The organism is Aliivibrio thorii (assembly GCF_057368585.1).
In genome coordinates this window covers 288,358-346,028 of sequence record NZ_CM170655.1, presented here as the reverse complement: position 1 = coordinate 346,028, position 57,671 = coordinate 288,358, and the positions used below count along the sequence as shown (strand labels likewise).

Genomic DNA, 57,671 nt, shown 5'->3' with positions numbered 1-57,671 from the left:
TCTTTGATGAGTTTGAGCATTTAGGTGGCCCTATGGCTTTTGCTTTGTTTGATGGTTTGCAATCGTATTTAAATGCAAGGTCGGTAAAAGAATGGTGCGAAGAGAATGATCCGAATGATGAATTTTGGCATTAATCGATAATGACTAACCACCGTAAAAAATGCGGCCTCTGTGTTTAGCAGAGGCCGTTGTTGTTTTTAGCGGTCTTAATTACGTCCAGAAGATAGAAGCAAACGCAGTTAAGATAACAATACACACTAAGTTTAGATAAACCCCTACACGCATCATCTCTGATTGTTTTATGTGACCAGAGCCGAATACAATGGCGTTAGGTGGTGTTGCAACTGGTAGCATGAAGGCACATGAGGCTGAGATAGCTATCATGGCAGATAACACAACAGGAGAGATACCAAGCACCTCTGCTACGCTCGCAAATACAGGGATCAATAATGCAGCACTTGCTGTATTACTTGCAAACTCTGTTAAGAATACAACGAAGGCGGCAACGGTTAGTATGGTAAATAGAATCCCAGCTTGAGATAAAATATCGCTAAGACTGTGTGCTAAGAAGCTGCTTGTCCCTGTTGCTTTTAAGATGTTACTTAAGCAAATACCACCGCCAAATAACAGTAGAACGCCCCAGTCTGTGGTTTTTTCAACGTCTTTCCAATGAACGACTCGAGAGAAGCCAAGTAAGACGATAGCCATTAGTGCAACTAAGGTGTCGAATTTCGAGAATCCGCCTAACATCGCATTAATTGGCTTGCTGAAAATCCATAAAGTAACCGTAAGACCAAAGATCATTAGAGTTACGATTTTACCTTTATCCCACGTTACAGGTTCATGGTTAAGTTCAAATACTTCATTGAGGTTTGGTTTTAGCATTACGTATAACAGAGCAACAGTCACTGGTAATAATATAAGGGTGACAGGTACGCCAAAGGCCATCCAATCAGTAAAACTTAAGCCAACTTCGGCTGCTGCAATAGCATTCGGTGGGCTACCAACAATGGTTGAAATTCCGCCGATACTTGCACAGTAAGCGATTCCTAAAAGAACAAATACATACGTATTATGGCCTGTTTTTGAGTTTACTTTACTTAGCACACCTAAAACCAGTGGCAACATCATTGCTGTGGTGGCTGTGTTACTTATCCACATGGATAGACCGGCGGTGACACCAAAAAGCATATAAACCGCAGTACTCATTTTTCCTTTGGCTAGAACTAATACTTTATCTGCAATGACTTTATCCAGTTCTTGTCGATGGAGAGCGGCAGCAAGAGCAAATCCCCCCAAGAATAAGAAGATAATTGGATTAGAGAAATTACTTAAGGCTTTAGCCGTATCAAAAATACCAAAAGCAACAGCGAGAAGAGGGACGAGTAATGCGGTAATACTGACGTGTAGCGCTTCGGTAAGCCATAAAATAGCAACAAAAACTAAAATACTTAAACCAAGAACAACCTCTCTTTCAAAGGGTAAGAAATGATATAGAAGGGAAAAAAGAATAATATCAAAAAGAATGATAAGGCTATTTTTATTTAGAAACCATTCCTTGGTATTGGTGGGTAAAGGCAGATGTTCGTTTTTGTGCATGTTGAGCTCCATTCTAACGATGAATTGTTTCTGATGAGCAAGATTTACTGTGAAACACAGTGTCTTATTCGATAGTTATTGAGTAACTTTTTTTGTTATTGTCACAGAATAGTAACCTTAGTAAATAAAAGGTTATGAGCTTTGTCGTTTCGATCGTTTTTGTAATGTCATAAATATGCTTTAGTTCACTATTTAAACAGAAAGATAGCCTTTATTGTTGCTGCGATGTTATTAAATTTTTGAGTGATAACATTAACTTATTCGAATGTATTCTTATTTTTGGGTGTTGACATTTACGCTTCTACATAAGTATTTATTTGCTGATTATTCGTTAGTCATTTATTCGCTACGTGAATTAACTTTGTTTAATATATTCGTTTTATTGTTATTTTATCCTTTATTTACAATGATTTAGCTTTTTTTCTTTTGTGATTTGACTTCCATTTTATGTCAATGTTAGTCGTGTTTATTTATGCTTTCGACTACATTCCACAACTCACGCAGTAGGCTTATTAATTTTAAAAATAAATAATAAGACATTCCCTTTTGATCTTTTTAGGAGTGAGGGAGGCTTGGTTTGTATTGTTGTCAATACAGCCAATTAGCTGCGTGATATGAATAATATAATTATAATTTTAAGGAATGATGATGAACAAATGCTCAACAAAAACGCTATTTGCGTTGTCGTTAATAGCGGCTAGCACGGGTGTTTCTGCCCATGGTTATGTTTCTGAAACAAACGATGGTATTGCTGCTTCGCGTGCAGCTTTATGTAAATTTCCAACGTCTGATACTCAAGAAAAGAACACAAATTGTGGCTCTGTGCAGTGGGAACCACAAAGTGTTGAAGGCGACGACGGATTTCCTGAAAAAGGTCCTGCTGATGGCCAGATCGCAAGTGCAGGTTTACCGCAATTTTCAGAATTAAATGAACAAACGTCTGATCGTTGGGTAAAGCGTCCGATAACGGCAGGCCAACAAACGTTTGAGTGGACGTTTACGGCAAACCACGTAACTAAAACGTGGAAATATTACATGACAAAACAGAATTGGAATCAAAATGCTGTATTGACGCGTGACTCTTTTGATTTGACTCCATTCTGTGAACTTGAATACAACATGGAAAAGCCTCCTGTATATCCACAAACATTCTCTCATGACTGTGTTGTTCCTGAGCGTGAAGGTTATCAAGTGATCCTTGCGGTTTGGGATGTGGGCGATACCGCTGCGGCATTCTATAACGTAATCGATGTTAAATTTGAAGGTGACGGTGGTGTGGTTGATCCTACTTGGACTCAAGGCGGTCAAATTAATCCAACTCGTGATTTAAACGTGGGTGATGAGGTTTATACGCGTGTATTTGATGCATCTGGTGAGAACTCCGCATTATCAACACGTTTAGTTATTGATAACGCAACTCAAGGTCAAGCAAATAACTGGACTCATGCATTGGCAACTAAGATCAATCAAGAGCAATCAAATATTGGTGCTGGTCAGCTAAATGAAAAAGGTGAGTTTGTTCCTGTATATGGCTCAAACCCTGTATATTTGAAGACGGGCAGCGGCCTGAAGAATGTTGAGATTGGTTACCAAATTGAGACGCCTGAACCAACGTATGAGCTAGATATTCAAGGTCTAGAATCTATGTATATGATTGGTGATGAGGCGACTGAATTAGACCTTACTCTGTATGCAGTAGGTGATATGAATGTTGAGCTAACGGTATATAACCACGCAAGAGAAGCTCTGTCTAATGCTGTTGTTAATTTAAAAGATGGCGATGTTGAACCAGTAGTTATGACTTTATCTAAATCAGAAGAAGGTCATCACATGCTTATTTCTCGTATCAAAAATACGGAAGGCGAGCTAATTGAGCAAACAACATCTAATTTCCATTTGGTGGAAGAGCAAACTCCACCACCTGCAGGTGATTATGATTTTGTGTTCCCTGAAAACGTAAAAAATTACGAAGCAGGAACTAAAGTATTAGCAGAAGATGGTGCTATCTATCAATGTAAAGCATTCCCTTATTCTGGTTACTGTGTTCAGTGGTCAGAAACGGCAACGAACTTTGCACCTGGCGTTGGTTCTGACTGGCCATTGGCTTGGGATAAGATCTAACTAAAATAGATATCATTATTGGCCGTATTTTTTAATATGGGCAATTTTTGCAAAGAGGCTATATGAACTTACAAACTTCTTATGATCGTTTTAGTCAAATATTGCATTGGGTTATGGCTGTTATTATTATTTATGCCACCATCGCAGGCTATGTTATGCATTTGGTTATTAATAGCGATAAAGAATTGTTTTATACGTTATCAATTATGAATATGTCACTAGCAACGGTGGGAACCATGTTGTTTGTTGTTCGCTGGCTTTGGTCTTATTTTCGTCCGGCAGTTAAGGCAGTCAAACATAATAGTGTGACAGAAGCGAATATTGCACACTTTATGCATGCACTATTGTATTTCTTAATGTTCATTGTTTTTATTTCTGGTTATCTGATGTTAGAAAGTCCGTATCTATTTTTCTGGCTATTTAGTATTGATAATATGGTTGAAGAACTCGTGATTAATCAATTCTTTTTTATGGTTCATCGGGTGGGGTGTATTGCATTAGCGGGTAGTGTGATAATTCATATTATAGCGGCTTGCTACCATCATTATGTTCGAAAAAACAACCTGTTTGATAGAATGACAAAAAGTAATAAATCTTTGAAAATAATGTAATATGATCCAAGTATGCTGAATTAAAAGGTCTTTAGAAATAAAGGCCTTTTTTATTTTACTCGCATTAATCTATGCTCTACGTTATTAAGCATCAATACCACGATTTGAGATCGTTTCATCGCATCTACTTTTTCTATCATCTCAGAAGTATATTGTCTCTTTACCATCCATTGCATTGGCTCTTGAAAGTTATCTTCATTAATAATGAAAGATTCATCATTTAAGGTTCCTTCGTGAATGTTGATTACCCAAATGCGAGACTGAAATTCAATTACTTCACTAATTGCTGTTTTTATTTGATTTATGGAGTGAGCAATTGAGCGACGAAAATTCATAGCAGTCCTTTGGTTAGATATAGAAGGTGAAGAAAGAAGAGTGGGTAGAGTAGCGATAAAGAAAGTAAGGTACAATAGTGCATCATAAGTAAAATGAGATCATGAACAAAACCATGACTAAACTGCGATATTTACAAGGTTACCCTGAGCATATTTTGGCACAAGTTGAGCCTATGGTAGCGAATGGGAAGCTAGCGGAATGGGTGAAAAATAAATACCCAACCATGCATGACATTACGTCAGAAAAAGCATTGTTTGATTACACTCAAGCGTTAAAGAATAAGTACATTAAAAAGTCATCTCCTTTAAGCAAAGTGGTGTATGACCCTAAGATACATATAGTGAATAATGCGTTAGGCTTACATACGTTTGTTTCGCGTATTCATGGCAATAAATTGAAAGCGAAAAATGAGATACGTATTTCTAGCGTATTTCGTAAAGCGCCTGAGCCTTTATTGAAAATGCTTGTGGTGCATGAGTTAGCGCACATCAAAGAGAAGGATCATAACAAAGCGTTTTATGCATTGTGTTGCCATATGGAGCCTGATTATCATCAATTAGAATTTGATGCGCGTTTGTATTTAACGTATTTAGAAACGATATAGGTTTTCTTTTTTACTTAAAGGTCTGGGTGTCTATTTATCGATGCCCTGTGCTTTGCGTTCTTCTTCACATTCATAAGACGCCATTTCAAATTCACGGCATATCCACGGGCGATTTTCATAAATCGTACACATTAGCGTGTCGCGATCAACAGCGGCACACCAACCATCATCCAGTCGCAACATCACCTCGCTTCCCCACTCATCACGGTCTATGTACTCTTCTGGTACGCCAGTGTCTGTAATGATCATTACTTCTAATTTGCAGCAGCATGCTTGGCAGTTCTCACAAGTAATGCCAGAAGCCGTATTTGATGAGGCGGTCGTTAGTAGTGACTCTGTTGAAGATGATTCGGTAAGAACCGTAATATCAATGGCGTTGATGGTCATAGTTATCATTATTTTTATTAATGTTGAAACTTAGGGTAACTCACCTGAGTAGATATCACGAATAATAAAAATAATTTTTAGTGTTTAAAGTGAGGATATAGAGAGCAAGTGCCGTTAAATACGTGATGTAGCTCAAATGATTTTCTTAAGGGTAGAACCTTAAATGTAGTTCAACTGATACAATTAAAGATAGTGTTTTTTGGGAAAAAAATCACAAACCTAACTTTGATCACATTATGAGATAAATAGGTTTAACAAGTGCAATTGGCTTTGCTAAATATACGTCTGAAAGGTATGGATTTAGGAGGTTATTATGTCTATTAATTCTATTGATCACGGTGAAATCACCGATATGAAAGGCAAGTATGATCTTGCTGATGAAGTAGTAACAAATATTACAGAGTGTCAGAAAAAAGTAGCTGCACGTCGTCGTATTGAAGCAATGCGAGAAATTAGAGAAAGTGGTCTTACGCTAGAAGAAGCGAAAGACTTGGGCCTTATCCATTAATTATTGAGTTCTACCTTCATACCTTCACAGTGATATTATTAATGCGCCTACTTATGGCGCATTTTTGTTGCCGTAATATTTAACAGCCACTGTTCTCTATTGTAGAGTGTGTTGTTGTCGCTTCATTTTCTTGAGTGTAAAGAAAGTAGCATTTTCCATTTTTTAGTTCTTCAATGGAATCCGCAAAACCAATATAGGTTTTATTTTCATCAAATGATGCTAATAAGCTATCTTGAGGATTAATTAAAGCGATGATAGAGGTTGTATCGAGTTTTTGAGTCTTACTTGCGTGTTCTACCGATTTTTTTATTTTATCTAAAACTCTTACTTTAGATTGATGTTCAATGTTTGATAAGAAAAGCTTTGCAGCAATACCAAAAACAGCTAATACAATGAATATAATGATGAGGTTTCGAGTCGTGATTTGTTTATTATTTTGCATTATGGGCACTTAATGTCAGTAAGATTTTGATATTGAAGCATTATCGTTATATTACGAAATTAAGCCGAAAAAAATCTATTTATATTTAGGTAGTGATAATACTTTGATTATTCATTCATTATCAACGATTATGTGAACATAGTACCGCACTAATTGATAGATAAGACATTAATCGGTGTATTATAATTGAGAATCGTGATGGGGTTTCAAATTTGAGCTTTAAGTTATTTGTTTTATGAATGCCATTCTCGTTGATTTGGTTTTTGTGAATGGATTTTTGGGGCTAGAAAATTTCACAGTGAAGTATTAAACTTTATCCGTAATTAATTAAATTGAGCTTGTTATGAAAAACCTGTCACTACTGCCTCCAAAAGAGAAAAACGAAATTGAACTTGATAAACAAGCGGCGTTCTTTGTTTGGAAGGTAAAAAATGCAAAAGCAGGCCCAGACCTTTGGATAACAGAAGCAAATAAACTGGAAGATGAGGCTGAACGTCTCTTTTTTCAGCAATCTATTGAAAAATACAAGTCAAAAATGGGCGTAGTGTAAGGTTCCTTGATCTTTACTAGCGTATCACCTCAGTAATTTGGTAGAATCTGCCGATAATTTTAAGTCCACAATCAAAAAAGAGAGAATTCCGATGGGAAGAAGTTTTGAAGTGCGCAAGTCTTCAATGGCTAAAACACAAGGCGCAAAAATCAAAGTTTATTCTAAATACGGTAAAGAAATTTACATGTGTGCTAAGAATGGCGGTCCTGATCCAGACATGAACCTGTCTCTAAAACATCTTATTTCGAAAGCGAAAAAAGATCAGGTACCTACACACATCATTGATAAAGCGATTGATAAAGCGAACGGCGGCGGTGGTGAAGATTACCAACACGCACGTTACGAAGGTTTTGCTCCTGGTGGCGCAAGCGTAATCGTTGACTGTTTAACAGATAACGGCAACCGTACTTTCCAAGACGTTCGTCAATGTTTTGTTAAAACTGGTGCTAAAATTGGTAGCCCAGGCACAAGTGCTCATATGTTTGATCACCAAGCTGTATTCCAGTTTAAAGGTGACGATGAAGAAGCAGTACTTGAAGCATTAATGATGCAAGATGCTGACGTTACTGATATCGAGCTTGAAGATGGCGTGATTACTGTATTTGCTCCAAACACTGAGTTCTTTAAAGTGAAAACAGCATTGGCTGCTGAGTTCCCTGAATTAGTTGTTGATGTTGAAGAAATTACATTCGTTCCTCAAAACCCAATGGCGGTTACAGGCGAAGATGCTGAGAAATTCCAAAAATTCTTAGATCTACTAGACGATTGTGATGATGTACAACAAGTTTATCACAACGCAGAATTAGAAGATTAATAGCAACACTTCAATCTAGTCGATAAAAACCGAACCGTGTGTTCGGTTTTTTTATGGCTGTAATGCCAATTAAACTCATAATATTGTTATTTTTAAGTTGAATAAATTAGGCTTTGAAGGGTTATAGTAATCAAAGATTGAGTAATCTCTCAGTTGCTGTATCCTACAGCGCTCGCAGTTTTGCGCTTAATGAACATTGATAGAGTAAATTTTAGTATGGGTTTTACCTCTCTGGGCTTATCTGCCCCTATTTTAAAAGCTGTAGAAGCACAAGGTTACAGCACACCTTCACCAATCCAATTACAAGCTATTCCAGCGGTAATTGAAGGGAAGGATGTTATGGCAGCGGCTCAAACAGGTACAGGTAAAACAGCAGGCTTTACTCTTCCTCTTCTTGAGCGTTTATCAAAAGGTCCTACACGTAAGTTTAATCAAGTTCGTGCATTGGTATTAACACCAACACGTGAGCTTGCAGCACAAGTACACGAAAGTGTTGAGAAATACAGTGTAAACCTTCCATTAACGTCTGATGTAGTATTTGGTGGTGTGAAAGCAAACCCTCAAATGCAACGTCTTCGTAAAGGAGTGGACGTATTGGTTGCAACGCCTGGTCGTTTATTAGATCTTGCAAACCAGAACGCGATTAAATTCGATCAATTAGAAATCCTTGTATTGGATGAAGCAGACCGTATGTTGGATATGGGCTTTATTCATGACATTAAAAAAATCTTAGCTAAATTACCTAAGAATCGTCAAAATCTGCTGTTCTCAGCAACATTTTCTGATGACATTCGTCAGTTAGCAAAAGGGCTTGTAAATAACCCTGTAGAGATTTCGGTAGCAACACGTAATACAACAGCAGAAACGGTTGAGCAATCGGTGTACGTTGTTGATAAAACGAAAAAAGCCCGCGTTCTTACTAAGCTAATTAAAGACAATGATTGGAAACAAGTATTGGTTTTCAGTAAAACTAAACATGGTGCAAACCGTTTAGCGAAGACGCTTGAAGAAAAAGGCATTAGCTCTGCAGCGATCCATGGTAATAAGAGTCAAGGTGCACGTACTAAAGCATTAGCTAACTTCAAAAGTGGTCAGGTTCGAGTATTAGTGGCGACTGATATTGCGGCTCGTGGTTTAGATATTGAGCAATTACCTCAAGTCATTAATGTTGATTTACCAAAAGTGCCTGAAGATTACGTTCACCGTATTGGTCGTACTGGTCGTGCTGGTGCAACGGGTAAAGCAGTTTCTTTTGTGAGTGAAGATGAAGCAAAAGAGTTATTCGCGATTGAACGTCTAATTCAAAAAGTATTACCTCGTCATACGCTTGAAGGTTTTGAACCGACATTAAAAGTACCTGAATCTCGATTAGATACTCGCCCGATTAAAGCGAAAAAACCAAAGAAAGCGAAAGCACCAAGACAAGACCATAAAGATGGTCAGCGTTCTGGTGAAAACCGCAGTGGTCACAGACAAGGGGCTAAGCCAGCTCCAAGACGTAATACAGAGAATAAAGAAGGCGGAGCTGCTAAGAAAGAGGGCGGTAATAATAAGAAGCGTCCTATTGATGGCGGTAAGCCAACTAGCTCTGGTAAACCAAAGTCAAAAGGCAATGGTGAAAACCGTGGTAATGGCAGTAACTTCTCTAAGCCAAAAGCGGATGGAACAAAACCACGCCGTCAGGGGCCACGTCCAGCACGTAAACCTCAATCACAAAAATAGTGGCAAATAGGTCATAGAATTCAAAAGCCAGCTAAATTAGCTAATGCCGATCAGTTAAGAAATTTTCCAGATCATTTGACTGATCGTTAAAAACCTTCAAAATCCGATATTGGGTAACCAATATCGGATTTTTTATGCTGCCTAGCTATCCTTTTATTTTGGTCGTATCAAAACCTAAGTATTTTTGGGCAGATTACGCATATATTTCAATTATCTTTTTCATCCTAATTATTTCGTTTGTCATTGCGTTATTAATGAAAAATACGGTTTTATTATCTAAAGTACTTTCTCAGAATGACCATTATTTTAAACTCGCTCTTTATGATGAATTTGTCATGCTCTTACCTAATAAAAATGGTCAAGAAGCGGAGCGATATATTAATGCTTTATTAGAAAAAATAAGAATGATACGGGTTGATACATCATTAGGTGAAATATGTATATCAAGCAGTATCGGTATTTCTGAAGTCCGTTCTCCTAAGGAATCAATCGCTAAGTGGTTAGATAGGACAGATAAAGCGCTCTACGAAGCTAAAAATCAAGGCCGAAATTGTGTTGTTTTGAAGGTTTCTTCTTAATTTATAGAGATAAGTGAAATAAACGTATTTATCTTGCTTTTCTATATTTAAAATTAGGATATGTAATTGTCTTTATTACTATGCAATTTTCATTAGAAAAACTAATCCAAATAGCATAAAAAATCTCTCCTGAAAGAAGGCTGAATTTGGTTGCCTGTTTCAGCTAATCACCTTATTATCCGTCTCATTATAGAGAGCCACTTCGCTCTCTTTTCTTTTTTAAATTTTGTAATTAATTCACTTAACTTATCTTATTAATATTTTGCTGTTTTTCGGAGAGCAGTCATGCAAAAGTCGTATTCACTTGCGACGTTCAGTTTCCTGATCGTTATTTTAGTTGCTGTTGGTCAAATGAGCCAAACTATGTATGTGCCGTCTATTGGTTACATGGCAAGTGAATTCAAAGTAAGTCCTGCATCATTACAAGCAGTTATGGCTGTGTATTTAATTCCTTATGGTTTATCACAGTTTTTCTATGGCCCAATTTCTGATCGTATTGGTCGCCGTGTTGTCATTTTATCAGGCCTAACTCTCTATATTGCAGGGACATTACTTGCTTTATTTGCTCATGATTACACATTATTCTTGGTAGGTTGCTTTGTTCAAGGTTTAGGTATTGGTGCCGCTGGGGTTATGTGTCGCACGATCCCTCGTGATTGCTTCTCTGGTGAAGAGTTGCATAGAACAAACAGCATCATCAGTATGTGTATGATGTTTTCTCCATTATTGGCTCCTGTATTGGGTGGTTATTTAACAGAGGCGTTTGGCTGGCGTTCAAGCTACTTGTTCTTGGCTTTGTTCAGTATTGCGGTATTGATTATAATGACAACGTCAATGAAAGAAACGTTGCCACTAGAAGTTCGCCGTAAAGAGCCAGTATGGAAGAGTTACCGTCATGTGTTGTCTGAGCATCGTTTCCAAGGGTATTTAATTTGCTTAGTTGCAACGTTTGCTGGTGTGGCTGTATTTGAAGCGGCGGCGGGTGTGCTATTAGGTGGGAAGCTTAAACTGCCAGCAACAACCGTCAGCATTTTGTTTATTTTGCCTATTCCTGGTTACTTAGCGGGTGCGGCATTATCAAGCGTCATTGCAAAGCGTTGGTCTGAGAAGAAATCATTAGATGTAGGGTTGGTATCTATTGTTCTTGGTGCTGCGATTGTTCTTGTTCCTGGCATTATGGGACTAACAACAGCGTCAACATTGATTGGTGGTGCAGTATTATACTTTTTAGGTGCGGGTATTCTATTTCCTGCGGCTACGACTGGTGCGTTATCTCCTTTTCCACAGCATGCGGGAACGGCTGGTGCGCTATTGGGTGGAATGCAGAACTTAGGTGCAGGCTTAGCTACAATGGTTGCATCAATGATCCCAGCTAACAGCCAAATGCCAGTAGGACTGATTATGTTTTTAATGTCATTGCTTGCGGTATATGGATTACGTAAAGTACACTCAATTCCGCCATCAAGCGAAATGCCATTAGCGGTATAAATAGTATTCAGATAGTTAGCGCTAGAACATCGCGTAATTAAAAAGGCCGAGTAGAAGCTATCTACTCGGCCTTTTTGTTATAACCTCAGCAAAGCGATTTACGTATTCGCTGAGGTTACATATATTATGTATGGTATTAACCGCGCATACGGCTTACACGGAATGTACGTCCTTTCATTTTACCTGTTGCGATCTTATCCAGGGCAGCTTTAGCTATTGAGCTATGAACAGCAACATAAGCGTGGAAATCAAACACGTTGATCTTGCCTACTTTCTTGCCATCAACGCCGTCTTTACCGGTTAATGCACCAAGAATATCACCAGGACGTAGTTTGTTTTTCTTACCACCATCAATCCAAAGCGTTACCATTTGTGGGTAGTGAGGACGCTCATTTAGGTAATCCTCACTTGGTAGCGGCTCATCATTAATAGTGATGCTCATGTAGTCTTCAATTTGAGCAAAGCTGTTAGTTTCTTTGTTATTGAATAAGCTTAATGCGATGCCTTTTTTACCAGCACGGCCAGTACGACCGATACGGTGAACATGAACTTCAGGATCACGAGATAATTCGAAGTTGATTACTGCATCTAGAGATTCGATATCAAGACCACGAGCTGCAACATCAGTAGCAACTAGGATAGAGGTACTCTTGTTAGCAAAACGAACTAACGCTTTATCACGGTCACGTTGTTCTAAATCACCGTGAAGTGCAGTTACGCTGAAATCAAAGTGACGAAGCTCGTCAGCCACTTCTTGAGTAACACGTTTTGTATTACAGAAGATAACCGTCGATTCTGGGCGGTGTTTAAGCAGTAAGATTTGAAGTGCTTTCAAGCGATCTTCAAAATCGTCTACTTTGTAGAAATGCTGCTCAATAGAAGTATTTTCTACTTTATCTTCTGCTTTTGCCATGATCGGATCATTCATGATGCGATCAGCAATAGATTTTATTTGTGGTGGGAACGTCGCACTGAACAGTAAGTTTTGACGCTTAGCTGGTGCGTGATCCAGTACCATATCAATTGCGTCTTGGAAGCCCATTTCTAACATACGGTCAGCTTCATCTAGTACAAACGTATTTAGGTTGTCTAGGTTTAAGTAACCTTTACGTAGGTGTTCTTCTACACGACCAGGGGTACCAACGATGATATGAGCGCCGTGCTCAAGTGAGCCGATTTGTGGACCAAATGGAACGCCACCGCACAAAGTCAGTACTTTAATATTATGGATAGAGCGAGCAAGCTTACGGATCTCTACCGCAACTTGGTCAGCCAATTCACGCGTAGGACAAAGAACCAGAGATTGAACGCGAAAACGTTTTACATCTAGGTTAGCGAGTAGGCCTAAACCAAACGCTGCTGTTTTACCTGAACCCGTTTTCCCTTGGGCAATGACATCTTTCCCTTTCAGCATGAATGGTAAGCTTTGAGCTTGAATTGGTGTCATCTCGTTGTAGCCTAAAGTTTCTAGGTTTTGAAGAAGAGATGGGTTCAGATCTAATGATGAGAAAGATGTTTGGCTCAAGGTGATTTCCTATAAACAAGTAGAAGCAAGGTAAGAATTACCTAATGGATGGCAGAGTAATAAGAAGAGGGCTAAAAAGCAAGTTAGATCACGTTTTTTCTGTTTATAAAAGCAGCAAATAAAGGGAGCAGAGTAAATTTCTAATCAGAAGTGTTTTATTAGGGGGATTAATGCTTATTGCTTGAGTAGAATGGCACTAAATAAGAATGGTTATTATTTAAACGACAGGCGTTAAAACAATGAAAATTTAGATAAATAAATGAATATATTATCATTAGCATTGATTTTACAAATTTATTACCTATGTTATATTCCGGCACGAAATAAAGTTTTCCCCAAAATATAGGAAGAGTATGAGGAAAAGAAGCGCATTTGTGTATAGCTCAATGATCATTGGATTCCTTATCTTTTTTCTTTCTGCATTATATATTTACAACGCTTATAAAAGTGATCGAGTTAGAGTGATTGATCGTCTTCACTTTAATGCGAGCTTTGTCGATCTTTGGTTAACGAAATCTTTTTACGACTCATCCCTTGTCTTAGAGGATATGGTTGCTGATCTTTCTTTCAGTGGTCTGCATTCGGCAGATAATAATCCTCAAGATTACCAACGTGAACTTTATTATCTTAGAGAAAAAGAAGAAGCACTCCCTAACGCAACCAGTGCTTTTATTATCAATCAAGACTGTCTGTTAACTCACAGCAAGGCTTTTACTAATATTGATTTATCTCAACGAGAATATTGTAGAGTACTTAAAGGGCATCCAGAAAAAACAACAGTAGTAACTTTACCTTTCACTGATTTGGCGGAGAGAAATGTTGTCGTTCAAGGCCATAAAATAACAAACGAAAACAACGATTTTTTAGGAATGGTAGGTATATCGACCAATTTAACTTTTTTTAATTCGACTATTAGCCAATTGGACTTACCTTCTTCTATTGGCATTGCGATTCTAAGTTCTAATCTTAAATTGTTGTCCTCAGTGCCAAAAGGAAATGAGCGTATTGGTAAAAGGATTAATGCTGCAAAGATTAAACCTGAAGTTTTGGAAGCGCTTTACCAACATGGTGAAGTCGTTTTTAATTCAGATATTTATAATGATGGCAATATAGATACAATTTACGCTCGTAAAATTAAAGATCTTCCTTTCATTATTGTCGTAACAAAGCAGCAAGATTATTTACGAACCATGATGTCGGTTTCTTTACTTACCATCGTGGGTTGTTTCTTTGTCATTATTGGTCTTTTATTGTTTAATTTACATTACGTGAAACGAGCAAAAGAACAAAAAGAGAAATATTCAGAGTTGGCGTATTATGATTACCTTACTGGAGTCAACAACCGTCGCTCTTTTGATTTAAAAGCGTCGCAGGTTCTTGCTACTTATCGCCGTAAAAGAAAGCCTTTCTCTATTATCATGTGCGATATTGATAATTTTAAAGAATATAATGATCAATACGGTCATGAAGTAGGGGATATTATGATCACCGCTTTTGCTGAGGCGTGTTTAAATAATTTACGTGATTCAGATATCTTGGGCCGTTTTGGTGGTGATGAGTTTGTGATTTTAGTTCCTGAGCAAAATGGCACTCAAGCGCTTGTCGTGGCTAAAAAGCTTCAAGAAGTCGTTCGAGAGATCTCTGTTTTGATTGATGATACTGAGCTAACAATGACTTGCAGTATGGGGGTGAGTACTATTACGGGCCCTAAAATGACGATTCAAGAGTTGCTTAGTATTGCTGATAATCGCTTATATGAGGCGAAAGAATCTGGTCGCAACTGTGTGCGATGCGATTCAAAAACAAACTGTACTGATAACTATTTGCATTTGTAAGTTTGGTTCGTTACTCTAACGGCCCTTTTTGCTGTAGGATAACGTGCCATTTTTATGTCAAATAATGATACCTTTGAGTTACTTTTTTCGTTGTCTAAACAAGTAACTCCCTATTTATCTGGACAACTTTCATCACAAGTTTCTATGGATGATGAATATAATATCCATATTTCTCGTGATAATAGTAACGTTATTGAAGCGCTTTATGAGCGTTTATCTCAAGATTCAGAAGAAGCAGGTAATGCATATTGGCTAACTCGAACATGGGATTTACTTTGTTGGCAGCCAATCTATATTAGTTTTATTTCTGTTTATCAACTTCACGCCATTCCTGATATTCAAAACATGAGCCAATTGGTTCAATCTAACTTCATTGCAGGGTTCACATTCCACGATTCAGAATTGACGTTTGGCTCACCTGAAGAGATTGTTCCTGATGTCGCTTTACAATTAATGTCACTATTTGATTCGTACCGAGAGGCGATCTCTCTTTGGACTCGTATTCGTCCGGGGTTTACAAATCACCTACTTGCTGATGGCTTATTAAATTGCATTCTTAAACTACAGACGTTTCAATCGGAATTATCCAATGAGTATTTAATGGCGCAGGCTGAGTTATGGTTAAACGCTTTTAATCTACCTAATAAGCATTTATCAAGTTTAAAAGTGGACCTTGTTAGTAACCAGTTGAAACTCGTTCGTACCAGTTGTTGTCTGGTGTATAAATGCAATGGCAGAAAGTTGTGCGATGATTGTCCGCGTCACCCAGATAATAAAGGGTTATAAGGTTATTTTTCCATTTCGATTACCTCTGTTATTTGTGGTTTCATAAAAGCAATCACTAAAATGACACTGGAAAATAGAACACAAACATAGATAGGATAAATAGGCGAGAGTGTGGAGGTATAAGCCAATAATGACGCAATGCCGTAACCTAATGTGTGTGACATAGAAATATAACCTGCAACAATTCCTGGATTGTTAGGATTCATTGCCGTGGCTTTTGATGTATAAGCAGGTACGAGTAAAGCAGCTCCACACGCACTGATCGCCATTGCTATACCTATAGCCCAAATATTATCAATTAGAAAGCAAAGAAAACCAGTCAATAATAAGAGTGAACCGAGTTGGTGCATGGCTGACAATTGAAGTTTTTTCTTTTTAACGACAGTAATCTGGGTCGTGAGTGTGACGGCTGCGCTGATAGTGAGTAATAACCCTATTGCATCACTTATTTTATCTGTACTCCAATGCGTCATACTTTCAATTAATGGTGAGAAGCTGTACTGCAATAATGCAATAGTTAAACAAAGTGATAAACCAGTCAGTAAATAAGGCATCAAATTTAGATTCGGGATAAAAGAATGCGTAGTGGTGATATTGGGTATTGGTTTTTCTATCATTGCAGGGGTTGGCAAGAAAGTTGCGATTAGCAGAGCTAGAAAAGGAAAAATTACCATCATAGCTAATGGAGAGAAGGGACCTAGCTTTAATAAAACAATCGATAATACAGGACCAAGAAGGCGACCTAGACTAAGCCCAATACTGACAGATGTGATGGCTTTCAATCTGTTATTTTCACCGCAAATAAGAATCGCCCAGTGCTGGCTTGCGGGAACCATTCCTGCGACGGTACAACCATAAATTATTCTTGCTAGTACTAAACCAATTAACCAATAGTGTGCTTCTTCTGGGTGCTGACCACTTAGAAATGCAAAAGAGAGCAAGAGTAAAAAGCTGGCGCTCATGCCACAAAGCGCCTGTAATACTACATTTTTAGGCCCTTTTTTATCACTGTACCTTCCCCAAAATGGCGCAGCGGGTAAGAATAAAAAGCTACCGATCGCAATAACGATGGACCAAGTAGGAAGAGGGAAGGCGGAGTGACTGACTAAAAAGGGTAAAGAGACTAATAAGCCATTTTGTCCAATCCCCATTAATGCAGCAATTAACCCTATGATCATTAATTGAATTTTTGAATTGTGTATTCTTGTGAAGAGAGTCATTCGAACTTCCTGTTTGAATTTATGAATCTCACGTATCCTACTTTTATTTTATGAGAATAAAAACAATTATCATTATTATTTCTTTGTGTTAAAGTTCTGCGCATTACTCACTGACTGGATAATTAGTTTACCTTATGTACCAACTTGTTGATACGTCGTTTGAAATTGACGGAAAGAAGATCCTCCATGCGACTAATTTATTTTTCCCTAAAGGAAAAGTGACAACGTTACTTGGGCATAATGGGTGTGGGAAATCTACATTAGTTAAATTACTTAGTCGTCAAAATACACCCACGGCAGGGAAGGTTCTTTTTAATGACAAAGCCGTTAATCTCTTATCTCATCAAGAATTTGCTCTTAATGTTGCCTACCTTCCCCAGCACCCGCCCATAACTGATGGTGTTACTGTTCGTGAACTTGTCTGTTTTGGTCGTTATCCATGGAAAGGGGCACTTGGACGATACAGTAAGCAAGATTATCAATTAGTTGATGATGCAATAGAAAAAGTAGGATTAACCTTATTCCGTGATCGTTTTGTCGCTACCTTATCAGGTGGAGAGCGTCAAAGAGCTTGGGTTGCCATGTTATTAGCTCAGCAAAGTCAGTGCATTCTACTTGATGAACCCACTTCTGCACTGGATGTTGCTCATCAATATGAGTTATTAACGTTAATCCGAGATTTAAATAAAACATTAGGGCTGACGGTCATTATGGTATTGCATGATGTCAATATGGCAGCCAAATTTAGTGATTATCTCATCGCATTACATTCAGGTGATGTTATTGCTCAAGGCGCTCCTGAGTGTTTAATGAATAAAGACACATTACAACAAATCTATGGAATGGAATTAGCGTTATTTCCTCATCCTGAAACCGGTCAACCGATCAGCTATATCCCGTAACCCTCAGTAATTGTTTAAATAAGAAAGGCAAGGAAGAAAGATGAATAAGATTTTTGGTGTGATAATGATGTGCTGTATTTCATCGGTAAAGGCAATGGAGATTAAGCATGAATTAGGGTTGGTTCAGTTAGCAAAAACACCAGAAAAAGTGATTACACTTGATTGGACATTAACAGAAACGACATTAAGCTTAGGAGTTAATCCTATTGGTATTACTGATGTGCAAGGCTATCAATCATGGGTTACAAAGCCAGAATTGGATGATTCTGTACTCGATGTTGGTTCAAGAAGTGAACCTAATTTAGAGTTAATTACAGAGTTGAAACCGGATGTTATTTTGATCAGTCAATATATGTTACCGATGTACGATAAACTGAATGCGATTGCTCCAACATTGGTTTATACGGTTTACAATAATAAAAAAATGCCTTTAGTTTCAGCAAAAGAGATAACGCTTCAGCTTGGTTATTTATTGGATAAAGAGCAACAAGCTCAAGACGTGATAGCAAAGACAGAGCAGAGACTAAGTGAGAATGGCGATAAAATCCATCGTCTTCAAACAAATAATAAACCGTTTCTTTTTATTCGCTTTATTAATGATAGAACCGTACGAATCCACAGTGATGGTTCATTAGCTCAAGCGACGATAAATGAAATGGGGTTAGTTAACGCATGGCATGAAGCGACGAATATGTGGGGGTTTACCACCGCAGGACTTGAAGCGTTAGCACGGCATCAGCAATCAAACGTATTGATCTTCGGTCCATTAAAAGAGGCAGAAAAGAAGCAATTAACCCAATCAGCATTATGGCAAGCAATGGCTTTTTCTAGAACGGATTCGGTATATGAACTTCCTGCTATCTGGACATTTGGTGGATTAATTTCAGCGCAACGCTTTAGTGACAATATTACCCAACAACTTACTCAATAAGCGTAAAAAAGTCGTTATGTTGATATCAAATCATTCCCCAGATTTACCGCGGCAAGCCATGAAAATCCGTATTGGCTTTGTAACATTATTAATCATGTCTATTTTAGGCTTATTACAATGGACTGCACCTTATTCTCAAGGTGTCGGTTTATTATGGCAAACCGTGTTTCATTATGATTCATCAAATTACCAACATTTAATTACTCACCTTACCTATCTTCCGCGTCTTGCTATTGCTTTGCTGTGTGGGTTTGCTCTTGCTGTTGCTGGTTGTGTGATGCAGTTTGTATTACGTAATCCTATTGCTTCACCTACCACTCTTGGGGTGGCTGCGGGGGCTGAGTTAGGTATGGTTATTGGGATCTTATTTTTACCAGTAAATAGCATGATTAGCGGGTTTATTCCTGCATTTTTAGGGGGCGGTTTTGCTACGGGTCTGGTGTTTTTACTGTCAGCTAAGCGTGGCTTTTCACCGGTTCACATGGTGCTATCTGGTATGGTGATCAGCTTATTTTTTGGTTCACTAAACACCATGTTATTGCTATTAAATGAACAACAATTAGCGAGTGTGTTTGTTTGGGGGGCAGGGACGTTAAATCAAAATGGTTGGTCGAGTGTGAAAACACTGCTTCCATTAATTATATTGCCAATTTTGGCTCTTTTATTACTTTCAAGGTCTTTATCCGCACTGCAATTAGGTGATCAAGTGTCGGCATCAATCGGCATTAATACTAAACAAATTAAGGTGATTTCACTGACGTTGGGGATATTTATTACAGCCGCGGTTGTGAGCGAAGTTGGTTTAATTGGTTTTGTTGGAATTGTCGCTCCTGCTATTGCTCGTATGTGTGGAGCAAGAAAACTGATATCACAGATTATTGTCAGTGGTGTGACTGGTAGCGTGATGTTATTACTTGCCGATTTGGTTATTCAACCATTTTCAGGCGTTGGAGGTGAATTATTACCAACCGGTGCAATGACGGCGTTATTAGGGGCTCCATTTCTTCTTTGGTTGTTAAATCGGAAAGTTTTTCAATCGGATATGAAAATCAGAGAAACAGCTCAAGTGGGTTACAAATATAGGCCATTACAGAAGATAGTATTGTCTTTATCTGCTCTGGTTGCTGTCTTGTTTATTATCGCTGTGTTTGTTGGTAAAGGGCAAACTGGATGGGTGCTTTCGCTAAATTCATCGATAGTTGAATTACGTCTCCCGCGAGTGTTTGTATCATTTTTAGCTGGCGTAGGACTCGCTATTGCTGGGACTGTCATTCAACGAGTATCTACCAACCCAATGGCAAGCCCTGAGATTTTAGGCATCAGTTCAGGGGCAGCATTGGCACTGGTGCTCGGAGCTATGTTTGGCGTTGCAACGGAAAGACATGAACAAATGTTATTGGGTACTGTGGGGGCATTATCTGTCACTGGTATTATTTGGCTGATGGGAAGAAAACAAAATTTTGCACCTGCTCAAATGTTATTAACGGGAATCGCCTTGAGTGCGGGTCTAGATGCTTTTTTACGTATTGCTATGTCATCAGGCCAAGATAATATAATGGCGCTATTAACATGGCTTTCCGGCTCTACCTACTTAGTTAGTATGAGTGATGTTTATCTGTTAGGTATAGGAGTTACGCTATTTTTTATCGTAGCGATGCGAAGTCACCGATGGCTAGATATTATTGGTTTAGGCGAAATAACGTCGGCCAGTGTCGGATTGCATTGCCGTAAAGTAAGAGTGTGTTTATTGCTTCTTGTTGCTGCATTAACCACCCTGTGTACCATTGTAATTGGCCCACTCAGTTTTATTGGCTTGTTAGCACCACACATGGCTCGCTCTCTTCATCAATATCGAGCCTCTCACCAGCTATTAACGGCTTGTTTATTAGGAGGATGTTTAATGATTGTTGCCGATTGGGTTGGTAGAACGGTGTGGTTTCCATGGCAATTTCCGGCAGGTTTATTAGCATCATTACTTGGTGGAATGTATTTTTTATATTTAATGAGGAAGTAATACCCTTATCTTAATTGTTGATAAATAAGTACTTATCGTTTTGTTACCTATAAAGTTACATAAATATAAAGCATGGGTTCAAGAAATTTATATATTTTATAAATTTCATAAAAAGTAGTTGATCATTTTAATGAGAATTATTAGCATTCGCATCTGTTAATTGAAAACAATGGAGGTGTTATGAAAACGAATGATCAATTAGACTACATAATAAACGGCGGTAATGACGTTCCTGCAGCCTGTTTTCTTAATTCTTTGGCACGAGAATGTTCTGCAATCCAAATTGTTGAAAATCAATATGATGCTTATTATTTAATTCCATTAGGAAGTAAATATGAGATACATATTCCGTTGAGCTATGTCTCTTCGGTTGGTTTGCATGAATACTGCTTCCCTGCTGTTTTATATGCAGAAGAGGTCGTTGCTATTGGCTTTGAAGAAATATTACGTCGAGTTTTAGATCAGCCAGCATTAGTAGGTGTTATCTCTGAAGAGCAGAAAGATGTCTTCAGAGATCGAGTGACTGAGAGCTATACAAACACCTATACAGGAGTTAGCAGAAGCCCTTATGCAGAGAGGTTATTTTTAGATGCGCTTAATTTTCAGCAAGCGGAACAGGGCCTATTGGTCGGGCATTCTTTTCATCCTGCACCAAAAAGCAGAGAACAATTCAGTACTGAAGATGCCAAAACATATTCTCCAGAGCTCGGCGGTGAGTTCTCCCTTCTTTGGTTAGCGGTTAATCATTCTATTCTTATTTCTGGTTCTTCAGGAGACCAGACTGCAGCTGAGAGATTGGATGAATTAGTCTTTAAAGATCAGTTACTGACGTTAGCGATCAGTGGGGGTATTAATAAAGACGAAAGTGTATTCCCTGTTCACCCATGGCAATGGACAGTGTTGCAAGAGCAAGAAGACATTCAAGCTTATCTAGAGGCGGGACTAATCAGAAAGCTAGGTTCATTAGGTGCAACTTGGTACCCAACGTCATCAACTCGCTCGCTTTATTCTCCGACATTGCCTTATATGTTGAAGTTTTCACTCAGTGTAAAACTAACGAATTCTATTCGTAATCTATCACTTAAAGAAGTGGTAAGAGGCACCAGATTAAATCAATTGTTTACAGACACAGAAATCAGTGCTGAATTAGGTAATGAACAAGGTTTTCAAGTCATGCAAGAGCCTAGTTATCTTGGTTTAATGAATCGAAATGGCGATGTGATAGATGAGAGTCTTGTGGCGTTTCGTGATAATCCATTAAGTGAAAAACCGGAAGAAGAGGCGGTGGTGTTAGCGACATTAACCCAGCAAAACCCTTATGGCGGCGAGAGTTTGTTAGCGAAAAGAATCAAAGATTACGCTGATTCAAGTCGACAGTCGTTATCTCAAGTTGCTCAACAGTGGTTTAGCGCCTATTGTCAATATGCCGTTGTTCCATTATTTACTCTTCAAGCGAATTATGGCGTTGTCTTTTTAGCTCATCAGCAGAATATTGTTATGCAGTTAAAAAGAGGGTTTCCTATTGGTATGTACTATCGTGATTGTCAAGGAACAGGATACACTGATTTGGCGTTCGAACGTTTTCCTGAAGCATTAAATCAAACCAAGCAAGATATTGAAAACTATTGGAATAATGACAAAGTCCGTCGTTATTTTGCTTATTACCTCATTATCAATTCAACATTCAATGTTATTGCGTCTATCGCTGCTTATTGTAATGTCAGTGAAAAGACTTTAGTGAAAGAGCTGCGTAAACAATTGGAAGTATTGAGGGATAAAGGCGTTAGAGATCAACAATGTTTAAATTATGTATTAGACAGTGAAGCCTTGTGTTGTAAAGGCAACTTCTATTGTTATTTACAGAACATGAATGAGAATTCAATTCTTGATCCTGCCGTTATCTATTTTGATTTACCTAACCCATTAGTTCATGTAAAGGATGCTATGAATGTTTAATTATAAGACGCTACTCTTAAGCTTAAATTCTAATCCAACCATTGCGATTACATTATCAAAACAGGATGTTGAAGACTCATCGCTTATTGCTCAATGTTTAAAAGAAATTGATCACATATTTAGTACGAATAAGGCGATTAATGAGCTTATTATTGAGTCAGAAATACCAAGTCAGTTAACTCAGTCTTTGCCGTCACTTTATAAGAACAGCTTGTTGCGTCAATGCTTTTATCAACAAACACAACCGTGGCATTTTCATACCCCTTCGACGTTATTCCCTTGGGTAGAGGTGCAATCACTGTTGCAATATCGACATCACCCTGTTCGTCCTGAAATGCCAACAGGTAAGGTATATCAACGTTATGATCATAATATTGATGCGGAAATTAGCTTTAGATTGTTTGATCTCGATAAAGATATTGAGCGTTTTACCGCTTGGATGAATGATCCTAGAGTCGCTAATTTTTGGGAGCAAGCGTGGAGTTATGAAAAGCTTGCCGAATTTATTAAAGAACGTTTGAGTGATGATCATATTATTCCGCTAATTGGTGAGTTTAATGGCGAACCTTTTGGTTATGTTGAAGCGTATTGGGTTAGTGAAGATAGGTTAAGCCCTTATTATGATGTTCAGCCTTATGATCGAGGTATCCATCTTTTAGTGGGTGAGCAGGCGTTTCGAGGTCCTGATTATTTCAATTGTTGGATGAGGGCAATTAGTCATTATTTGTTTGTGGATGACGTAAGAACCCAACGCATTGTTTTAGAGCCGAGAGCGGATAACCAACGTTTATTCAATCGTATTCAAGAGATTGGGTATAAGAAATGTTTCGAGTTTAATTTTCCTCATAAGCGGTCTGCATTAATGATGCTTGAACGAAAAGCCTTTTTTACGGAGCAATACTGATGGACCAAATAGCATTACATGCTCACTGGCCTGCGGTTAATCGTAAAATGGTGGCGAAGCTAATTAGTGAGTTGGCGTATGAACAAGCGTTTAAAATTGAAGAAAATAATAACGAGTTTTCGTTCACTCTCTCTCAAGGTGTTGGGTATTACTTCTCTGGTAAACGCAACATTTGGGGGCAAATTGTAATCATTCCTACGTCATTAGAGCGTAGAACGAATGGGAGTCCGTCAGAGATAACAGCAACGCAATTTATGCGTGATATTCAATGCTTAATTGGTATCGATGATGATGTATTAGCAGAGCACTTTGAAGACCTGAATGCTACGTTACTTGGCGATTGCAAACTTGCATTACGTAAAGTGAATATGTCGGCGAAAGAACTTGCTTTTTTGTCGTGTGAGCAGCAACAGCTTTTGTTTGATGGGCATCCTAAGTTTGCTTTTAATAAAGGGCGAAGAGGGTGGGGAAGTGATGATCTCGCATTATATGCGCCAGAATCTGAGCGTGCTTTTCAATTAAGTTGGGTTGCTGTGCATCATTCCATTTTACAGAAAGCAACAAACCATAAAGTAGAGTGGGAAGAGTTAATCGAATCAGCCGTTAATGAAACTGAATTGTATGAAATGGATGCATTACTTTCGTCATTTAATGTAGATATCAGTGATTATATTTATGTCCCTGTTCATCCTTGGCAGTGGCGTCAAAAGTTATCGATATTATTCGCACGAGAAATGGCAGAGAAAACGCTGATCTATTTAGGTGAGTTCGGTGATGAATTTCTGCCTCAGTTGTCAATTCGAACATTGAGTAATACCACAAGACCAGATAGCTATGACATTAAGTTACCTTTAACCATTATGAATACATCTTGTTACCGAGGTATTCCGGGGCGCTATATTTTAGCGGGTCCAATGGCGTCTGATTGGCTTGACTCCATCTTTAAGTCAGACGAGTTGTTTATTGATAAGCAAGCAGAAATACTGCAAGAACCTGCGGCGGGTTTTGTCGCTCAATCAGATTATAAGTTATTGGTTGATGCTCCATATCGTTATCATGAGTTACTTGGTGTGATATGGCGAGAATCGGCTCAGTCTAAGCTTTCTAATAATGAAACGGCCATTTTAATGGCAGCCTTGATGGAGTCGGATGAAGAGGGGACTCCATTAATTTCTGAATACATTAGTGCTTCAAGGTTATCAATAGAAGAGTGGTTAACTAAGCTCTTTGATGCAGTGGTTATTCCTTATTATCACTTACTTTGTAAATACGGAGTTTCTTTAATTGCTCATGGTCAAAATGTGACGTTAGTGATGGAAGATGCTCAACCAAAACGAATTTTATTAAAAGATTTTCAAGGAGATATGCGTTTCATTGCCCGAGACATTCCAGAGCAAGAAGGGCTAGCTCCTTTGATAAAAGAGGTCACGGTCTCTTTACCTGAAGAGCTGATTATTCATGATTTACAAACTGGACATTTTGTTACGGTACTTCGCTTTATTTCACCATTGGTTGAAACACTAGGATTACCTGAAACGAAGTTTTATCAATTACTTGGGTTACGAATTAAAGCGTATGTGGAAGCATATCCTGACTATCAAGATAGATTTGAGCGTTTAGATCTGTTTAAACCAAAGATATTACGAATTGGGCTTAATCTCGCTAAGTTTAGGCACAGTACGGATTCTAGTGCATCCCGCATGCTTCCAGATATGGATGATCAATTAGATAACCCCTTATTTAAGGCATCAAATAACACGAATATTAAATAAATAACAATAATATTAAATAAATAACAATAATATTAAATGGAGAATAATAGTATGAATACCAGATTGGATTTGGCAGGTATCGGAGTTGGCCCGTTTAACTTGAGTGTTGCTTCTCTTTTGGAGCCTAAAAAGCAAATCAAAGCGACGTTTTTTGAAAGTAGAGATTCTTTTGCGTGGCATCCTGGTTTGTTACTTGATAACACCAATATGCAAACCATGTTTTTAAAGGATTTAGTCAGCGCTGTATGTCCTGAAAGTCCTTATTCCTTTTTGTCTTACTTAGTGAAAAATAAAAAGTTTTATCGTTTTTTATCTGCAGAGCTGAGTTGCATCAGTCGCCATGAGTTTTCTGATTACCTGTCTTGGGTTGCTCAACAGCTCAGTAATGTTCAGTTTTCAACTGAAGTTAAGAATGTCGAATTTAATGGCGATAGTTTTGAAATTCAAACCAGTGGTGGAATATATGAAGCGCAAAATCTTTGCATAGGAACAGGTAAAGTCCCTTTTATTCCAGAATGTGCAATTCCGCATATCGGCCCAACCGTTTTTCATGCCGCTGAAATGGGCCTACGTGATCGTGATTTCACCGGTAAAAGAGTCATGATTGTGGGTGGTGGACAAAGTGGCGCTGATATTTTCTTAAACGTATTACGTGAGAAATGGGGTAAGGCTGCCTCATTAGATTGGTTGTCTCGTCGCTCTAATTTCCAACCTCTTGATGAAGCATCATTTACTAATGAGTTCTTCACTCCTGATTATGTAAATGCGTTTGTTCAGCTTAACCCTAAAGTAAAGCACTCAGAGATCACAGCTCAGAAATTGACATCAGATGGCATTACTCAATTAGCGTTATTGGATATCTATCGAGAGCTATATCATCGTTTTGATGTGATGAAAGAAGATAAATGGGTGCGTTTATTACCACATCGAACGATGGATAAATTAGAACAGACTTCATCAGGTTTTTCTCTGGAAGTTCAGAATGCGTTAAGCCAAAAATTAGAAGTACATCAAGCAGATATTGTAATTTTGGCTACGGGATTTAAATCTCCTTATCCTGCTTGTTTAAACTCGATCCTTCCCCTATTGGATTTAGATAACGAGGGACGTTATCAGCTTACGCCTGACTTTGAATTGAAATGGAAAGGCAGCAAGAAAAATAAGATATTTGCGGTGAATGCAGGCATGCATAGTCATGGTATTGCGGAACCTCAACTTAGCTTAATGGCGTGGCGAAGTGCCAGTATTATCAATCGATTATCAGAAAAAGAGATATACGACATTACTTCTGATAAAGGAATGATTGATTGGATTTCTGAATCGGTTGTTGACGAATTGGTCAATGCTTAGCTTTGTTAGCACTCCGGCACTTATTTTTTAATTAATATTATTTTTTAAGTAATAAATAGTTGAATACGGATTCTTATCATTCGTATTCATTTGGGTGCGATATCAATATAATAAAAGAGAACATAAATGAACGTTAAAAAAGGGAATTATCCGCTCACATTAGTGGCTATCGCAGTGGTAACAGCAACCACTTTTGTATCAGTATCGGCTCAAGCAGAGGCCTATAAAAATACAGAAGAAACGATGGTGGTGGTGTCAAGCCGTACACCTAAAGCTATCAGTGAGATCCCAGGAACAGTTTGGTTTGTTGACTCCGAACAAATTGAACAAGAATATCGTGGTGGTAAAACACTAGGTGAAATTTTATCAGCAACCATTCCATCATTAGATGTGAGTAGTGGTGCAAGAACCAATTACGGTCAGAACTTACGCGGTCGTGCAATGCTCGTTATGATTGATGGGGTATCGCTTCAATCATCGCGTCCGATTAGTCGTCAGTTAGATGCGATTGACCCATTTAATATTGAGCGTATTGAGGTACTGTCTGGTGCCACCTCTATCTATGGGGCGGGTGCGACTGGTGGTGTGATTAACATCATCACGAAGAAATCAGACAGTGATGAATTGCAGTTTGAAAGCTATGTCAGTGGCACGACTGGATTGAATGGTAGTGATGATTTTGATTACAAAGTGGCGCAATCTATCTCTGGTGGAACTGATAATGTAGCAGCACGAGTGTCTGCTGTTTATACTGAAACTCAAGGATATTATGATGGTGAAGGTGATATCGTTACGCCTGATATTTCTCAAGGCTCACTGCAATATAATAAAACGATAGACTTACAAAGTACGGTTGATGTCTCTATTTCTGATACTAAAAATATTAACTTTTTAGCGCAGTATTACGATAGCCAACAAGACTCACCATACGGTCTTTATATTAAAAATTATAAGTTTATTGATGTACGTAAAGGCTTCGAATCTGATCGCCAACACGGTACAGAGCGTATCATGCTAAGTGCGGCTTACAGTGATTCTGAATTTCTTAGTCACCAACTTGTGGTTGAAGCCTCTTATCGAAAAGAAGATCAAACTTATACGCCTTATTACCAAGGTGCTTCACAACAAACGACCGATGTTATCTCTTTAAAAACCGCTTTAGCTAAATCGTTTGGTAAAGTGAACTTGGTGTATGGTGTCGATGCTTACATGGATAAGTTCGACAGTAACCAAGCGTTATTTGATCCAATGATTGCCAATAACTCAGGTAATCTAGTGAATAAAACTTACGCTGAAGTAGGGCGCTACCCTGGGGTAGAGGTCGGCTCGGTTGCTGGGTTTATTCAAGCGGATATGAATATTACCGATGATTGGTCAATTCAAGGGGGTTATCGTTACCAATATATGAACAATAAGATCGATGATTTTGTTGATTATAAAATTCAAAAGAAAATTGCCGCAGGGAATGGCTCTTCTGCTGATGCGGTTCCTGGGGGAGAAACTAATTACTCTGTAGGTTTATTTAATTTAGGCACTATCTATAAGCTCACTTCTGATTCACAGGTATGGGCAAGCTTTTCACAAGGGTTCGATCTTGCTGATCCTGCGAAATATTATGGACAAGGAAGTTATTCCGCAGTTGACGCCAGTGGACATTATGCGCTTCAGGAAAGCATCAATGTGTCAGGTTCGAAAATGTCAGGGATCAAAACCAATAGTTATGAAATTGGCTTTAGAACTGAGCAAGATGCATTAAGTTTTCAAACAGCAGCGTATTTCTCACAGTCGGATAAATCGGTTAAATACAATAAGCAGACATTGTTAATTGAAGACGTTGATAATGAAAAGCGTGTTTATGGTGCTGAAGCGTTAGTTTCTTATTGGGTTATGGATAATATTCAGCTGGGTGCTTCAGGCCATTACGTCATTTCAGAGCTTCAAACTGACGGTAAGTGGAATGATTTAAGTGCGGGTGAGGCAAGTACATCAAAAGCAAGCTCGTGGATAGGATGGTACGAGTCGGATCTTGCGGTTAAAGTTCAGAGCCAAACGATGTTTGACTATAAAGATGCGGATGATAATGAGTTATCTGGTTACACCGTCTTTGACTTAGTCGGTAGTTATGAGTTGCCTGTAGGTAGTTTAGGTTTTGGTATTCAGAATTTATTTAATAAAGACTATACAACCGCATGGGGTCAACGTGCTCAAATCCTATATTCTAGCCACTATGATGCAGCAGCTTATGATTATAAAGGTCGCGGACGAACCTATACACTTAATTACCAAGTTAAATATTAATATTTAGTTACTTCTACATTTTTTACTGCAATAAAATAAGACTATTTCGTAAGAGGTAGTCTTATTTTTCATTAATACTGCCGAATGTGTCCATACATTTATAATAAATTTAGGTATGATTGAAAAATGAACGTTTATTTGTAAGACATAGATATATTTAGATAATTATCAATTAGACAAGGAAGAAACATAATGGCATATGATACGTTAATAACAATTGGGGTACTGGTATTTCTTGTACTCATATTAATTGCGCTGGGTGTAAAAACTGTTCCTCAAGGTCATAATTGGACAGTAGAACGATTTGGTCGCTATACCCAGACGTTACAGCCCGGTTTGAATTTGATCATTCCATTTATTGATACGATTGGTCAGAAAATAAATATGATGGAGCAGGTATTGGATATTCCTGCACAAGAAGTTATTTCAAAAGACAACGCAAATGTAACGATTGATGCGGTGTGCTTTGTGCAAGTGGTCGATGCAGCAAAAGCAGCGTATGAAGTGAGTGATCTTCAGCATGCTATTCGTAATTTAACATTAACGAATATGCGTACAGTGTTAGGTTCTATGGAGCTTGATGAAATGTTGAGTCAACGTGACATGATTAACGTGAAATTATTGGCAATTGTTGATGCAGCAACCAATCCGTGGGGCGTAAAAGTTACGCGTATTGAGATTAAAGATGTGCAACCGCCAGCAGATCTAACCGCTGCGATGAACGCTCAAATGAAAGCTGAACGTAATAAACGTGCTGACGTCTTAGAGGCGGAAGGGGTGCGTCAAGCTGAGATCCTAAAAGCAGAAGGTCATAAACAAGCTGAGATCTTAAAAGCAGAGGGTGATAAGCAAGCAGCCATTCTTCAAGCTGAAGCTCGTGAGCGTGCTGCTGAAGCGGAAGCAAAAGCAACGGAAATGGTATCAAATGCGATAGCTCAAGGTGATATGCAAGCGGTGAATTACTTTATTGCGCAAGGCTATACTGAAGCACTAAAATCAATAGGTCAGGCAGAGAATAGCAAGATCATTATGCTGCCTTTAGAGGCATCTGGCTTAATGGGTTCAGTTGCAGGGATTGCTGAGATGTTTAAAGTGGATAAAGAGGGTTCTAAATAGGAGTTCATTATGGAATTTTTTGAGCAAATGAATCATTGGCACTGGTTAACGCTTGGTTTATTGCTACTTGCTGGTGAATTATTGGGAACGGCTGGCTACTTTTTATGGATAGGGCTATCTGCTGTTACTGTTGGTGTCTTGTATGCTGTTGTTCCACTCAGTTGGCAATTACAATGGGTAAGCTTTGCTGTTTTTTCTCTTTTTGCAACGTGGTTGTGGTGGAGATATCAGCATAAAAAAGATGGGTCATCGGATGCTAAACGAGCCTTAAACCAAAAAGATAAGCAATTAATAGGACAAACCTCTCGCTTGGAAGAGGATGTTATTGCGGGTTCTTGCCGAATTGTTTTAGGAGATACCACTTGGTCTGCAAAAAGTTTTCAAGATATTCCAAAGGGTACGCTAGTCCATGTTGTGTCTGTTGACGGTATTATTTTGACCATTGAGCCAATTAAGAAATAACTTAACATTTCATTAAATTAAAATGAGTGATTTATTAGCGTAATACGTTGGTTGATTGCTCATTTTTTACATCTATCTATTAAAAATAGAATACTGTCTTTGTTTACTTACTTTATGTTGTTTTTTTTAACGTAATCGTGCGTTATAAAATAGTGTGACTTTTGTGACTTTTTATTTTCTCGGACTGTTGTTGATATAAGATAAAAGAAGATCTTGAGAAATATGAGGCAACGGTAACAAGTGCTGATGAGCATCGTGTATTTGACCGTGTTAATAATGGTTGGAAAGAATATTTACGTCTTTTAAATGGTTTTACTCAAAAGATCAGTAATGGCGAAAAAACGTCAGCTCAAGCTGAATTAGTTGATTCATTACGTCAATTTGAAGAAGTTGGTGCTGCAATGGATAAGTTAGTTGAGGCTAACTTAGGATTTGTTGCTAACAACCGAAAATCAATTATGGGTAGTGTGAATAACGTAACAATGGCAACCAAAGTGTCATTTACTGCATTAATTGCATTCATGATTTTTATTACTTTCTTTTTAGCTCGCCAAATTTGCCGTCCTCTAAATTTAGTGGTTGAACAATCTAAAGCGATTGCGGCGGGTGATTTAACTTTCCGTCTTCAACGTGAAGAAATTGGTAATGATGAGCTAGGTGAACTGGCTGATACTAATATTGAAATGCAAAATCAATTACGTGAGCTTATTGAAGATACGATTTCAGCGGTAACTCAGTTGTCTGCAGCAATAGAAGAAATGAGTGCGATTTCAGAGCAATCTGCTCGTGGTATGTAACAACAGCAATCTGACATTACAACGATTACAACGGTAGCCGCTGCAATGGAAGAAATGAAAGCAACAGTAGCAGAAGTAGCAAATAATACTGAAATGGCTTCTACGTCGGCTTTAGAAGCGTCTGAAGAAGCAAAACAAGGTAACCAAGACGTTCAATCAAACATTGAGCAAATCCAAATCGTGTCTCGTGATATAGAATAGGCTAGTGAACAAGGCCGTGGTTTTGCGGTGGTTGCGGATGAAGTTCGTTCTCTTGCGGGTCGTACTCAATCATCAACCAGTGAAATCGTTGAGATTATTGAGAAACTGCAAGCAAGTGCGGCACATGCTAAAAATGCAACAGATCAAAGTTGTTCTAAGATCCGTGTTTGTGTAGAGCAAAGTGTTCAAACGGGTCAATCAATCCAAATGATTGAAGAGACCATGATGAAAGTAACAGATACGAGTATTCAAATTGCGAGTGCGTGTAGCCAACAAGATTCAGTAACAGAAGAGCTTGGTCGTAACATTCAAAGCATGAGTTTATCAGCAAGTGAAGTCGCATTAGGCGCAGATCAAACAGCACAATCTAGTGTTGAGCTAGCGCACTTAGCGACGACGCTTCAAACTTCTTTATCGCGCTTTAAAGTGTAATTAAAGTAGTGTAAAAATAGTTTTGTTTTAAAAGGAGGTCAGTAGACCTCCTTTTTTATTTGAAAAATGTTGGAATTAATATCAGGTGTAAAGATATTGGTGACGAACTGATTACTTTTTAATAAAAATTCTAAAATTTATTTTACTGAATTATCGACTTGTTAATGACATCTTGACGGTATTATTTTGACTGTTGAGCTAATTAGAAAGTAAAGCGTTATTCTTTTCAAAATAAAATGAGTAATAAATTAACCTAATAAAGCACAGCTCACTCATTTTCTTACATTTCTACTTTAGCAATGGTTTGCTATGCCTATTTTAATTACAAACCATGCTTTGTTGTTACATACATTAGGTTTATAAAAATGTGTGACTTTTATCGATTTTTATTTTATTTTCTCGTCGATTTGCCGTTATAAGGTAAAAGAGTTAAGTCATTTTCTCTATAAAATAACACTCATGGATGAGTTATGAAGAACTATCTAAAGGTTGTCAAAACATGAGTTATAAAAATTTAGCAGTGCGTAATAAAATTGCCGTTGTATTTTCAGCAATTGCTTTAGTGATGATAGCGTTTGCTATTTTCCTATTACAAGAATTAAATAAAGTAGAAGAACAAGTAATTAACTTCACTGATTCTACTGTACCAAGTGTATTGTCCGTTGAAGACATATATTTTGAAATGAATACTTACCGCCGAAACCAATATGCAGCATTGACTCTTGAAGTGAGTGAATTAGCCCGCCTTATATCTACATTAGACTCTCAAGAGAAAGACATTAAATCTGGATTGGATAAGTACGAAGCTACGGTTTCAAGTAGTGATGAACGCCGTGTTTTTGATCGAGTATCAAACGGATGGAAAGACTACCTAACTATTTTAAGAGACTTTAAACTACAAATTAACAATAAAAATACGGCTAAAGCTCAAACTGAGTTATCACAATCAATTGATCAGTTTAATGAGTTAGGAGCTGCAATGGATGAACTTGTTAAAACGAATCTAGGTTTTATTTCGAACAACCGTGTAACGATTATGGCGAGCGTAGATAATGTCACCATGGCAACGAAAGTGTCATTTACTGCATTAATTGCATTTATGATCTTTATTACGTTCTTCTTAGCTCGTCAAATTTGTCGCCCATTAAATTTAGTTGTAGAACAATCTAAAGCGATTGCTGCTGGCGATTTAACATTCCGCCTTGCACGTAATGAAATTGGCAATGATGAGCTAGGTGAATTAGCTGATACCAATATCGAAATGCAAGATCAGCTACGTGTTCTTATTGAAGATACGATTTCAGCGGTAACTCAACTGTCTGCTGCTGTAGAAGAGATGAGCGCGATTTCTGAGCAATCTGCTCGTGGTATGCAACAGCAACAATCTGACATTACAACGGTAGCCGCTGCAATGGAAGAAATGAAAGCAACCGTAGCAGAAGTAGCAAATAATACTGAAACAGCGTCTACGTCTGCTTTAGAAGCGTCTGAAGAAGCAAAACAAGGTAACCAAGACGTTCAGTCGAACATTGAGCAAATCCAAGTGGTTTCTCGTGAGATTGAACAAGCGGGCGAGTTGGTTGAAGAGCTAGAGCGTGAATCAAACAACATCAGTGTTGTGGTTGAAGTTATTCGTGGTATTGCTGATCAAACAAACTTATTAGCATTGAATGCAGCAATTGAAGCGGCACGTGCTGGCGAGCAAGGTCGTGGTTTTGCGGTAGTTGCTGATGAAGTTCGCTCTCTTGCGGGTCGTACTCAATCATCTACTACTGAGATTGTTGAAATTATTGAGAAACTGCAAGCAAGTGCAACACATGCAAAAGCAGCAACAGATCAAAGTTGTTCTAAGATCCGTGTGTGTGTAGAGCAAAGCGTTCAAACGGGTAATTCAATCCAAATGATTGAAGAAACCATGATGAAGGTGACGGACACAAGTATTCAAATTGCAAGTGCGTGTAGCCAGCAAGATTCAGTAACAGAAGAGCTTGGTCGTAACATTCAAAGCATGAGCCTATCAGCAAGTGAAGTGGCATTAGGTGCAGAGCAAACAGCACAATCAAGTGTTGAGCTAGCGCAATTAGCTACGACGCTTCAATCGTCTTTATCACGCTTTAAAGTATAATACCAATCTACATAAGTATTTGATCATTCTTGCTTGTTAAAATCGATTATATCTGCGTTATACCTTTCTATGGCAAAAATTAGGTGTAATTAGATCCACTAGTTACTGTAATTTATGCCTTGCTCTAATCGATTTTTCCTACGCAATTATCTGAACAACTACTTATCCAGAATGGTGTAATTAACGAGCTAATGAGTTTAGCTAGTTTGTACTAAAAAGGAGATCGTATGATCTCCTTTTTTTATACCATTAAGAATGACAGATAAGCATATTAACTAGGTATAATTTTGGGGTTATTGTTAATCAGTTTTTTAAACTTTTCTAGCAGCGCAGTACTTTGTTTATTTTGCTGACCATCTTTATGTAAGTAAGCTCCAATCGTTGCTTTACTGAAACACTCTTTCATCTGTAAAGGCACAATATCAAAACCACCAAAGTAATCTCTCATCGTCATTGGGTAAGGCAAAATCGCATCACTGTTTTGTAATAAATCAATCGCAGTTAACAGAGAATTGGTATTGTAGATAACCTTTTCTTGCAAATAGTGGCGTTTTTGAAAGGTCGTTAACTCTTCATTTTGCTGCTGAACTAAATGCGTAAATCGTTTTTTTGCCGCTCCTAAATCAACCGATGGAAAGCGAGCAATATCTTCATTGCTACAGGTGATTTCTAGTAAAGGATGGCCTTTTCTTACATAGACTTCTTCACTGCATTGAAAAAGAGGATGAAACAGTATGTCTTCATATTGCGCTAAGCCTAATATCTCATGGCCGACAAAAATACTGATTTCATCACTGAGCAATAAGTTCATTAATTGCAGGTGATTCCCTACATCAACAGAGATATTACTGTGAGGGTAAGTTTCTCTAAAATCTTGTACGCAATCTCGAATAAACAGCTGCCACCACGCATCACCACAACCAATTTTGAGTTCGGTTTGATGTCTGAGTTTATTCTTCTCTAATTTATTGAGGGTGTTTTCATAGAGGTTTTGCATCATTTTTGCTTGTTCGTAAAGTAACTCACCACTGGAGGTTAGGGTGATCCCTTTTGAGTTACGATTAAACAATTTGCTGCCCAGCTTCTCTTCTAACTTCTGCATATTGTGGCTCAATGTCGGTTGACTTAAACAGAGGTTATTCGCGGCTTGGGTGACGTTTTGAGTTTTAGCTACTTGAATGAATTGAATCATTAATTTAAACATAATAGCTCTTTGCTTGAATAAGAAAGAGCTATTTTATGTGGCTTACTATTTGATATCTAGTGATTACTTCTCGTTTTGATACATGGCGAAGCTAAAGGGTGCCAATGTTAACGTCTCTTCTAATTTGCAAGCAGTATCGTTATAAATATCAGTGACATTATGATTAGACAATGCATCAGGAAGTCTAATATCAACCGTGTTGGCGCTGTTATTCATAACCACGGTAATGCACTCGTCTTTTAAGACTTTTTGGTAGATAAGGCATTGTTTTTCATCATCACTCATTAACCAATTAATGTGATGAGCACGCAGTGCAGGGTGCTGTTTGCGTAATTTGATGATCTGCATAATATGGTGTTTCATCTCCATATCATGTTTGGTCTCATCCCAAATCATGCATTTACGATTTAATGGATCGGCACCGCCATCTAAACCAATTTCACTACCATAATAAATACACGGTGTACCACTGTGGGTAAATTGGAATAAATAGGCCAGTTTCACTTTCTCTTTATTGCCATCACAACGGTGAAGAATACGAGCTGTATCATGGCTATCTAACAAGGAAAACGCCACTTCATTAACCGCAATCGGGTAGCTTGTATTGACATCATTTACCGCATATTTGAACTGATTTGCATTGAGGTTGCCGTGAGCAAAAAATCCTATCATTGCATCGGATAATGGGTAATTCATTACGGCATCAAATTGATCTCCAGCAAGCCAGTTCATCGAGTCATGCCACGCTTCACCCAAAATATAGATCTCAGGTTTAATTGCTTTTAACTCATCACGGAAGCGTCGCCAGAAGCGTTGATCAACTTCGTTGGCGACATCTAAACGCCACGCATCGATATTGAAATTACGCACCCAGTAGCGACCAACGTCAAGTAAGTATTCCATCACTTCTGGGTTTTCGGTATTTAACTTTGGCATGTTTTGCGCAAAGGCAAAGGCGCGATAGTTGAGATACTCTTTGCTGTGCTGATCTTTTTTAGACTCGTCTATCAGTGGGAATTGCTCAACATAGAACCAATCAATGTATTTTGAGTCTTTGCCGCGTTTGATGACATCTTGCCATTGAAGAGAATCGGCTCCAATATGATTGAATACGGCATCTAACATGACTTTCATGCCACGTTTATGAGCTTCTGTAATTAGCGTTCTTACCGTGTCCTCGTCACCAAAAGCAGGGTCAACGTTTAGATAATCAATGGTGTCGTATTTATGATTCGTTTTGCCTTCAGTAATTGGGGTGAAATATAAACCAGTAATACCAAGATCTTGCAAGTAATCCAGATGGTCAATGACGCCTTGTAAATCACCACCAAAGAAGCTGTTGGTTTTTGGATCTTCAGAGCCCCAAGGAAGTACATTGCTTGGTGAGATTGAGGGATCACCATTGGCAAAACGCTCAGGAAATATTTGATACCAAACCGTCTCTTTTACCCACTGTGGCGGGCTAAATACGTCAATAGGGTTCATGTATGGGAAGCAATAAAAATTGAGTAATTGGCTTAATACAGGGTCTGCATCATCGGTGATGGTAAAAATTTGTTTTTCAGTTACGAGCAGTGTTTCATCTTCTTTACCTTCAAGAATAAAAGCATAACGAGCACGGAAAAATCGTGGTTGCGCTTCGCAGAACCAGTAATCAAACAGTTCTGTTTCACACTCTTTTTCCATGACAAAGTTTTCGCCGCCACTCCAACCCATTGCATCTTCTGCATTTAGGTTGCCGCCGCCACCACCCGATGTCCAATCGTATGGGTCACCAATTCGTAATGTGGCGTTATCGACTTCGCCCTTTGCTGTGCGAATGCGCAAATGAAGCGTTTCTTTATCATAAGTATAAGAATAACTTGAGTGAGATCTATGATAGATCGCTGCTTTTGTAATCATGATTAATACCGTTTAATGAAAGTACCAACCCGAATAACTATCTGACGTAATAGCCACCAAGATTGGTATAATATTTAAATATGAAATTCTATTTTTGGTGCGTTTGTTCGTAATATTTCACGACGCGTAATACTTCACTGACGCTCCACGCTTGAGCAAAACAACCACGAGATTGACTTGGTGCGTAACCATCATAGATTTCAGCCAATTGACCAATACAACCTTCATATAGGCCATCTTGGTTATGCTCAATAAACTGTTCAACAATACGAAGTAAGTCTTTATCTTGTGGGAACTGACGTAAGATCCCCATTAAGAATTGACCAATCATAAAGCCCCAAACCGTACCCTGGTGGTAAGCCATATCTCGGTCAAAATGCGAGCCTGTACATACTGCTTTAAATTCAGGATCACTCATTGCTAGCGAGCGTAAACCCAAGGGTGAGTACAACTCTTTATAAATAGTAAGAATGACCGAACGTGCTCTTTCTTTACTTAATATTGGGAAAGGAAGGCCAACGGCATAAGCTTGATTTGGGCGAATTTGTTGGTTTACTTCCCCTCCTTTAATCCAATCATTTAAGTACCCAGCATCATTGTAAAACTCATCGTTAAAGGTGGTTTTTACTTGCTCTACAAGGACTGGTAATTCCGGCATCGGCTTATTCAGTTTTTGATTAAAGAAATCAAGAATAGAGAGCGCATTAAACCAAAGGGCATTAATTTCTACTGCACAACCGTGTCGTGGGGTTGGTACGATATCGCCGTAACGAATGTCCATCCAAGTAAGTTGATCAAAACCGCTGCCGCCGCTGATCAAACCGTTATCAAGCATCTTAATCTCAAAGTTAGTACCGTTACGGTAATGCTGATAAATGTTGCTCATGCACTCGTATGCTTCATCACGGATAAACTCTAGATCGCCACTCGCTTGGTAATATTCATATAAGCTAACAATGAAGAGTAGCGATGCATCAATGGTGTTATACATTGGCTCAACCCCAGCTTCAGGGAAAAGATTTGGCAGTACACCACGGCGTTCATAACGGATAAAAGTACGGAAGATCTGTCTTGCGTCTTCAAATTGATTGGTTGATAAATTACAACCCCATAAGGCAATCATGGTGTCACGACCCCAATCGGCAAAGAATGGGTAGCCTGCAATGATTGATTTGGATTCTGTTGAGTCACGATCTACCACAAACTGCTCACTGGCACGGACCAGTTGTTTTCCAAATAAGCTCTTTAGATTAGCGTGCTTGATGTACTCTTGTTGGCGCTTAATTTCTGCGTTAATCATTTCATCGGCAGTCTGTGCTTCTAGAGAAATGGCGCGATCTTCTTGTGCTTCAAACACTATCGAGAACTGCTCGTGCGTTTCAGTCCCAACAAAAGCAATGGTATGAAGCGCTATTTGAGCATCTGTTGCAGGACGGCCATCGCGAGCATCATAAGAAAAGTACAGACCTGACTCATAACGAGGGGTATCCAATGCTGAATCAGCCCCATTGTGACGATAATTAAGTGTTTGACCGTTACTGGTGATTTTGCCTTCTTGATGCGTAAATTCTTGTTGTCTTGATAGGTTCTGTCCTTTTGCACAGAAGTGATATTTTGGTGTTACATTCAGCGTAAATGCCTGTTTCAATGGATTGAATATTTGATAGTTAACCGCAAGACGGTTTACCCCTTGAGCCATCACAATGGTTTTTGTGATTTCAATACCACGGATACGATACGTAAACTCTGGAAGATGAGTTTGGGTAAAATTATCAAACAGTAGGGTTGAGTCTACTGTGTCATATGGATTGACATTGGCTTGTGAAGAGAGTGGGTAAGGTTCGCCACTTGGTAATGTAATGCGGTCATCCAAATGACGAACAAAATTAAAGCGATTGTTTGGTGCAACAAGGCTTGCCATAAACAACGCATGATCACTTCGACTGCAAGAGCCTGCAAGGGTAAGAGAAGAATAACCACCTAATCCATTCGTTAGCAGGTAGTTCGATTCTTCAAGGCGATCCATATCGCGAAAATTTGCTTTAGAAAGAGAGATTTTCATGTGAACCTTACAATTAAATATCAAATATTATCCCGTGTTTATTTTATTCACGCTGTAGGTGTTAAATAAGCAGGGGAGTTTATAGTTAGCTTTTAATTTCGTTATATACGAGTAATAGTTTTTGCACTTCGCCTTGGGTGTACGCGAGATCTTGGCTCTTTTCGTGTCCCCACAGCGACGTAATTTGGACGTCATCTTTAGTCGGTGTTACTTTGAATGCGGCAATGCGTTCTTGCTCATTATCAGAAATGAAAAACAGATAAGGCTGAGGCTGTGTAAGCAGCGCGTTGTATTGAGAAGGCGTGGTATACACGGCATTCACGGCTTTGACGTTTTTTGTGCCATAAAAGCGCTGGGCTTCAGCTAATACAGGTAATGCCATTTCTTGCAGTTGTTCGTAACTGCTTTCTACATGAAACGATCCGCAATCACTTGGGATCTGATCACGCAGTGCTTTGTATTGGGTATTAATGGTTTCTAGCGGCAGGCTTAAATAGTTATTTTCAAACTGGTGTGCTGAGGCAAATAGCTCATCATTATTCACACATTGTTTAAAATTTTGCTGCTGCTCAGTAAAGGTTGAGTAGTCAAACGATGGCTTAGGCAGGTTGCTGTAAGCAATGATAAAGCCGGTAATGAAAATAACGACAGCGACAGCAATATGAAGCATATAGTCGTGAATGCGTTGAAGTTGGCCGCGAAAATTCAAAATGTGACTCCTTTCTCTACGGTGTAAATAGGCTCTATAAGGCATGGTTTATTGCCCTCAATGAGGTGAGGGCAATAAAGATGGCGGTGTTCTACTTCTTAAATTCAGCCGATTTGATTGAGTACTTGATGGACTCTTCCGTCTCAGTATCAAAGAAATGCAGCTTGGTGTTATCGATAACTAAGGTGATTTTCTCGTCGATATCAACGTCTGGTTCGCCGGTGCCTAATGTGCCTACAAACATGTTCATTGGTGCGGCATTAAAGAACACGTTAATTGCATCGCCTAAGTATTCGCTGTTAAGTGCGGTGACTTCAAAGCAACAATCAGGGAATGCATCGCGGTATTTTTTGCCAGAACGAATGGCACTAGAGCGTGCGCCCAATGTGACGGATTTTCCGTTGTAACCTGCATCGTTTAGGATCTGTTGGTCACTTTCATTCAAGGTAATCGTGAAAGAGTGACACATGAACTGGCCGCCTTCGTAGGTTCCTTCAATAAGGTTCATTGATGGCATACCCATGAAAGTCGCTACAAAACAGTTTTTAGGGTTGGTAAATAGCTCTTTTGGTGAACCAATTTGCTGAACTTCACCCATCGACATTAGTACGATGCGATCAGCCATGGTCATCGCTTCAACTTGGTCATGGGTTACGTAAATGGTGATTGCGCCCTTAGCTCTGTGCATACGAGAAATTTCAGTACGGGTTGTGGTACGTAATTTCGCATCCAAGTTACTTAACGGCTCATCCATTAGATACAATTTAGGTGTACGAACCATGGCACGGCCTAAAGCCACACGTTGACGCTGTCCGCCTGACAACTCTTTTGGTTTACGCTCTAGGTACTCTTTTAAAAATAAATCGTCAGAAATATTATCAACCGAGTTTTTGATGTCATCACTTGGGTAATTACGTAATTTTAGGCCGTAACCAATGTTGTCACGTACCGACATGTGTGGGTACAGCGCATAGCTTTGGAATACCATCGCGATATCACGATCTTTTGAACTAACATCGTTTACCACTTCACCATCGATGATGAATTCGCCATCAGTAATGTCTTCTAAGCCAGCAATCATGCGTAGCGTGGTGGATTTACCACAGCCTGATGGGCCGACAAGAACAATGAATTCCCCTTCTTCAATATCGAGATTGAAATCACGTACCGAGCAGGTATCAGAATTAGGGTATTTTTTATTGATGTTTCTTAATGAAATTTTGCTCATTAGCCTTTTACTCCACCAGACGTTAAGCCGCCCACGATATAATCTTGAAATTTATAGAAAACGATAACAGGCGGAATTGCTGCTAAGACCGCGCCTGCTGCGAATACGTTGTAGCTTGATTCTTTGATGTTATTGATAAGACCCATAAGGCCAACCGCCAGCGTTTTTGCTTCTGAATCCATACTTGCAATTAGAAACTTAGGCATGATGATGTCGCCAATTGGACCTAAGAAACAGAAGATAGCGATAACCATGATCATCGGCTTAACTAATGGCAGCAGTATTTCTTTGAAGATCTGCATTTGAGTTGCACCATCAATTTTTGCTGATTCATCTAATGCACGAGGAATCGAATCGTAATAGCCTTTCATTAAAATCGTATTCATTGTGATGCCACCTGTGGTGTAGATGAGGATCATAAAGATATACGTATAAAGTGTGGCGTTGGCAGAGCTGTAAATACCGATAGAGTTCGCAATCGCATACAGAGCAATTAAGCCACTGCCTGATGGGATGATTTGAATGATCAATAACGACATTAATGCGCTCTTACGTGATTGATAGCGATAACGAGAGTAAACAAACCCCGAAATTGTTACGATAAACGTAGAAAGGATCATAGTGATTATCGACACTAAGAAGGTATTTCGGTACCAGCTTAAATAAGGCGTATCATTAAAAAGTTGAACAAAGTTCTCCGTTAAACTGAAATTTTCAGGGAAGAACGACGTAGAGTACAGTGAGTTACTCACGTTAAACGCACTCATTAATGTCACTAATATCGGGTATAGAATGATCACTGACATTGAAATTAGAAACGCGTAACTAAAGATAACGCCCATGTTTTTAGTGATAACGTGACGATTTAAACGTTTCTTTTTAATTTGGCGTTCTAAAGGAATTGCTCTGTCCATTACATAACTTCCTCATTTTTAAAGGCACCCGCTTTTAGCCATGAATACAAGACCACGGCACCGACAACAGTACTGGTGATTAAGGTGTATACCGCCGCTTCGTTGTATTTAGCATCCATCATTAATCGGAAGCCTAGAGATGAAATAGTATCGAGCGGTTTGTAGATAGACCCTACCGTTTGAACCGTCGCTTCACCCAACATGTATACGATGGTGACGTTGTTAAAGTTGAAGGTAAATTGGGTAATAAATACCGGAGCAACACTGATCAATATCAGGGGTAAAGTGATGTCGAAGAAGTTGGTCCATGCGTTGCCACCATCAATTGCACTGGCTTCATATAAGTCATCAGGAATGGTTTGTAATACACCCGTAACTAAGATAAATACGTAAGGGAAGCCTAGCCATGCTTGAATTAAGATGATGGTGATCTTGGCGTAATCTGCATTTAGGAAGAAGCCAATGGCTGTACTTACGTCGTATTCGTTACCAGTGAAGAATGGGATAACCATGGTGTTCATGCCACCAACTTTTGAGAAGAACAGTTGGAAAACAAGAATGGTTAAGAAAGCAGGAACAGCCCAAGGTAAGATGTACACAGTTCGGAAGAACTTCTTCCCTCTAATGTGTTTATTGTTTGCTACAACCGCAAGAACGGTACCTAGAACAATAGTCAGGGCAGAAGCACAGAAGGTCCAAGTTAGTGTCCATGACAACGTTTCTTGGAATGCAGCAGCAGTACGTTCGTTCGTGAACAAACGTTCAAAGTTAGTGAAGCCTTTCCATTCAATAAGAAATGCGGGTGGTAAAACAGGGCGTTTGAAGTTAGTAAAAGCAACAACGATAGAAACAATCGCTGGTAATAAAGCAAAAACAAACAGTAATATGAATTTAGGTGCGGTAATTAGATTCGGTACGATTTCGTGTGATAATCCGCGCACTTTTTCTGTAAAGGTAATCGCAAAACCAGATTCATCTATTTGTCGTTTTACGTCTTTTGCATCGCGAGCAAAGGCGTAGTGCAATGCGAAAAAAACTAAGATCATCATTGCGCCAACGGTTGAACCCACCATGATAAGAAAAGAATCATCCACAAAGCGCTCTGCACCAATAGTGATTTTTCCATTCGGTTGTTCGACGGCTAATAGACGGAAATTAGGAAGGGTGAATTGAATAAAAACCAATATCTCTAAAGCCAATATAGAGAACCCAAATAAAGCCTCTCGCATTCGACGTAGTGCAAGATGTCCACTACCAGGAATCAGCATAGAGAGCCAGAATACAAACTGTTGACTCATGTAAATAACCTACTTATTTATTCGTGTTGTGTAGATATGTCATGTCTTTGTATTACACGATGCCGAATATTCTCGACATCGTGCAGATAGATTGAAATCGAAGGAGAGGGGATTACATGTCTTCGATATCAATTTCGATAGTATCAACGGCTGCATCTAGTACCGCTTTTACATCTTGACCTTGTGCGATTTGAGCAAGACCCGTTTTCATTGGTCCCCACACTTTCATGAACTCTGGGATGCTTGGCATAGGTTGGCCGATGTTTGTCGCATCAAAGATGGCTTTATGTAGAGAGCCTTCTTTGTAATTAACCGATAGGCTAGGTGAGACTTCACGTGTGTCTGAATACCATTTGTTTGCATTCTCAGGCGTTGCTAGGAATTCAATAAAGGCACGAGCACCTTCTTTGTTGTCACTGTAGCCGTTAACGGTCATCCCTTTTGTACCTGTTAGGGCTTTATATGGGTGGCTGCCATCCCAACTTGGGATAGGTGCTGCACCAACATTAACGCCCGCTTTTTCGATATCAGCAATTGCCCATGGACCGTTGATAATGGCTTTGACTTTTCCTTCCATGAAGTATTTCATCATGATGTCATAAGCAACGGTGTCATCTTGCATTAGAGTCCAGTGACTCACGCCACTTTTATATAACCCTTGAGCTGCTAAACCCGCTTTGATTGCGTCAGGTGTATTTAAACCAATATCTTCAGGATTATTGTCTTTGAAGATATAACCACCGTTAGACATAAATAGACCGCCAGTGAAGTAAAAATCGGTAAATTTAGCAGCCCACTCTGACGGCGGGATTTCTTTCAGTGTTTTTGGTGCTTCTTTTATCATGTCTTTGTTATATAGAAATAGGGTTGTATCTGTAGACATTGGAAGCATGTAGGTTTGGCCGTTATAGGTTGATGCGTTGGTTGCTGCATCGGTATAACCGTTAACGGTGAAATTGGTTGGGGCAATTAAATGTTGATCCGCTAATTCACCGATTCGGTCATTTGGGATCATGAAAATATCAGCAATGTTGCCTTTTTGAGTGGGTAGCGCTGCCAGTAAATCAAACATGCTTGTTGCTGCTACTTCAACCTTAAAGTCTTTACCTTTATTGAACTGCTCTGCAAGTTCTGTGAAGTAAGGGACATAGCTTTTTTCAACGCCAATAACGATGTTTTCTGCAGCCATTGCAGTGTTACTTAGTAATAGGGCAGCTGAAACGGCAAGCGATAACTTCTTAATCATTTTATTGCTCCTGAATAGGGGTAGAGGTTTAAACCGATAAAATCACGTTGGTATATAATTTAATGGTATCAACAGCTTATATTTAGTATTAAGCGGTCTCTCTAGAGTGCTTCCTGCGATACATGTTTGCCTGTTTATAAGGCTAACGTCATTGAGATAATCATAGGTCTTTGGTGGTATACGGTGAAATGCTATTTATCTTAGGTAGCCATAGATAAAATGCATATCACATAGATAAATGTTATCTACCGCAACGATATCTAAGGTATTCATGGTCTTTGATAAGTGAAAAACGTGAAGGCAATAACAGTCTGTAGGACGAGATGAAAAAAAGAGAAAAATGGGTAGGGTAAACAAAAGTAATCTTGGATCACAAGTTCAGGTAAGCTCATGACAAAAAGAGAAAAATAAGGGGAGATTAAGTGGCGGACTTACAATAAAAAAGGGTGATAATTATCTTCACCCTTTACGTTATTATGGTTTTTTGTGAGGTTATACTTTTGCTTTAACCGCTTTGATTAACACCGAAGTATCCATTCGACCTAAACCTTGTTCTTGCAGGTTTTTGTATTCCTGATCTACTTCTTCTGTGAGTGGCAGTTTAACCCCATGAGCTTTTGCTTCATCTAGACAAATGCCTAAATCTTTTCTCATCCAATCAATGGCAAAGCCAAAATCGAATTTATCTTGTGCCATAGTGCTTGCACGGTTTTCCATCTGCCATGAACCCGCCGCGCCATGCTTTAGCGTATCAACCACCAGATCGATATCTAGATTGGCTTTTTCAGCAAGAATAAGCGCTTCACTTAGGCCTTTTAATATACCAGCGATACAGATTTGGTTTGCCATTTTACAGCGTTGGCCTTGGCCATTTTCACCAAGAAGAGTAATCGCTTTGGCAAAGCTTTGGATAACAGGTTTTGCTGTATTGAATGCTGTTTCATTACCGCCACACATCACGGTTAATACACCGTTTTCAGCACCGGCTTGACCACCAGAGACAGGCGCATCAATAAATTGATTACCTTGTGCTTCACACGCTTTCGCCAGTTCAACCGCTAGAGTGGCTGATGTGGTGGTGTTATCAACTAAAATAGCGCCAGGTTTTAGGCCTGCAAGTACGCCATCGTCACCATAAATCACGCTACGAACATCGTCATCATTACCCACACAAACAAAAACGATGTCTGAGCCTTCTGATGCTTCACGAGGAGTAGCGGCGGACTGACCTTGGTATTCCGCAGCCCATTGCTTTGCTTTTTCTTCAGTGCGGTTATATACCGTGGTTGAAAAGCCTGCATTTTTTAAATGGCGAGCCATTGGATAGCCCATTACGCCCAAACCAATGAAGCTAACGTTAGTGATTTCCATGTCATTCCTTATTATGTGCTGTTGTTATTAGCGATTAAAACACAGCTTGTAACCATTTGACATAGGTCAATATTGAGATTGCTTGTAATCTTGTTATGAAATTAATTAATGATGCGTTGTGTTTGTTACTGATATTTATTTAGCAAGTCGACAGTAAAATCATCAAGATCAAGCGTAAAGTTCATTTCTGTTGCTTGTTCATATACTTCATTTAAGCTTTTTTGAACTGCTGTAATGGTAAGGGTGTTGTTATCCAAGGTGAAGACTTGTTGTTGAGTCGTGTAGTAGAAAGCGAGGATCAACAGTGAATCGTGATCATTTCTGGCCGCTTTTTCTTTAATTTTTGCCAGCTTACGATAGATACGATTATGGACTTGTTTTAATTTCCATACGTACATTATCTCATCAAAATAGGGATGGCTTTTGACTTTATTCATGATAAAAGAGCTTGCTATGACAGCTAAGATAACACCAAGAACATTCAGGTGAAAATTGCCAGTAGAACCTGATTCAGTAATGCCTTCTGAGCCAAATAACGCAATAAGAATCGAACCAAATAAAATGGCTAATGCGGCAAGGCAGCCTACAAAACCTACCATGACCAAGTTAGTTTTTTTACGATACGTGTCTTTGTCTATAGTTAAGATCTTCATGGTACCTCCTCTCGATTAAAGTAAGTAGAAGACGAAGTGTAGTGCAAAACGAAATGAAATTGGAATTAAGAAAGAGTAACCGTTAGTGTCATCAAAGTTTTATCAAGAAATAGATGATGTTAAAGACAAAAAGCCATATAAAATTGAGTGGTATGGCTTTGTTAGGATGGCCTATTATTTTTAAGGTACTTAATCTTTAGAAGATAAATTGACATTAATAACCAGTACTTACTGCCATGCCTAGAATTACAACTAGAAATGCCATTACCGCCCAAGACGCTAATGGGATAACCTAGTCTGGAATGTATTGTGTAAATTAGCTTCATTAAAAAAGAAAATAGTAGGCTTGTTGCAAATTATTTGCAAAAAGCCTAACTCAAGCGCTGTTGAAATTGTTGTTTGTGTCATTGACGATATCTGCTTTTCAATTAAGCGCCTATTTGTTGCTTCCAGAGCTTGGCATAAAGTCCGTCTTTCTCGAGCAGTTCATTGTGACTTCCGCTTTCACATACTTGGCCTTTATCAAGGACAATAATATTATCAGCATGACGAATGGTGTTAAGGCGGTGTGCAATACTAATTACGGTGCGATCTCGACAGATTTCTTCCATATTACTCATGATGGCAGCTTCAGAGTGATAGTCGAGAGCAGAAGTTGCTTCATCAAGTAACAAAATTTTAGGGTTTACCAATAAGGCTCTTGTTAATGCAATACGTTGACGTTGACCACCTGACAGAGAAGCGCCTTTCTCACCAACTGGTTGATTAAAACCGTGAGGAAGCTCTTTAATGAATTCTAGAGCGCCGGCAAGTTGTGCAGCGTAGCGAACTTCCTCGTCAGAAGCTTGTGGTTTACTTAGCCGAATGTTGTCAGCTACGCTTCCCGAGAAAAGAATACTTTCTTGTAAAACAACGCTCATATTGCGACGTAGAGAGATAGGATCGGCTATAGCAAGGTCCATTCCATCTACTAATACTTGACCATGTTGAGGTACATACAGGCGTTGCAGCAGGCGGGTGAGCGTACTTTTCCCTGAGCCGGATGGCCCTGTAATACCAATAAATTGACCTGGTTTAATCTTGAGTGATAGATTGGTTAACACTTCCGGAGTATCTTCATGGTAACGGAAACGAATGTTGCTAAATTCTATGCCACCATCGAGTTCTGGGACGGAAGCCAATCCTTGTTTACTGTTTTCTTTTGGCTCGTCAAGGATATCACCCACTCGCTTCAAGGCGATGAGAGTATGTTGAAAATCTTGCCAAACTTGAGCCAGTCGAAGAACGGGCTGAGTTACATGACCTGCTAACATATTGAAAGCGACCAATTGTCCTGGTGTTAATTCTCCATTTAGTACTGCGGTGACTCCCCACCACAGCAGTAATGCCGCTGTGATTTTTTGGATAAGAGCGATGCCTTGCCCTGCAATTAATCCTGTTTTTTTAGCTTCAAAACTGCGGTTTAGTTGCTGGCTGAGTATACGTTGCCATTGATGTAAGAATCGATGTTCAGTTGCTGTAGTTTTGATTGTTTCAATGCCAGTCACCGCTTCGGTTAGAAAGGTTGTGGCGTTTGCATCTGATTCGTATTCTGACTCTACTTTCTTTCTTATTAAGGGGCCAGCGATAAGCCAAAGTAAGAAATAGATGACTAATGAGCCTATAACTAACCAAGTCAGGGTGCTGGCATAATGAAACATGACGGCGATAAAGACCGTCACAAAAATCAAATCGAGTAATAGCATTAACGTTGAACCGGTCAAGAACTGACGGATCTGTGCCATTTCACGAACTCGTGCAATTATTTGCCCTGTTTGTCGCTGCTTAAAGTAAGTGAGCGGTAGGCCGACTAAGTGACGATAAAGCCGCCCTGATAATTCGGCATTAACTTGACTAGCAAGATGGCCAAAAACGGTATTGCGTAAGTAGCTGTATGCAGGCTCCGCGATGGCTAATGCGAGCATGGCGATTGCAAGTACATGCAAGCTGGATAGGCTTCGTCCTACCAGTACTTTGTCGATGACATTCTCAAATAGTATTGGGCTTACTAATGCGAATATTTGAAGTGCAATGGCATAAAAGAACACATCACGCATTTGACTCTTTTGTCGCCAGATAGATGGTGTAAACCAACTAAGACCAAATTTGACTTCTTTGTAGCTTAGTCTTTCATCGACTACTAGCATCACTTTATAAGTCGATAAGTGGTTATTCGAACTGACTTCTTTAGGTTGTTCTGATTGAGTGGCTGGATCGTATAAAAAAGAAGAACCATCGGTTGTTTTGGTGAGTACCTTCCAACCACCGTCGATTTCAATGAGAAGAGGTAAAGGAAGCGTGTTTAGGTCGCTTACTTGTACCTTTGTTACCTGACTTTTTAAGCCAATGTGTTCTGCTGCTTCTCTTATTTCCATATCACTTAAATTGGCATGATTTACACCTAATGCATGTTTAAGCTGTGTACTTGTCGACTTTTTGTGAAAATGGTTGCCAGCATAAACAACGGCTTCGATTCCGTAGTTATCTAGAGCGACAGAAGCGTCGTTTGTTGTTGATGAGATTGCATCCATACTTATCTCTCTCTTAGCGATTCAGCTTGGTATTCACGTATCGGACTAAGTAAATAGTCGATAATGCGACGTTTGTCTGTTTTTATTTCGGCAACGACGGACATACCTGGTGTTAGTTCAACGTGCTGGCCATTAATTGATATATTGTTATTTTTGAGTTTAACTTGGGCTGGAAAAACGAGCCCTAAGCGTTCATCTGTAGTTGAATCACGAGAAATACTTAACAGTTCGGCTTCGATAGTACCGTAGCGGGTATACGGAAACGCATCTACTTTGATCATCACTGACTGCCCAGGATAAACAAACCCTATGTCTTTATTAAGAATTTGTATTTCGGCTTGCTGTACGACATTCTCTGGTACAATAACCATTAAGTTTTGTGCGGGTTGAAGCACTGCTCCTAGCGTGTAAATACTGAGCTGTTGAACCGTACCATCAACAGGGGAACGGATGACCTCTAATTGTTCACGCTCACGAACCTTAGACAGTTCTTGATCTAATCCTACTAATTGCAATTTCGCTTGTTTTTGTTTTTCGAGCCATTCTTTTTGCTTTTGTGCTGTGAAATTGGTTCGTCTTTCTTCGAGGCTGTAATATTGTGATTTTAAAATTTTTAATTCTGCTCGTTGTTGAGAAACTTGACGCTCTGTTTCTAATAGTTCTTTTTCCTGTTCTAGATATTCGACTTGTCCAATGACTTTATTTTGACTTAGTGTTTTTCGTGCTGCGAGTCTCTTATTAATGTTTTTTTTCAATTTAATTAAGGCGTTGATATCACTTTGGCGAGCGTCCTGTGATGTTGTGTTTACCTGCATTTCAGCGTTGATGCTGGAAAGGTTTGACTCATATTCGCGCTTTTCGCTGAAATGGTTTTCCTTGATTAACGTTCGCTGTTCCTCTGGCAATGCTATAAACATGAGGTCTTGAGATAGGGGCTGGTCGTTGTTTAACGTTCGATATTGGATGAGCTCATTCGTTTGAAATTCTGATTGAGTGATCAAACGCATAATATCTTGATTAATGCCTAAGGTATCAAGCGTAAGAAGTGGTTCGTTTTTTTTAACACGTTGGCCGTCTTTAACGTGGATGATGAGAACTCGGCTTTGTTCATAAGACTGAATGACTTGTGAGCGACCATGAACAACGAAGCGACCCGTCGCCGTCGCTTGGACGTCCAGTTTTCCCCAATAAGCCCAAAGTAATATAACAATGACACCTGTGCTGAGAGTGATGGCTGTTATACGAGCAAACGGTGATGGTGGGCGATGTGATAAAGCGAGATGTGCGGGCAAAAATTCGTAATGGCTTTCTGTTGTTTTGTTTGTTTTAAACCTGTTCAATAATCGTATAACTATGTTGTTCATGAGGTTAATTCTTCTTTTTTGAGTTCTTGTTGAAGCTGCCATAATTGTTTGTATTGTTTATCCAATTTTAATAATTGTTGGTGGGAACCTTGCTCGACGATATTCCCTCGGTGAAGAACGATAATTCGATCGCAATCTCGTACTGTGGATAATCGATGAGCGATAGTGATAACCGTGCGGCCCTTAGCAATTTTTGCCATATTGGATTGAATCAATGTCTGTGACTCATCATCAAGAGCACTAGTAGCTTCATCTAAAATAATAATTTTTGGATCTAAAAGGAGTGTTCGTGCAATCGCTAGTCGCTGCCTTTGCCCACCAGAAAGAGATAGCCCACCTTCTGCCAATATCGTGTCGTAGCCTATTGGTAGTTTCATAATAAACTCGTGGGCTCCTGAAAGTTTTGCGGCTTCAATCACCTCCTCTAAACTAGCTTCAGGTTTTGATTGAGCAAGGTTCTCGCAAACACTTTTGTTAAATAAGTAGTTTTCTTGTAGTACGATGCCGATTTGTTGTCGTAGTTGTTGAATGCTGATTTGGTTTAGTGGGGTGTTATCTACGGTTATCACCCCTTTTTCTGGGCTGTATAGTCGCAACAGTAATCGAGCTAAGGTGCTTTTTCCTGATCCTGATGTTCCCACAACTCCCAGAGTTTCACCTGCTTGGATATCCAGTGATAAGTCATTGAGGGTAGGAGGAGTATCCGGTTGGTAGCGAAATAAAATGTTTTTGAACGAGATAGCCCCTTGGATGGTCATCATATCTTCACCGGTATGTTGCTCTACAGGCAGATTGAGCATATCTCCTAATTTTTCTAGTGCTACACGGGTTTGAATGAACTGACCCCACAACTCAACCATGCGTGATAAAGGTTGAGCGATGTGGTTCGTCATCATATTAAATGCGATTAATTGGCCGATAGTCATCTCTAATGACAGCACTTCTGTGGAACCCCACCATAGAATACAGACACTCGTCACTTTTTGTATAAGCTGAACTACATGACTTGAACGATTGCTGAGTTGTTGAACAACGTATCCAGTAGAAACCATATTTTTTGTCTGATCATCCCAGCGACGAGTGAATGTGGGCTCTATGGCTAAGCTTTTAAGAGTTTCACTGCCAGCAACGGTCTCAGTTAGAAATGAGGTATTTGCAGCTGCGTGTGTAAATTGCTTCTCTATCGCCGCTTGCATTCGGGGAGTTAGCCACCAAGCGAGTAATGGATAAAGGGGAATAGTTGCGATAAAGAGCAAAGTTAAGGGGGCTGAAAGTAAACTCATTACGTAAATAAATACAAATATAAACAAAAACTCAACCGTTAAAGTAAGCATTGAGCCAGTTAAAAATTCTCGGACTGTATCTAATTCACGAACCCGCGTGACGATAGCTCCCACTTGACGTGTTTTGAAAAACATTAGTGGAAGACCAAGTAAATGTTTTACCAGTTTTAGTCCAAGCTGAATATCAATACGATTGGCAGTATGCGCATATTGATATTCACGTAAACCGCGTAGTATTACCTCTACAATGCTCGTCACAACAAGTCCAAAAACGAGAACGTCAAGAGTTGACCAAGCCTGATGTACAAGCACTTTATCCATTACAACTTGGAAAAAGAGAGGAGAAATTAAGGCGAGAATCTGCAACACAAACGAAAATAATAAAATTTCACATAGTATTTTCTTGTGTTGTAGAAATTCAGGAATAAACCAAGTTATATTAAAACGAGACTGAGATTGTTTTATTTCAATCCATTTTTTATTCCAAATTGAATCTAGTTGATTGTAGGTGACGATTTCCGGAGCCTCTTTATTCGGTTTTTGTATTAAACATTGAGCTTTATTTGCTTTTGCTAGAATGAATGGAGACCCTTGAATATCAAATAAAATTGACGGTGTTTTTACTTTATCTATTTCTTTGAATGTAGATTGTTTTATGGATATTTTAACCTTATTTTCTTTTTGTATTATGCCTAGCTCATCTTCGAAGGTGTTTGCTTTATCTATATTAGCGCTATCTTTATATTTCTTTCTATTTCCACTAATAATACTCAAGCAAAGCTGTATGCATTTCAGCGTTAAGCTTTCATTTTTTTTCATGGTTATATTTCTTAGCCAATATTTCATAGTATTTTTTAAAGTTCAGAATGCTATCATTGCTTGTTATAACGTTCAACTACGAATTAACATTAATTTTGATTATAAATATATTAATAATAATTTTTGATTGTTTGTTTTATTTGATTGTTTTTATGATAACTAGCTTTAATTAAAACTAAATAAGATTAATTAATAGAAAATAAGGCTATTTAAGTAAGATTAAGTCTTTTTGTGTCTAATTGTTGGTGTTTAATTGTTGTTAAGTCTAATTAATTCAATAGTTTAATTATTCATTTAACGGATGAGGTCATGGTTATTAATAAATTAAATGTTTACGTTATTTTTATATAAAACTAATGTTGATAGTTTTATTTTTAGGATGTAGAATCCTAAAAGTAAGACAGTTGGTAGAGCAAAAAATAAAACTGTAAATAGAGTCGTGAATAAAAATAGCAAACAGAACTCACAAGCAATGAAAATATAATTAAAGTATTAGCTCTAATATTGAGCCCTTTTTTGTTGGGATTGTTTCTCTTGCTGGAAATAGTGCCTACTCTCTCTAATATAAAACAAGTTGAGGAATTTATGACAGAGAAATTTGTTCAAACAGTATCTAGTGTTAATTATAATAAAGGTGTTTTTTCTCTTTATTTCGTAGGTCAAGATCAAACAAAAATGTCTAATGGTGTGATGGCTGAAAATGATAATGATCTTGAGCTTAAACAAGTGGTTCATATGCCTGCTTCTGGCTTTATGTATATGGTATCAATGGTTAAGAATATGCTAGAAGACCCACGTATGTCGGTAGAATTTGACAAGCTAGTTACAGCGGGTTTATTACCTACGAGTGAAGCGGATGCTAATCAAGTAGAAGAACTAAAAACAGAAGAAAAATCTGCGCCAAGGAAGCGTACTTCCCAAGCTAAAAAATAGCGGCATATCGGTGGTATAAGTCATATGTCTATTACGCATCAATCAGCAAACCTTACTTTAGCGCAATTTCAAAAAATGATAGGTGGGGTGATGTTACTAAGTCAGCATTCCCCACTTCATCGTAGATACGTTGTTGCTGAATGGCAGCAGCGTATTATGCCTGCGCTTGAGCTAAACCAGTTTTGCTATTACGAAGATGAACAAGGTCGTCCAATTGCATTTTGTAATTGGGCGTTTTTGTCTGAGCAGAGCCGAGATGAATTGCTATCAGGGGTTAGAGAAATTTCTTTATCCGACTGGCGATCCGGTCAGCATATTTATATTCCAGAGATGATAGCGCCATTCGGGCATGGTCGAGAGGTTGTAAATGACCTTCGACGCCGTGTATTCCTTTCGTGGAAGGGGCAGAAAGTTTGTACTGTTCGCGGCAAGGTCGATGCTCAAAATGATCGCTGTATCAGAAAAGTACAGTGGTTTTCTATTTAAACAATAAAAAGAGTGACACTTTATGGGGAAACCATTTTGGAGAAGTGTTGAATACTTCTTTACAGGAAACTATTCCGCCAATGATGGTAACAATAATATTGTTGCTATAGGTTTTGGCGGAGAAATACATGCTCGTGGAGGTGATGACCATGTCACTGTCGGTTCAATTGGCACGACGGTTTATACTGGTCAAGGCAATGATACGGTAGTGGGTGGTGCGGCATATCTAAGAGTAGAAGACTCTATTGGTAACCTTAATGTAAAAGGTGCTGCAGGGTATGTAGGTATCAATAAACGTGGGGATGGAAATGTCTCATTCGCTGGTGCTGCTGGCGGAGTTTCTATTGCCCATTTAGGTAATCGCGGTGACGTAAATTATGGCGGTGCTGCTGCATATAACGGGATAACCCGTAAAGGCCTAAGTGGTAATGTGACATTTGGTGGCGCTGGTGGCTACAACAGTCTATGGCATGAAACAAATCAAGGTAACTTATCCTTCACAGGTGCGGGAGCTGGTAACAAGCTTGATCGAACTTGGTTTAATCAATATAAGGGCTCTCGCGGTAATGTGACATTCGATGGTGTTGGTGCTGCTAATAGTATTAGTTCGCGAGTGGAAACGGGTAATATCACTTTCAGTGGTGCTGGTGCCGATAACCATCTCGTTCGCAAAGGTAAAGTCGGTGATATCACTTTACAGGGGGCGGGTGCATCAAATCGCATTGAACGTACGCGCCAAGCGGATGATCTTTATGCAGAAACGAGAGGAAATATTAGATTTGAGGGTATTGGAGGTTACAACACCTTCTACTCGGATGTGGCGCATGGTGACATCCATTTTTCTGGAACAGGTGCTTATAACGAAATAACTCGAAAAGGATCTGGTAATCACTTCAATGCACAAGGTATTGAATATGCTAATGCCGATGAAGTGCTACTCACCACTGCGATGATGCACGGAACATCAATTGCTAATGGCAATAAGTTCCATTCTGTTGAAGCGATAAAATCACAACAAGAACCGAATACCTATTTGTTTGCTATCGTTGATGGCACCTATACCAAAATCAACAAAATTCGTCTTTATAACGATACTGAAACTGGGGAACTCAAATATTTCTCTGAAGCGTGGTTTAAGAAAGGCAATCATTTAGAAAGTTTAGCTAATTTAGATGTGTCATATTCGGGTGGTTTTAAGTCCAATGCGATCAATGGAGGCTACACTCTTTCCGATCTTAAGCTTGAGCATCAGCAAGCTGTAATGATTCATGCGGTTGAAAAAAATCTTACCGAATATGAGTGGGTCACTTATGCTAATGGAGCACTGATTGATGCAGAAGATGTTACTTTGTCTGATGCAAAAATGGGGGGGCATGCCATTTATAAAGATGGTACAACCGTTGATGTAAACGGTGTAAAGTCAACAAGAAAACCAAACACGTATGTGTATGCGAAAGCATTTGGTTCTTATACAAAAATTGTCGAGGTTGAACTTGCGAATGATTCAGAAACTGGCGAGTTAAAGTACCTGGCTCGATCATGGTACAAAGAAGGTAATTGCTCCGGAAATTTGGCCAATGAGGATATTTCGTCTGCAAATGGATATCACTCAATGGGCATTGGTGGCTACTCTTTGAGTGATCTGCAGTACAGTGTGAATGCGATGAGAAGTAGCAGCGAAATTGTTGCAGATATCGATGAGTACAGTGAACAATCATTGATCAAATCCGCGGCTGATAGTGGTGAAAGTTCAGGAGATGTGCGCTTTACTGGCATGGGAGGGGGTAATGTTATCAAATCCAATGTCACACGCGGTAATATCTACTTTAATGGCGGAGGCATTGCGAACGTTATCCTTCATAGCTCTAAGTTTGGTGATACTGAATTTATTGGTGGTGGTGCGGCTAACGTTATTGTTAAAAGTGGCGATGAAGGCGATCTCACCTTCCGTGGTGCTGGCTTGGCTAACGTATTAGTCCATCAGAGCAAGCAAGGGAAAATGGATGTCTACGCAGGCGGAGCGGTCAATGTATTGGTTCGTATTGGTGACGGCGAGTACCTAGCTCACTTACTTGCTTATGGCAATATTTCAGTTCACAAAGGTAACGGTAATAGTCGTTTGACTATGCTAGGCGGCTACAACACGCATACCCAAATAGGATCTGGCAATGGGTTGTGGTTAGCGGTTGGTGGCTTTAATGTCATGACGCAGGTTGGTAAGGGTGACATTGCTTCTGTACTTGTCGGTGGCGCGAATGTTATGACTAAAGTGGGTGACGGTGATCTAACGGCGGGTATGCTTGGTGGTGCCAATATCATTACTCATATTAGCGGTGATGATACGGCCTCAAATACGACAGCAGTTGCACTTGGTGGTGCCAACATTCTAACTAAAAAAGGTAATGGCAACACGCTTGCAGTTATGGGAGGAGGCGCCAACGTACTGACGCATGTTGGTGATGGCTCGACAACAGGTGTTATGGTTGGCGGGACGAATATTCTGACTAAGGTGGGCGATGGTGATACCACTGGCATTATGTTGGGTATTGGTAACGTACTGACTCATGTCGGTGATGGTCGAACACTTGGCGTAATGGGTGCTGCGGGGAATATCTTCACTAAAGTAGGTGACGGCACTTCAATAGCCGCTATGATCGGCGTAGGCAATATATTCACTCACGTTGGTGAAGGGAATACATGGGCATTAATGGGTGGCTTAGGCAATGTATTTACCAAGGTTGGTAATGGTGATGCATTAGCGCTTATGGTCGCAGAAGCGAATGTCTTTACGCATATTGGTGACGGCACAACAGTCGCATTAATGGTAGCTAAAGATAATATCGCTACCAAAGTGGGCAATGGCACCTCGATAGCTGCGATGGTAGGTAACTCAAATATATTCACTCAGCTAGGTAATGGCAGCACGTTTTCTGCAATGCTTGGCCAAGCTAATATCATGACGAAAGTGGGCAATGACCTAACTGCTGCATTAATGATCGGCAAAGCGAATATCTATACTCACGTTGGTGATGGCACAAGCTTAGGGTTATTTGCTGGTGAACTAAACGTGATGACTAAAGTTGGTAATGGAACAACCTTAGCCGCGATGTTTGGTAAAGCAAACATTATGGCTCACGTAGGTGACGGCCTTACTGGCGTGTTAGCCTTTGGTGAAGCGAACACAATAACTAAAGTCGGTGATGACTTCATGGGTGTTGTCGCAGCTGCGAAAGCAAACGTAGT

The 57,671-nt window shown here is 39.1% G+C and carries 44 protein-coding genes and 2 pseudogenes (2 of these 46 only partly in view); 27 read left to right on the top strand and 19 right to left on the bottom strand.

All coding sequences use genetic code 11. The features are described 5' to 3' along the window. A protein-coding gene (locus AC2IP4_RS15755; protein WP_486311108.1) for a hypothetical protein crosses the window boundary here: on the top strand, nt 1-134 show its 3' end. Its footprint begins 814 nt before the window's first position; the window shows 134 of its 948 coding nt (coding positions 815-948); its start codon lies off the left edge, out of view; the stop codon is at nt 132-134. A gap of 76 nt (nt 135-210) precedes the next feature. Here the strand turns inward: AC2IP4_RS15755 and AC2IP4_RS15750 are convergent, their stop codons facing one another. Next, nucleotides 211-1,599, bottom strand: coding sequence for an SLC13 family permease (locus tag AC2IP4_RS15750; protein WP_486311107.1), 1,389 nt, complete (start codon nt 1,597-1,599; stop codon nt 211-213). A 648-nt stretch (nt 1,600-2,247) separates the two neighbouring features. Between AC2IP4_RS15750 and gbpA the strand changes: the two genes are divergently transcribed. Both gbpA and AC2IP4_RS15740 read left to right on the top strand, forming a co-directional pair. Next, complete coding sequence (gene gbpA, locus AC2IP4_RS15745) at nt 2,248-3,720, top strand: N-acetylglucosamine-binding protein GbpA (protein ID WP_375320159.1); 1,473 nt, start codon at nt 2,248-2,250, stop codon at nt 3,718-3,720. Nucleotides 3,721-3,782: 62 nt separating this feature from the next. After that, nucleotides 3,783-4,331 carry a cytochrome b gene (locus AC2IP4_RS15740; RefSeq protein WP_486311106.1) on the top strand — a complete coding sequence of 183 codons (549 nt, stop codon included), beginning with the start codon at nt 3,783-3,785 and terminating at the stop codon, nt 4,329-4,331. A gap of 50 nt (nt 4,332-4,381) precedes the next feature. On the opposite strand, the gene AC2IP4_RS15735 is transcribed toward AC2IP4_RS15740, so the two are convergent. Further along, nucleotides 4,382-4,666 (bottom strand): hypothetical protein, encoded by a 285-nt coding sequence (locus tag AC2IP4_RS15735; protein WP_105056396.1) that lies wholly within the window; start codon nt 4,664-4,666, stop codon nt 4,382-4,384. Nucleotides 4,667-4,779: 113 nt separating this feature from the next. On the opposite strand from AC2IP4_RS15735, the gene AC2IP4_RS15730 reads away from it, so the two are divergent. Further along, nucleotides 4,780-5,271, top strand: coding sequence for a M48 metallopeptidase family protein (locus AC2IP4_RS15730; RefSeq protein ID WP_105056593.1), 492 nt, complete (start codon nt 4,780-4,782; stop codon nt 5,269-5,271). 30 nt (nt 5,272-5,301) lie between these two features. Here the strand turns inward: AC2IP4_RS15730 and AC2IP4_RS15725 are convergent, their stop codons facing one another. Further along, complete coding sequence (locus tag AC2IP4_RS15725; RefSeq protein ID WP_258132680.1) at nt 5,302-5,658, bottom strand: YkgJ family cysteine cluster protein; 357 nt, start codon at nt 5,656-5,658, stop codon at nt 5,302-5,304. A 313-nt stretch (nt 5,659-5,971) separates the two neighbouring features. On the opposite strand from AC2IP4_RS15725, the gene AC2IP4_RS15720 reads away from it, so the two are divergent. Then, a complete protein-coding gene (locus tag AC2IP4_RS15720) occupies nt 5,972-6,166 on the top strand; it encodes a hypothetical protein (protein WP_375320161.1) in 195 nt (64 codons plus the stop codon). A gap of 79 nt (nt 6,167-6,245) precedes the next feature. On the opposite strand, the gene AC2IP4_RS15715 is transcribed toward AC2IP4_RS15720, so the two are convergent. Continuing rightward, nucleotides 6,246-6,608 (bottom strand): pilus assembly protein PilA, encoded by a 363-nt coding sequence (locus tag AC2IP4_RS15715; protein WP_486311105.1) that lies wholly within the window; start codon nt 6,606-6,608, stop codon nt 6,246-6,248. Nucleotides 6,609-6,951: 343 nt separating this feature from the next. Here AC2IP4_RS15715 and AC2IP4_RS15710 point away from each other — a divergent pair, with 343 nt between their 5' ends. The 5 genes from AC2IP4_RS15710 (at nt 6,952) to emrD (ending at nt 11,760) form a co-directional block, all read left to right on the top strand. Continuing rightward, nucleotides 6,952-7,158, top strand: coding sequence for a DUF3283 family protein (locus AC2IP4_RS15710; RefSeq protein ID WP_375320163.1), 207 nt, complete (start codon nt 6,952-6,954; stop codon nt 7,156-7,158). Between the two features lie 91 nt (nt 7,159-7,249). Further along, the gene (locus tag AC2IP4_RS15705; RefSeq protein WP_105056393.1) at nt 7,250-7,972 is read left to right on the top strand and encodes a YebC/PmpR family DNA-binding transcriptional regulator; all 723 of its coding nucleotides are present in this window, start codon (nt 7,250-7,252) and stop codon (nt 7,970-7,972) included. A gap of 216 nt (nt 7,973-8,188) precedes the next feature. Next, nucleotides 8,189-9,694: a DEAD/DEAH box helicase gene (locus AC2IP4_RS15700; RefSeq protein ID WP_486311104.1), complete on the top strand. Its 1,506-nt coding sequence runs from the start codon at nt 8,189-8,191 to the stop codon at nt 9,692-9,694. Between the two features lie 134 nt (nt 9,695-9,828). Next, nucleotides 9,829-10,272: a diguanylate cyclase domain-containing protein gene (locus tag AC2IP4_RS15695; protein WP_486307696.1), complete on the top strand. Its 444-nt coding sequence runs from the start codon at nt 9,829-9,831 to the stop codon at nt 10,270-10,272. 285 nt (nt 10,273-10,557) lie between these two features. After that, a complete protein-coding gene (gene emrD / locus AC2IP4_RS15690; protein ID WP_375320166.1) occupies nt 10,558-11,760 on the top strand; it encodes a multidrug efflux MFS transporter EmrD in 1,203 nt (400 codons plus the stop codon). A gap of 136 nt (nt 11,761-11,896) precedes the next feature. On the opposite strand, the gene dbpA is transcribed toward emrD, so the two are convergent. Further along, nucleotides 11,897-13,285 (bottom strand): ATP-dependent RNA helicase DbpA, encoded by a 1,389-nt coding sequence (dbpA, locus tag AC2IP4_RS15685; RefSeq protein WP_486311103.1) that lies wholly within the window; start codon nt 13,283-13,285, stop codon nt 11,897-11,899. Nucleotides 13,286-13,638: 353 nt separating this feature from the next. Here dbpA and AC2IP4_RS15680 point away from each other — a divergent pair, with 353 nt between their 5' ends. Both AC2IP4_RS15680 and AC2IP4_RS15675 read left to right on the top strand, forming a co-directional pair. Next, entirely contained in the window at nt 13,639-15,120 is a 1,482-nt protein-coding gene (locus AC2IP4_RS15680; protein ID WP_486311102.1) for a sensor domain-containing diguanylate cyclase, read from the top strand. A gap of 54 nt (nt 15,121-15,174) precedes the next feature. Next, nucleotides 15,175-15,906: a siderophore ferric iron reductase gene (locus tag AC2IP4_RS15675; RefSeq protein ID WP_486311101.1), complete on the top strand. Its 732-nt coding sequence runs from the start codon at nt 15,175-15,177 to the stop codon at nt 15,904-15,906. Nucleotides 15,907-15,908: 2 nt separating this feature from the next. Here AC2IP4_RS15675 and AC2IP4_RS15670 read toward each other — a convergent pair whose 3' ends face one another. Further along, nucleotides 15,909-17,126, bottom strand: coding sequence for an MFS transporter (locus AC2IP4_RS15670; RefSeq protein ID WP_486311100.1), 1,218 nt, complete (start codon nt 17,124-17,126; stop codon nt 15,909-15,911). Nucleotides 17,127-17,260: 134 nt separating this feature from the next. On the opposite strand from AC2IP4_RS15670, the gene AC2IP4_RS15665 reads away from it, so the two are divergent. The 12 genes and pseudogenes from AC2IP4_RS15665 (at nt 17,261) to AC2IP4_RS15610 (ending at nt 34,386) form a co-directional block, all read left to right on the top strand. Further along, on the top strand, nt 17,261-18,028 hold the full coding sequence (locus tag AC2IP4_RS15665) for an ATP-binding cassette domain-containing protein (protein WP_486311099.1): 768 nt from the start codon (nt 17,261-17,263) through the stop codon (nt 18,026-18,028). Nucleotides 18,029-18,068: 40 nt separating this feature from the next. Then, on the top strand, nt 18,069-18,959 hold the full coding sequence (locus AC2IP4_RS15660) for an iron-siderophore ABC transporter substrate-binding protein (protein WP_375320170.1): 891 nt from the start codon (nt 18,069-18,071) through the stop codon (nt 18,957-18,959). A 58-nt stretch (nt 18,960-19,017) separates the two neighbouring features. Continuing rightward, nucleotides 19,018-20,973 carry a Fe(3+)-hydroxamate ABC transporter permease FhuB gene (gene fhuB, locus AC2IP4_RS15655; protein ID WP_375320171.1) on the top strand — a complete coding sequence of 652 codons (1,956 nt, stop codon included), beginning with the start codon at nt 19,018-19,020 and terminating at the stop codon, nt 20,971-20,973. A 180-nt stretch (nt 20,974-21,153) separates the two neighbouring features. Then, a complete protein-coding gene (locus AC2IP4_RS15650; RefSeq protein ID WP_486311098.1) occupies nt 21,154-22,929 on the top strand; it encodes an IucA/IucC family protein in 1,776 nt (591 codons plus the stop codon). Then, the gene (locus tag AC2IP4_RS15645; RefSeq protein WP_486311097.1) at nt 22,922-23,833 is read left to right on the top strand and encodes a GNAT family N-acetyltransferase; all 912 of its coding nucleotides are present in this window, start codon (nt 22,922-22,924) and stop codon (nt 23,831-23,833) included. The genes AC2IP4_RS15650 and AC2IP4_RS15645 overlap by 8 nt, the downstream gene beginning before the upstream one ends. After that, nucleotides 23,833-25,605 (top strand): IucA/IucC family protein, encoded by a 1,773-nt coding sequence (locus AC2IP4_RS15640; RefSeq protein ID WP_486311096.1) that lies wholly within the window; start codon nt 23,833-23,835, stop codon nt 25,603-25,605. The genes AC2IP4_RS15645 and AC2IP4_RS15640 overlap by 1 nt, the downstream gene beginning before the upstream one ends. 36 nt (nt 25,606-25,641) lie before the next feature. Next, nucleotides 25,642-26,955, top strand: a complete 1,314-nt coding sequence (locus AC2IP4_RS15635; RefSeq protein WP_375320175.1) for a lysine N(6)-hydroxylase/L-ornithine N(5)-oxygenase family protein — start codon at nt 25,642-25,644, stop codon at nt 26,953-26,955. Nucleotides 26,956-27,081: 126 nt separating this feature from the next. Continuing rightward, nucleotides 27,082-29,253, top strand: a complete 2,172-nt coding sequence (locus tag AC2IP4_RS15630) for a TonB-dependent receptor (protein ID WP_486311095.1) — start codon at nt 27,082-27,084, stop codon at nt 29,251-29,253. A gap of 192 nt (nt 29,254-29,445) precedes the next feature. Then, on the top strand, nt 29,446-30,369 hold the full coding sequence (locus AC2IP4_RS15625) for an SPFH domain-containing protein (protein WP_105056377.1): 924 nt from the start codon (nt 29,446-29,448) through the stop codon (nt 30,367-30,369). A gap of 9 nt (nt 30,370-30,378) precedes the next feature. Next, nucleotides 30,379-30,831, top strand: coding sequence for an NfeD family protein (locus tag AC2IP4_RS15620; RefSeq protein WP_375320177.1), 453 nt, complete (start codon nt 30,379-30,381; stop codon nt 30,829-30,831). Nucleotides 30,832-31,031: 200 nt separating this feature from the next. Beyond that, nucleotides 31,032-32,261: pseudogene (locus tag AC2IP4_RS15615) on the top strand (methyl-accepting chemotaxis protein); the annotation flags it as partial. Nucleotides 32,262-32,760: 499 nt separating this feature from the next. Further along, nucleotides 32,761-34,386: a methyl-accepting chemotaxis protein gene (locus AC2IP4_RS15610; RefSeq protein ID WP_486311094.1), complete on the top strand. Its 1,626-nt coding sequence runs from the start codon at nt 32,761-32,763 to the stop codon at nt 34,384-34,386. 271 nt (nt 34,387-34,657) lie between these two features. Here AC2IP4_RS15610 and AC2IP4_RS15605 read toward each other — a convergent pair whose 3' ends face one another. The 13 genes from AC2IP4_RS15605 to AC2IP4_RS15545 form a co-directional block, all read right to left on the bottom strand. Continuing rightward, nucleotides 34,658-35,590, bottom strand: coding sequence for a LysR family transcriptional regulator (locus AC2IP4_RS15605; protein ID WP_375320179.1), 933 nt, complete (start codon nt 35,588-35,590; stop codon nt 34,658-34,660). Between the two features lie 63 nt (nt 35,591-35,653). Further along, nucleotides 35,654-37,492, bottom strand: coding sequence for a glycoside hydrolase family 13 protein (locus tag AC2IP4_RS15600; RefSeq protein ID WP_375320180.1), 1,839 nt, complete (start codon nt 37,490-37,492; stop codon nt 35,654-35,656). An 88-nt stretch (nt 37,493-37,580) separates the two neighbouring features. After that, on the bottom strand, nt 37,581-39,554 hold the full coding sequence (locus AC2IP4_RS15595) for an amylo-alpha-1,6-glucosidase (RefSeq protein WP_375320181.1): 1,974 nt from the start codon (nt 39,552-39,554) through the stop codon (nt 37,581-37,583). 85 nt (nt 39,555-39,639) lie between these two features. Further along, nucleotides 39,640-40,263: a hypothetical protein gene (locus AC2IP4_RS15590; protein ID WP_486311093.1), complete on the bottom strand. Its 624-nt coding sequence runs from the start codon at nt 40,261-40,263 to the stop codon at nt 39,640-39,642. Between the two features lie 91 nt (nt 40,264-40,354). Next, nucleotides 40,355-41,491 (bottom strand): ABC transporter ATP-binding protein, encoded by a 1,137-nt coding sequence (locus AC2IP4_RS15585; RefSeq protein ID WP_130086201.1) that lies wholly within the window; start codon nt 41,489-41,491, stop codon nt 40,355-40,357. Then, nucleotides 41,491-42,405, bottom strand: coding sequence for a sugar ABC transporter permease (locus AC2IP4_RS15580; RefSeq protein ID WP_130046704.1), 915 nt, complete (start codon nt 42,403-42,405; stop codon nt 41,491-41,493). Before AC2IP4_RS15580 ends, AC2IP4_RS15585 begins: the two co-directional genes overlap by 1 nt. Further along, on the bottom strand, nt 42,405-43,703 hold the full coding sequence (locus AC2IP4_RS15575) for an ABC transporter permease subunit (RefSeq protein ID WP_060992062.1): 1,299 nt from the start codon (nt 43,701-43,703) through the stop codon (nt 42,405-42,407). Before AC2IP4_RS15575 ends, AC2IP4_RS15580 begins: the two co-directional genes overlap by 1 nt. 112 nt (nt 43,704-43,815) lie before the next feature. Then, nucleotides 43,816-44,949 carry a sugar ABC transporter substrate-binding protein gene (locus AC2IP4_RS15570; protein WP_486311092.1) on the bottom strand — a complete coding sequence of 378 codons (1,134 nt, stop codon included), beginning with the start codon at nt 44,947-44,949 and terminating at the stop codon, nt 43,816-43,818. Nucleotides 44,950-45,441: 492 nt separating this feature from the next. Beyond that, the gene (locus AC2IP4_RS15565; RefSeq protein WP_486311091.1) at nt 45,442-46,320 is read right to left on the bottom strand and encodes an NAD(P)-dependent oxidoreductase; all 879 of its coding nucleotides are present in this window, start codon (nt 46,318-46,320) and stop codon (nt 45,442-45,444) included. A gap of 125 nt (nt 46,321-46,445) precedes the next feature. Further along, nucleotides 46,446-46,973, bottom strand: a complete 528-nt coding sequence (locus AC2IP4_RS15560) for a DUF3087 domain-containing protein (RefSeq protein WP_375320186.1) — start codon at nt 46,971-46,973, stop codon at nt 46,446-46,448. Between the two features lie 428 nt (nt 46,974-47,401). Continuing rightward, on the bottom strand, nt 47,402-49,543 hold the full coding sequence (locus AC2IP4_RS15555) for a type I secretion system permease/ATPase (RefSeq protein ID WP_486311090.1): 2,142 nt from the start codon (nt 49,541-49,543) through the stop codon (nt 47,402-47,404). Nucleotides 49,544-49,545: 2 nt separating this feature from the next. Continuing rightward, nucleotides 49,546-50,907, bottom strand: a complete 1,362-nt coding sequence (locus AC2IP4_RS15550; protein WP_375320188.1) for an HlyD family type I secretion periplasmic adaptor subunit — start codon at nt 50,905-50,907, stop codon at nt 49,546-49,548. Continuing rightward, complete coding sequence (locus tag AC2IP4_RS15545) at nt 50,904-53,009, bottom strand: peptidase domain-containing ABC transporter (protein ID WP_375320189.1); 2,106 nt, start codon at nt 53,007-53,009, stop codon at nt 50,904-50,906. The genes AC2IP4_RS15550 and AC2IP4_RS15545 overlap by 4 nt, the downstream gene beginning before the upstream one ends. A 585-nt stretch (nt 53,010-53,594) precedes the next feature. On the opposite strand from AC2IP4_RS15545, the gene rtxH reads away from it, so the two are divergent. From rtxH to rtxA, 3 genes and pseudogenes are all read left to right on the top strand, one after another. Next, nucleotides 53,595-53,942 carry a protein RtxH gene (gene rtxH, locus AC2IP4_RS15540; protein ID WP_486311089.1) on the top strand — a complete coding sequence of 116 codons (348 nt, stop codon included), beginning with the start codon at nt 53,595-53,597 and terminating at the stop codon, nt 53,940-53,942. Nucleotides 53,943-53,966: 24 nt separating this feature from the next. Beyond that, a complete protein-coding gene (rtxC, locus tag AC2IP4_RS15535) occupies nt 53,967-54,428 on the top strand; it encodes an RTX toxin-activating lysine-acyltransferase RtxC (RefSeq protein WP_375320191.1) in 462 nt (153 codons plus the stop codon). 22 nt (nt 54,429-54,450) lie between these two features. Next, nucleotides 54,451-57,671: pseudogene (gene rtxA, locus AC2IP4_RS15530) on the top strand (MARTX multifunctional-autoprocessing repeats-in-toxin holotoxin RtxA) (its annotated part continues 2,653 nt past the right edge of the window); the annotation flags it as partial.

Coding starts and splice junctions, on each gene's coding strand:
- AC2IP4_RS15600 (WP_375320180.1), bottom strand. CDS start 37,492: ATGATTACAAAAGCAGCGATCTATCATAGATCTCACTCAAGTTATTCT.
- AC2IP4_RS15570 (WP_486311092.1), bottom strand. CDS start 44,949: ATGATTAAGAAGTTATCGCTTGCCGTTTCAGCTGCCCTATTACTAAGT.
- AC2IP4_RS15620 (WP_375320177.1), top strand. CDS start 30,379: ATGGAATTTTTTGAGCAAATGAATCATTGGCACTGGTTAACGCTTGGT.
- AC2IP4_RS15705 (WP_105056393.1), top strand. CDS start 7,250: ATGGGAAGAAGTTTTGAAGTGCGCAAGTCTTCAATGGCTAAAACACAA.
- fhuB (WP_375320171.1), top strand. CDS start 19,018: ATGAAAATCCGTATTGGCTTTGTAACATTATTAATCATGTCTATTTTA.
- AC2IP4_RS15740 (WP_486311106.1), top strand. CDS start 3,783: ATGAACTTACAAACTTCTTATGATCGTTTTAGTCAAATATTGCATTGG.
- AC2IP4_RS15550 (WP_375320188.1), bottom strand. CDS start 50,907: ATGAACAACATAGTTATACGATTATTGAACAGGTTTAAAACAAACAAA.
- AC2IP4_RS15660 (WP_375320170.1), top strand. CDS start 18,069: ATGAATAAGATTTTTGGTGTGATAATGATGTGCTGTATTTCATCGGTA.
- AC2IP4_RS15710 (WP_375320163.1), top strand. CDS start 6,952: ATGAAAAACCTGTCACTACTGCCTCCAAAAGAGAAAAACGAAATTGAA.
- AC2IP4_RS15610 (WP_486311094.1), top strand. CDS start 32,761: ATGAGTTATAAAAATTTAGCAGTGCGTAATAAAATTGCCGTTGTATTT.
- emrD (WP_375320166.1), top strand. CDS start 10,558: ATGCAAAAGTCGTATTCACTTGCGACGTTCAGTTTCCTGATCGTTATT.
- AC2IP4_RS15555 (WP_486311090.1), bottom strand. CDS start 49,543: ATGGATGCAATCTCATCAACAACAAACGACGCTTCTGTCGCTCTAGAT.
- AC2IP4_RS15575 (WP_060992062.1), bottom strand. CDS start 43,703: ATGAGTCAACAGTTTGTATTCTGGCTCTCTATGCTGATTCCTGGTAGT.
- AC2IP4_RS15630 (WP_486311095.1), top strand. CDS start 27,082: ATGAACGTTAAAAAAGGGAATTATCCGCTCACATTAGTGGCTATCGCA.
- AC2IP4_RS15595 (WP_375320181.1), bottom strand. CDS start 39,554: ATGAAAATCTCTCTTTCTAAAGCAAATTTTCGCGATATGGATCGCCTT.
- AC2IP4_RS15735 (WP_105056396.1), bottom strand. CDS start 4,666: ATGAATTTTCGTCGCTCAATTGCTCACTCCATAAATCAAATAAAAACA.
- AC2IP4_RS15545 (WP_375320189.1), bottom strand. CDS start 53,009: ATGAAAAAAAATGAAAGCTTAACGCTGAAATGCATACAGCTTTGCTTG.
- AC2IP4_RS15680 (WP_486311102.1), top strand. CDS start 13,639: ATGAGGAAAAGAAGCGCATTTGTGTATAGCTCAATGATCATTGGATTC.
- AC2IP4_RS15605 (WP_375320179.1), bottom strand. CDS start 35,590: ATGTTTAAATTAATGATTCAATTCATTCAAGTAGCTAAAACTCAAAAC.
- AC2IP4_RS15715 (WP_486311105.1), bottom strand. CDS start 6,608: ATGCAAAATAATAAACAAATCACGACTCGAAACCTCATCATTATATTC.
- AC2IP4_RS15635 (WP_375320175.1), top strand. CDS start 25,642: ATGGAGAATAATAGTATGAATACCAGATTGGATTTGGCAGGTATCGGA.
- AC2IP4_RS15750 (WP_486311107.1), bottom strand. CDS start 1,599: ATGCACAAAAACGAACATCTGCCTTTACCCACCAATACCAAGGAATGG.
- AC2IP4_RS15675 (WP_486311101.1), top strand. CDS start 15,175: ATGTCAAATAATGATACCTTTGAGTTACTTTTTTCGTTGTCTAAACAA.
- AC2IP4_RS15650 (WP_486311098.1), top strand. CDS start 21,154: ATGAAAACGAATGATCAATTAGACTACATAATAAACGGCGGTAATGAC.
- AC2IP4_RS15720 (WP_375320161.1), top strand. CDS start 5,972: ATGTCTATTAATTCTATTGATCACGGTGAAATCACCGATATGAAAGGC.
- AC2IP4_RS15560 (WP_375320186.1), bottom strand. CDS start 46,973: ATGAAGATCTTAACTATAGACAAAGACACGTATCGTAAAAAAACTAAC.
- AC2IP4_RS15580 (WP_130046704.1), bottom strand. CDS start 42,405: ATGGACAGAGCAATTCCTTTAGAACGCCAAATTAAAAAGAAACGTTTA.
- AC2IP4_RS15670 (WP_486311100.1), bottom strand. CDS start 17,126: ATGACTCTCTTCACAAGAATACACAATTCAAAAATTCAATTAATGATC.
- AC2IP4_RS15695 (WP_486307696.1), top strand. CDS start 9,829: ATGCTGCCTAGCTATCCTTTTATTTTGGTCGTATCAAAACCTAAGTAT.
- AC2IP4_RS15640 (WP_486311096.1), top strand. CDS start 23,833: ATGGACCAAATAGCATTACATGCTCACTGGCCTGCGGTTAATCGTAAA.
- AC2IP4_RS15725 (WP_258132680.1), bottom strand. CDS start 5,658: ATGACCATCAACGCCATTGATATTACGGTTCTTACCGAATCATCTTCA.
- AC2IP4_RS15625 (WP_105056377.1), top strand. CDS start 29,446: ATGGCATATGATACGTTAATAACAATTGGGGTACTGGTATTTCTTGTA.
- AC2IP4_RS15730 (WP_105056593.1), top strand. CDS start 4,780: ATGACTAAACTGCGATATTTACAAGGTTACCCTGAGCATATTTTGGCA.
- AC2IP4_RS15565 (WP_486311091.1), bottom strand. CDS start 46,320: ATGGAAATCACTAACGTTAGCTTCATTGGTTTGGGCGTAATGGGCTAT.
- rtxH (WP_486311089.1), top strand. CDS start 53,595: ATGACAGAGAAATTTGTTCAAACAGTATCTAGTGTTAATTATAATAAA.
- AC2IP4_RS15700 (WP_486311104.1), top strand. CDS start 8,189: ATGGGTTTTACCTCTCTGGGCTTATCTGCCCCTATTTTAAAAGCTGTA.
- rtxC (WP_375320191.1), top strand. CDS start 53,967: ATGTCTATTACGCATCAATCAGCAAACCTTACTTTAGCGCAATTTCAA.
- AC2IP4_RS15645 (WP_486311097.1), top strand. CDS start 22,922: ATGTTTAATTATAAGACGCTACTCTTAAGCTTAAATTCTAATCCAACC.
- AC2IP4_RS15585 (WP_130086201.1), bottom strand. CDS start 41,491: ATGAGCAAAATTTCATTAAGAAACATCAATAAAAAATACCCTAATTCT.
- gbpA (WP_375320159.1), top strand. CDS start 2,248: ATGAACAAATGCTCAACAAAAACGCTATTTGCGTTGTCGTTAATAGCG.
- AC2IP4_RS15665 (WP_486311099.1), top strand. CDS start 17,261: ATGTACCAACTTGTTGATACGTCGTTTGAAATTGACGGAAAGAAGATC.